Origin of the sequence: Paenarthrobacter nicotinovorans (assembly GCF_007670255.1) — a bacterium.
In the GTDB taxonomy this organism is placed as follows: domain Bacteria; phylum Actinomycetota; class Actinomycetes; order Actinomycetales; family Micrococcaceae; genus Arthrobacter; species Arthrobacter nicotinovorans_B.
Map to the genome: position 1 here is coordinate 1 of NZ_SZVS01000014.1, position 56,461 is coordinate 56,461.

A 56,461-nucleotide genomic window follows, 5' to 3' on the forward strand; every position below is an offset into this window, starting at 1 on the left:
CCGAACAACCGGGCATCCGCCACAGCAGCACCCCGCAAACCGGCCAACGCCTCCACCGCATCATCAAGGAAAGCGCCCACCTCCAGGAGTGAGGCCACGTCCAGGGCCGCAGGCCTGGGTCTGGCACCTGGACCCGGTCGACGCGTGGTGTCTTCCAGGGAAGGGAAGGACTGGTGGGGCGCGTCGGGCACGTTGGCCTGACGTCTAAACACCTGCCCGCTTGTTCCCATACCAAAAGCCTGTCACCGCCCGGCAACAGTTATCAGTCCCCGACCTCCCTATGTGGAAAACCCGCAAAATATCTCGAGCGCAGGGATTAGATGGCACGGAAGTACCAGCCCATCCCGGGGCCCCCACGTCAGTCAGTCCGATGTCAGCGCCGCATACGCCATCTGCTCAAGGATCGGCCGGGCCGACTTCGCTGCGATCTTCCTGCCATGCTGGCGCACCGAGTGCGGCGTGGAGTTGATCAGGCCGAAGGCGGCGTGTGCCCGGACGCGGAGTCCGGAGGGATCTTCCCCGTCGTGGATGCGCGACAGGACATCAACCCAGGTCTCCACATAACTGCGCTGCAGCGACCTCACTTCTGCTTGGTCGGTGGCGCTGAGGCTGCTGAAGTCCCTGTCCTGAACGCGGATGACATCGGGATTGCTCAAGGCAAAGTCCACATGGAACTGGATAAGGCCTTTCAGGGCGGACAGGGGATCGCCGGACTCGGACACTACGCGCAATCCGCCGGCCAGCAAGTCACGGCTGACGCTGAGGAGCAGTTCGCCGAGTACCGCCTGTTTACCTGGAAAGTGACGGTATACGGCCGGGCCGCTGACACCGGCGGCAGCCCCAAGATCCTCCAGGGACACCCGGCTGAACCCGTTGTCGGCGAAGAGGCCTGCAGCAGCCGACAACAGCGCCAACCGGCGAAGCTCTTTTGCTTGGCTTCGTTGGGTAGTGGTGGCACGGGGGCCTTCGATGTTTGCTTCCGGGCCTGCTGTCACGTTGTCCTCCTTGGTGCTGATGCCGGCAAGTGGGCCACGGCCTGTTGTGCTGGACATCACAGTTAATAAAGACTAACCTAAATTTCAGTTACGTGGCACTAACCGAAATGGCTTGTAACAGGGAATGGAACAGGGGTCGATGGAGACAATTGCCAGCCTGAAGGGCGCCGCGACCGGCACCTTCGAGGCCAACGAACGGGCGCAACTGGCTCTGGTGGAGGAATTGAGGGGCCGATTGGCGGAAGCGGCTCTAGGCGGACCCGCGAAGTCCCGCGAGCGGCATCTCGCGCGGGGCAAGCTTCTGCCCAGGGAGCGCATAGATTTCCTCCTGGATGAGGGCAGTCCTTTCCTTGAGATCGCACCACTGGCCGCCAACGGCATGTACAACGACGATTCACCAGGTGCCGGCGTGATCGCGGGCATCGGGCTGGTGCACGGACGCCATGTCCTCGTCATCTCCAACGACGCCACGGTCAAGGGGGGCACCTACTATCCCATGACCGTGAAAAAGCATCTCCGGGCCCAGGAGATCGCGTTGGAGAACAAGCTGCCGTGCATCTACCTGGTCGATTCCGGGGGAGCGTTCCTGCCCAAGCAAGACGAGGTTTTCCCCGATAAGGAGCACTTCGGGCGGATCTTCTACAACCAGGCAAGGATGTCGGCGGCCAAGATTCCGCAGATCGCCTCCGTGATGGGTTCATGCACTGCCGGCGGGGCCTACGTCCCGGCCATGAGCGACGAAACGGTCATCGTACGGAACCAGGGAACCATCTTCCTTGGCGGTCCGCCGTTGGTTAAAGCCGCCATCGGGGAGATCGTCACCGCGGAGGAACTGGGTGGCGGTGACGTGCATTCGCGTATATCCGGAGTCACCGACCACCTGGCCGAGAATGACCAGCACGCGCTGGAAATCGTGCGGGACATAGTGGCGACGTTGCCGAAGCCGGCGCAGCCGGCCTGGGAAACGCTCGACGTCGTCCTGCCGCCCGTCGTCGAGCCTTCAGAGCTTTACGGTGTGGTTCCGGTGGACGTCAACGCCCAATATGACGTCCGCGAGGTGATCGCCAGGATTGTCGATGGGTCCGAATTCCATGAATTCAAAAAGAACTACGGCACCACCCTGGTGACCGGCTTCGCGCATTTGCACGGCCACCCCGTGGGCATCGTGGCCAACAACGGGGTCCTTTTCAGCGAATCGTCGCTCAAGGGCGCCCATTTCATCGAGTTGTGCGACCAGCGCGGCATCCCCCTGATTTTCCTCCAAAACCTTTCCGGCTTCATGGTGGGCAAGGACTATGAACAGGGCGGTATCGCAAAGAACGGCGCCAAGATGGTCACCGCCGTGGCGACTGCCCGCGTGCCCAAGTTGACGGTGGTCATTGGCGGGTCGTTCGGAGCCGGCAACTACTCGATGTGCGGCCGGGCCTACTCGCCACGCTTCCTGTGGATGTGGCCGGCAGCCCGCATCTCCGTCATGGGCGGAAACCAGGCCTCAAGTGTCTTGGCCACCGTCAAGCGGGACCAATACGAGGCAGCTGGGGAGGAATGGTCGGCTGAGGACGAGGATGCCTTCAAGGCCCCCATCAAGCAACAGTACGAAGACCAGGGAAGCCCGTACTACTCCACCGCCCGGCTGTGGGATGACGGCATTATCGACCCCGCCGACACCCGAAGGGTCCTCGGAATGGCCCTTGATGTCGTCTCCCGCCAACAACTGTCCGAGACCTCCTTCGGCCTCTTCAGGATGTAGCCATGACAACGCCAACAACCAGCACCCTGCCCCGTACCGCGGCAAAACCTTTCAGCGCCGTCCTTGTGGCCAATCGCGGGGAGATCGCCTGCCGGGTGATCAGCACGCTCAAAGCAATGGGTATCCGCTCCGTTGCCGTCTACTCGGACGCGGATAAAGACGCCAAACACGTGGCGCTGGCCGATACCGCAGTCGCGATCGGCGGCACGGCTCCCTCGGAAAGCTACCTCAAGATCGACGCCATCATTGACGCCTGCCATCGCAGCGGCGCCCAGGCAGTACATCCCGGTTACGGCTTCCTGTCCGAAAACGTGGAGTTCGCCAAGGCGCTTGATGCTGCGGGGATCACCTTCATCGGCCCGGGCATCGGCGCCATCGAAGTCATGGGCGACAAGATCCGTTCCAAGAACCACGTAATGGCCTACGACGTCCCGTGCGTGCCCGGAATTGCCCGGCCCGGCCTTACCGACCAGCAACTGATCGAGTCAGCACCCGACGTCGGATTCCCGTTGCTCATCAAGCCATCGGCAGGTGGCGGCGGTAAAGGCATGCATGTGGTCGAACGCCTCGAGGACATGGCTTCCATCCTGCAAACAGCCAGGCGCGTGGCTGCTTCGGCGTTCGGGGACGACACCCTCTTCTTGGAGCGCCTGATCCGGACCCCCCGCCACATCGAGGTCCAGGTGCTGGCTGACAGCCACGGCAACGTCATTCACCTCGGCGAGCGTGAGTGCTCCCTCCAACGTCGGCACCAAAAGGTCATCGAGGAAGCCCCATCGGCACTCTTCGAATCACTGCCGGACGGCGCCGTTCAGCGGGCGCGGATCGGCGAGGCAGCCTGCAATGCCGCGCGCTCGGTCAATTACAGCGGTGCGGGAACCGTGGAGTTCCTGGTGTCGGATGAGAACCCCGACGAGTTCTTCTTCATGGAGATGAACACACGGCTGCAGGTGGAGCACCCGGTTACGGAGATGGTCACCGGGATCGATTTGGTCGAATGGCAGGTGAGGATCGCCGCCGGCGAGATGCTCACGGTGGCGCAGTCCGACGTCGAACTTAAAGGCCACGCGGTCGAGGCGCGCGTCTATGCAGAGGTGCCGGAGCGGAACTTCATGCCCTCCATGGGCCGCGTCGTGGCGCTGGCCGAACACGGGGCCGGCGATCCCGGCGTGACGGGGGTGCAGCAGGGCCAGGCAAACGTGCGGGTCGACTCGGCCATGCGCGAGGGACTGGATATCACCGGCGATTACGATCCCATGCTGGCAAAGGTCATCTCCTGGGGCGCGGACCGCGCCGCCGCGTTGGACACCCTCGATGCCGCGCTTGGACGCTACACACTGCTGGGCGTCGACACCAACGTGGAGTACCTGCGACTGCTGATCAACGACCCTGAGGTGCGCAAAGGCCACCTCGACACCGGCCTCATCGAACGCAAGCTGGCGTCCATGCAGTTCAGGCATCCCGGAGACCCGGAAATGACCGCGGCAGCCATCGCACTTTGGCTTGAGCGCACAGGCTCGCCGTCCGCGGGCGACGCCTGGAGCGCACCGGACGCCTGGCGTGTGGGGGCTCCCGCTGCGTGGACGGCCACCCTCGGTCTTCCCGGCGGTTCGGCCGCTGCCGTATTCATCACGGACCGCCATGGTTTCGTCACGGCAACCGTCGACGGCGGAACCCCGGTCGCCGTCCGGCTGGCCGGCAGGACTGCGGACAGCATCGTCCTGGAGTTCGACGGCGCCCCGGTCACCTACGCGGTTGGCGTTGCTCCCGGTGAGCGCGGCGGAATCCGTGAGCTTTTCCTGGGAAACAACGGGTGGTCATGCCGCTTGGAGGTCCTGGACCGCGCCGAACGCCTGCGCCGGATGCTCGCCGGTATCCAGCGCGTCGAAGGAGCAGCCGATCCCGAAGTGCGCTCGCCGATGCCGGGGACGGTCGTGTCCGTCTCCGTCAAGGACGGTGATGCCGTGGAAGAGGGACAAGTCCTCCTGGCCGTCGAAGCCATGAAGATGGAGCACCAGTTGGTGGCATCCGTCGCGGGCAGGGTCCACCTGACCAGCAAAACAGGCGACCTGGTCAAAGCTGACCAGGTGCTCGCCACCATTCACGTAGAAGGGGCCGCTGAAGAACCGGCGGCCGGAAACCCCACAGACGAGGAAGTCCCAGCATGAGCACCTCCGACCTCAACAGCACTTTCGGACTCACCGAGGAGTACCAGGACCTCAGCAATTCGGTCCGTGAGTTTGCCGATGAAGTGGTGGCTCCAGTGTCCGCGAAGCACGACGAAGAGCACAGCTTCCCCTATGACGTGGTGAAGCAGATGGGGGAGATGGGCCTCTTTGGCCTGCCTTTCCCGGAGGAGTACGGCGGCATGGGCGGAGACTATTTCGCCTTGGCCCTCGCCCTTGAGCAACTTGGCCGAGTGGACCAATCGGTGGCCATCACCCTGGAAGCGGGGGTCTCGCTGGGGGCTATGCCCGTATACCGGTTCGGCACCGAGGCCCAGAAGGAGCAGTGGCTGCCCCAACTGGCATCCGGCCGCTCGTTGGCGGGTTTCGGACTGACCGAGCGGGAGGCCGGCTCCGACGCCGGGGGCACCAAGACCCAGGCCCGCCTGGAAAACGGCGAGTGGATCATCAACGGCAACAAGGAGTTCATTACCAACTCCGGTACGGACATCACCACCTTGGTCACGGTAACGGCAGTAACAGGCCACAAAGAGGGCGCCGATGGCAGCACCCGGAAGGAAATTTCCACCATCCTGGTACCCACTGACACACCCGGCTTTACTGCCGAAAAGCCCTATAACAAGGTCGGCTGGAACGCCTCAGACACCCACCCCTTGACCCTGGACGACGTCCGGGTTCCTGAAGCAAACCTCTTGGGCCAGCGTGGTCGTGGCTATGCCAACTTCCTCTCAATCCTGGACGAGGGCCGCATTGCGATCGCAGCCCTGGCCACTGGTGCCGCCCAAGGCTGCGTCGATCTGTCGGTGAAGTACGCCAAGGAACGCAGTGCTTTCGGACAGAACATCGGCAAGTACCAGGCCATCCAGTTCAAGATCGCCCGCATGCAGGCGAGGGCCCATACAGCGCGTCTTGCCTATTACGATGCGGCCTCCAGGATGCTTGCGGGCAAGCCGTTCAAGACCGAAGCGGCCATCGCTAAGATGGTCGCAGGCGAGGCAGCCATGGACAACGCGCGGGACGCCACCCAGGTGTTCGGAGGCTATGGCTTCATCAACGAATTCACGGTGGCACGCCATTACCGCGACTCCAAGATCCTTGAAGTCGGGGAGGGCACCACCGAGGTCCAGTTGATGCTGATCGCGCGCGAACTGGGTCTGTAACCTCACGTTGTATCGGCAGTGGCAGGGAAGGATCAAGGATGATTGACAAGGTTGTTGCCAGCGCCTCGGAAGCGGTGAAGGACATTCCGGACGGTGCCTCCTTGGCTGTGGGCGGTTTCGGCCTGTGCGGGATTCCGGTCTCGCTCATCGAGGCCCTGCACCGGCAAGGAACCACCGACCTGGAAACGGTGAGCAACAACTGTGGTGTCGACGATTGGGGCCTCGGCATCCTCCTCAAGGACGGGCGTATCCGCCGCACCATCAGCTCCTACGTCGGCGAGAACAAGGAGTTTGCCAGGCAATACCTGGCCGGGGAACTGGAAGTGGTCCTCACACCGCAGGGCACGCTGGCCGAAAAGCTGCGTGCCGGCGGCGCCGGTATCCCAGCGTTCTACACGAAGGCAGGTGTCGGAACGCAGGTGTCCGAGGGTGGCCTTCCGCAAAAGTACGACGCCGATGGAACAGTTGCGATCGCGTCGGCACCTAAAGAGGTGCGGACGTTCAACGACGGCGACTACGTGCTCGAAGAGTCCCTGACCCCGGATTTCGGTTTGGTGCATGCCTGGAAGGGTGACCGCCACGGCAACCTTGTTTTCCATGCGACAGCGATGAACTTCAATCCTCTGTGCGCCATGGCGGCCCGGCTGACCATTGCCGAGGTCGAGGAACTCGTGGAGCCGGGCGAACTGGATCCGGAGCACATCCACACTCCCGGAATCTTCGTCCAGAGGGTGGTGCTGGCCGGGAATGGCGAGAAACGGATCGAAAAACGCACGGTGGCGTTGACACCGACGACCAGCGGGCAGACGGGAGCGCGAGGATGACCGACAACAGCTACCACGACATCCCGCCCCGCCCCGAAGCCGTGCGGCACGAATACCGGCGGGCCGACGTCGACCATCACGAGGCCAAAGGCTGGACCCGCAACGAACTGGCGGCCCGCGTCGCCCGGGAACTGGTCAACGGCCAGTATGTGAACCTCGGTATCGGGATGCCAACGCTCATCCCGAATTACATTCCGGACGATGTGGAGGTAATCCTCCACTCCGAGAATGGAATCCTGGGCGTTGGCCCGTATCCTGCCGAGGACAAGATTGACCCGGACCTTATTAACGCCGGCAAAGAGACCGTCACCACGAACCCGGGTGCTGCCTTCTTCGACTCTGCGGCCTCGTTCGGCATGATCCGCGGCGGACATGTCGATGTGGCTGTCCTCGGCGCCATGGAGGTGGCAGCGAACGGCGACCTCGCCAACTGGATGGTCCCCGGCAAAATGGTCAAGGGCATGGGAGGTGCCATGGACCTCGTGTTCGGTGCCAAGAAGGTCATTGTCATGATGGAACACGTGGACCGGAACGGCAGGCCGAAGATTGTCCAGGACTGCACGCTTCCGCTCACCGGAAAGGGATGCGTGGACCGGATCATTACCGACCTGGCGGTGATCGACGTCGTCAAGGACGAAGGCAACCCGCGGCTGGTGCTGCGCGAACTGGCACCGAACGTCACCCTCGACGATGTCTTGGCGGCTACGGGTGCCGAGCTGTTCGAAGAGGACCAGGAGCTCACTGTATGACGCGGGTCGTGGAACAGCGGGGCCTCTATTTCGACGAACTGGAAGAAGGCGTGATTTACGCCCACAGGCCGGGCCGCACGGTGACGGAGACGGACAATGTCCTCTTTACCACCATGACCATGAACACCCAGGCACTTCATCTGGACGCGGCGTGGAGCTCCACCCAACCGTTTGGGCAGCGGCTCATGAATTCGATGTTCACCTTATCCACTGTGGTGGGTCAGTCAGTCACCCAGTTGACCCAGGGCACCATCATCGCCCAGTTGGGGCTGACGGATGTCACCTTTCCGCACCCGCTGTATCACGGAGATACGCTGTACACGGAAACGGTGGTCACTGGAAAGCGTTTGTCTTCGTCCCGGCCCGGTCAGGGTGTTGTCACCATGCAGCACACCGGCCGCAACCAGGACGGAACAGTGGTGGCACTAGCCACGCGAACCTGCCTGATGTGGACCAAGGAAGCGCACGCGGCAACCGTTTCGGAACATCAGTAGGCCCAGCAGCGAGGAAATCCATGCACTCTCCCTTCACCATGGGCCCAGCCCTTCTCTTCTGCCCTGCCGACCGTCCGGAGCGGTACTCGAAGGCCGCGGACCGCTCGGATGCGGTCATCCTGGACTTCGAGGACGCCGTCGCTCCCGCAGACAAGGAGCGCGCCCGTGATGCTGTCCTGGAACAGGCCGGAGCAGAAGGATTGGACCCGAGCCGTACCATCGTCCGGGTAAATCCCGTGGGTACTCCCGAATTCGACCTCGATCTTCGGGCTTTGGAGAAGACACCGTATCGGACCGTCATGCTGGCCAAAGCCGAGAGCGCGGAGCAGCTGCGGGCTTTGGCTGGGTTCAGTGTGATCGCACTCTGCGAAACAGCAGCCGGGATTGTCAATGCATCCGCGATAGCCGCCGAACCGAATGTTTCAGCCCTGATGTGGGGTGCGGAGGACCTGCTGGCGTCGCTGGGCGGGCTCTCCAGCAGGAACGACGACGGCGGGTACCGGGCCGTCGCACTGCACGCACGGTCCGCTGTGCTGCTTGCCGCCAAAGCCGCAGGCAAGGAAGCCATCGACGCGGTGTACGTGAACATTCCCGACCTCGACGGACTCAAGGAAGAGTCCCGCGATTCCGTGGCCAGCGGTTTCGGAGCCAAGGCGTGCATCCATCCGAACCAGGTCGCCGTGGTCCGGGAAGCCTATGCCCCCGCCCCCGAAGCCATTGCCCACGCCACGGAACTCCTGGAAGCAGCTGCTTCGGCGGGCACAGGCGTCTTCCAGTTCAAGGGCAAGATGATTGACGGGCCCATCCTGAAGCATGCGGAGGCCACACTCCGCAGGGCCGGCCACCCGCGAGTTGGCAGTTAATGACAATGTTTCCCCACAACATTGTCATTAACTGCCAACTCGGCGGGAGTTTGAGGACCTAGGCGTGGACCGCCGTCGCGAGTTCCGTGAGTTCCACTGCGGCGGGTCGCGACGTGGTGCTCTTGATAGCCACGGCGTGCCCGCTCTTGGCTGATGCCAGTACCGATTCCATGACTTCCAGCGCGTGGAAGGCCAGCTGACCACCGGCCCGCGGCTCTTGCCCTGCAGGTGTCGCTGCGAGGTCGGCGATGCCGAAGCCGCGTCCTGAATCTTTGTAGCCTGCGGAGACCGGCAGGGTTTCCCAGTCCTCGGAGCCGAGGGCAAAGAGCTGGACATCCCCATCAAAATGGTTGGGATCCGGGACGATCAACGAGCCGTTTTCGCCGTGGATCTCGATGTTTGGACTCTTGGTCTTCACGGCGTCGAAACTCATGAAGAGCGTGGAGAGCGCGCCGGAGGCATGGACCAGGACTCCAGTGACGTGTGAGTCGATGTCGACCGGCACGGTTTGCCCTTCGCGTGGCCCTGAGCCAATCGTGCGTTCGGAGCGTGTATGGCTCGCGGCGCCCACGACTGATACGACCGGTCCCAGCAAGGTGACCAAGGCCGAGACGTAGTAAGGCCCCATGTCCAGGAGTGGACCACCGCCGGGCTGGTAGTAGAAGTCGGGGTTCGGGTGCCAGCGCTCATGTCCCGGGGTTGCCATGGTGGCTGTTGCCGATACCGGCGCCCCGATCAATCCGTCGTCGATCGCCTTCCTGGCTGTCTGGATGCCTGTGCCCAGCACAGTATCGGGTGCGCAGCCAACCACTACGCCTGCCGCGGCCGCCGCCTCGAGTACTTTCTTGGCCTCTTCCGTAGTAGCGGCGAGCGGTTTTTCGCCGTAGACGGATTTGCCGGCGGCGATCGCCTTGAGTGCAATCTCCGCATGGGCAGCCGGAATAGTCAGGTTGAGTACCAGTTCAACGTCGTCCGCGGCCAGGAGTTCGTCGACGCCCAAGGCCCGAACACCCTCATAGGAGTCGGCTACCGCTTGTGCCCGTGCGGGATCCAGGTCTGCCACAGCCACCAGGTTCACCGAATCCAGTCGTCGGAAGTTGGCCAGGTACTGGGCGATGATGGCGCCGCAGCCAATGATGCCCACATTCAGCGGCTTGGCGGGGGTCAGCGGGATGCCCACAGCATGCCCCTTTCGATGATGGTGCGCACATTGTTGTCTTGGAGGATCTCCACCCGGTGGCCGGGGGTGCAGACAAAGATCTTGCCCTTGCCCCATTGGCGGGTCCAGATTGCCGGTGAGGTCACTTCGCGGTGCCACGGATCCCACTCACGTACCTTTTGGGTAGTGGTGGCCAGGACATCGATGTAATCGTCGCTCAGAACCCAGTACTGCTCCGTGACCAGGTCAAAGTCGCCGATTCCCTGCGTAATGGGGTGCTCGGCGGCAGCAGGCAGCATGTTCACGGTGTAGGGAACATAGTTGTCCGACTGTTCGCCAGTCTGCTCGTCCACGTGCTTGCCCGGGTGGCAGGCGAACTGTCCGCCGACCAGGTGGAGGTAGTCGGAAGTGTTGCGGTAGGAATCGGCGATGCCGCCGTGCCAGCCCGCAAGCCCCGTGCCGTTCTCGACGGCGGTCCGCAAACCTTGGAACTCATCCTTTTCGATGGTGGACATGGTCATGCACTGCACTATCAGATCCACCCCTGCCATGTACTCGGCATCTGCGTAGATCTTGGGGGATTCCTCGACGCGGACGTCATAGCCGTTTTCCCGCAAATACGGGATGAAGAGCTCGGTGGCCTCAATCGGCTGGTGTCCATCCCAGCCGCCGCGGACCACCAACGCGGTCTTGTTATTGCTTGTCATGGTTTCCTTCGTGTCGGGGCGTTGTCGTTCGAGTCGGGTTGGAGTGTTCAGCGTGTTGCAAAAGCCGCGTCAAAGGCAGCGGCCGGGGGACGGATGGCGGCCAGTTCACGGACCATTCGAAGAGCCTGGGGAGCTCCCACCAGCCGGTCCATGCCGGCATCCTCCCACTCGATGCTGGTCGGTCCGTCGTATCCAACGGCGTTGAGGGTGCGGAAAATCGGTTCCCAGTTCACGTCGCCGTGCCCGGCAGTGACGAAGTCCCAACCGCGGCGGGGATCGGCCCATGGCAGGTGGGAACCGAGGCGTCCATTCCGTCCATTGAGTTGCCGGACGGATTCCTTGACATGGACGTGGAAGATCTTTTCGGCGAAGTCCTGCAGGAACATCACCGGGTCCAGGTCCTGCCAGATGAAGTGCGACGGGTCGAAGTTCAGGCCGAAACTATCGCGCGGCCCTATGGCTTCGAGGGTGCGCTTGGCCGTCCAGTAGTCGTAGGCGATCTCTGACGGGTGGACCTCCAAGGCAAAACGGACGCCGACTTCGTCAAAGACATCCAAAATCGGGTTCCATCGTTCGGCGAAGTCCTGGTAGCCGCGCTCGATCATGGCCTCCGAAGCGGGTGGGAACATGGCCACGCACTTCCAGATGGATGAGCCGGTGAATCCGGTGACTGTCTTGACCCCCAGCTTCGCCGCCGCGCGGGCAGTGGTTTTCATCGCCCCTGCCGCACGTTGGCGCACGCCTTCGGGATCGCCGTCGCCCCAGACCTCGGGGGAGAGGATGTCCCGGTGCCGCTCGTCGATGGGGTCATCGCAGACCGCCTGGCCCGTTAGGTGGTTGGCGATGGCGTGGACCTTGAGGTGATGCTTGTCCAGGATGTCCAGCTTGCTCTGAAGGTAGGCGTCGTCCTCCACCACACGCTGGGGATCCAAGTGGTCGCCCCAGCAGGCGATTTCCAGGCCGTCAAAGCCCCATTCGCCTGCGAGCCGCGCCACTTCTTCGAAGGGCAGGTCGGCCCACTGGCCGGTGAAGAGGGTGATGGGTCGGGTCATGATGGTTCCTTTTCGACGTTTTCCCAGCGGCTGGAGTTGTTTGCACTGGCCTCGACGGCGGCCAGTACTTTTTGCACTTGCAACGCATCAGCGAACGACGGCGTGGGCTGCTCGCCTGCGCCGATGGCATTGACGAGATCCACCACCTGGTGCGTGAATCCGTGCTCGTAGCCAAGGCCATGTCCTGTCGGCCACCAGTTGGCGGTATAGGGATGGGAGGGTTCCGTGACCATGATCTTCCGGAAGCCGGCGTCCGGTTCCAGTGCGGAATCGTAGAACTGGAGCGAGTTCATATCCTCAAAGTCGAACGCCAGAGAACCCTTGGTCCCGTTGAGCTCAAGGCGCATCGCATTCTTGCGTCCGAGAGCAAAGCGGGTGGCTTCGAAGATTCCAACAGCGCCGGTCCCAAAACGTGCCGTGAACAGCGCTGCATCATCCACGGTGACTGGGCCACGGGGTCCGTCAGAACCGCCGTGTCCGCCGAGCCCCACGAAATCCCCACCGATCGGGCGTTCCTTCACGAACGTCTCCAGCAGCGCTGAGACACCGGTGATGTTCAGTCCTGTGATCCACTGTGCGGCATCGATGCTGTGTGCGCCGATGTCGCCCAGTGAGCCTGAGCCGGACTTGGATTTGTCCAGCCGCCAGGTCAGGGGAGCATCGGCGTCGCTGAGCCAGTCCTGAAGGTACTGGGCACGGACGTGGCGGATCCCGCCCAGCCGGCCTTCTTCCACCATTCGTTTCGCAAGGGCCAGGGCAGGGGTACGACGGTAGCTGAAGCCGCACATGGACAGGACTCCGCGCTCGGCCGCTGACTTGGCAACGGCTGTCATCTTGGCGGCCTCCTCCACGGAGTTGGCCAACGGCTTCTCGCACAGCACATGCTTGCCTGCTTCCAGGGCAGCGATGGCAATTTCCGCGTGCGTGTTGCCCGGTGTGCAGATGTCGATCAGGTCGATGTCGTCACGCTCGATCAACCGCCGCCAGTCCGTTTCAGTCGATGCCCAGCCGTATTTCGCGGCCGCTGCCTTGACACCGTCCGGGTTCCGGCCGGCCACGGCAGTGAGCTCGGGTGCCAGTGGCAAATCAAAGAAGCGTGGTGCCGTGCGCCAGGCGTGGGAGTGCGCGGCGCCCATGAACGCGTAGCCCACCATTCCGACGCGAAGTGGTTTTGCGTGTGTCACAGCAGAGACCTTTCTACTTGCTGAAGCCGGCTGTCAGGCCGCTCACCAGCTGGCGGCGTCCAAGAACGTAAATCACCAGGATGGGCAGCGTGCTTAGTACCACTGAGGCAAGGACAGCAGGGATATTGACGCTGAACTCGCCCTGGAAGGTCCACAACCCCAAGGGCAGGACGCGCAGCCCAGGGCTTTGGGTGAGCACCAGCGGGAGGAGGAAGCCGTTCCAGACGTGAAGGCCGTTGTAGATCGCCACTGTAACGATCGCCGGCTTGGTCAGTGGAAGGGCCAAACGCCACATGGTCTGCCACTCGGTGCAGCCGTCCAGGCGCATCGATTCGAAGAGTTCGTTCGGGACGTCGCGGATGAAGTTGGACAGGATCAGGACCGTCAGCGGTATGGCGAACGCAATGGACGGAAGCATGATGGCCAAGAGGCTGTCGTAGAGGTTCAGGCGGATGATCATGAGGTAGATCGGAATGATCGTTGCCTGCAGCGGAATTGCCAGGCCCATGAGGAACAGGCCGTTCACGAACTTCAGGTATCTTCCGTGTCCACGCACGATCGCGAAGGCGGCCATGAAGGCAATCAGGACCGTTGGGACCACGGAGCCCAGCGTCACGATGACACTGTTCATGAAGTAGGTGGAGAAGTTGGCCTCAAGGACCATTTGGTAATTCTCCAGCGTAGGAGCCGTCGGCGGGGCCAGCGGATTCTGACCGAAGTATCCCTCGGAAGTCTTCAGGCTGGTGATGACGATGTAATAGACGGGAATGATGATGATGGCGAGCCATATCCAGCCACCGAGGCCGCCGGGGATATTGAGCCGTCTGATCCGTGTGCCGAGGCCTTGCTTGGACCTTGCAGGTTGGGCAGCTGACGCGCGCGTTCCAGGTTTCGAATCACTCTTGAGGACAGTACTCACGTTACATACCTTCCAATTGGCTGCCCTGTTTGTCCTTGCCCCCGAGGCGTTGGAGGAACAAAGCCAGCGCCAGGCCTATGACGACGAGAATCACCGCGATGACGCTGGCAGGACCCATGAGATTGGCCCGGAAGCCGCGCAAATACATGTCCAGTGCCAGGATGCGGGTGGAGTTGCCCGGACCGCCGCCCGTGAGGACAAAGATGAGGTCGAAGTAGGTCAGCGACCCAACGACCATCAGCGTTGAGGACGTGATGATGGTGTATTTCAGCTGCGGGAGGGTGATGTGGAAGAACTGCTTAATGGTTCCCGCGCCGTCGATCTGGGCCGCTTCGTAGAGCGACTTGGGGATTTGTCGGACGCCACCTTGGTAGATCAGCGTGTGGAATGGCACGAACTGCCACGCAATCACGAAAATGACCAAGGAAAGGGCGAGCTGGGGGACGCCCAACCAGTCCTGGGCGAGGAACGGAAGGCCCAGGCCCATGGCCAGTCCGAAGTTCGGATCGAGAAGGGCTTTGTAGGCGATGGCGACAGCAGCCGAGGAGAGCAGCAGCGGCAGGAAGTACAGCACGGCCAGGACTGCCCTGTAACGCTGGGTTCCAGCGGTGAAGACGCCCAGCAAGAGGCTGATGGGAGTCTGGACGAGCCAGGAAACGATCATGATCATGAACGTCAGGCCCAGGGAGTTGTAGAGCTCGGGGTCGGACAACACCGACGTCCAGTTCTCCATTCCCGCGGCGCCGATCGCGCCGATCCCGTCCCAGTTGGCAAAACTCAGGATCAGCACCCCGGCCAAGGGTACGACTGCGAAGACGACGAAGAAGAACAGAGCCGGAACGGTCAGCCAGGGAAGCGCAGACTTACGCTCTGCCGGTCCCTGGGTCCGCTGCCTGCTTGAGGGAGCCCGGTGCGAAGTTATTGCGCTCATTTGCCCAGGGTGGCATTCATGTTCTCGGCAAACTGCTGCGGCGTGATCGACTTCAGGAAGAGCTGGTCAATGTTGTTCAGCAGGGCTTCGGCGGCCGTCGGGCTGAGGGCCTGGTCCCACGACTGCTGGAAGCTGGGGGCGTCCTTGCCCAAGGCATAAACGAAATTCAGGAAGTCCTTGTCCGGTGAGGAGGCCAGCTTGTCTTCAATGCCGTTGACGATCGGAACCGAGCCGGAGTTGATGTATGCATCGATGACGGTGTCGGTCATGATGCCATCCTTGAAGAACTTCTTCGCGGTCTCCTTCTCCTTGTCCGTGGCCTTGGAGGAGATCGACATGTACTGGGCCGGGTTGCCGACACCATTCTTGGGGTCGCCCTTGCCGCCGGCGACGGTGGGGAAGTTGACGAAGCCGAGTTTGCCGTTCTGGACGAAGTTCTGCCCGTCCTTCTTCATGGCACCGTAGGTCCAGGAACCCTGCAGCATCATGGCTGCCTTGCCCGTGAAGAGCAATGCCTGGTCGGCCTTGGAATCTGCAGTGATGGAAGAGAAGCCCTTGATGAAGCCGTCCGCGGAAACCAGCTCCTGGATCTTGGTGCCCGTCTCGATGACGGCCGGATCCATCCAGGCATTGGGCTTGCCCTCGAAGATTGCGTTGAAAACTTCGGGTCCGCCGATGCGGTCCAGAAGGTATTCAAGCCACATCATGGAGGTCCACCGGGACTGGCCGCCCAGGGACAAGGGGGCGACGCCCATGTCGTTGAAGGTCTTGACCAGGGACATCAGCTCGTCCCAGGTCTTGGGCGGCTGGACTCCGGCTTTGTCGAAGAGTTCCTTGTTGTAGAACAGGACGATCGGTGCGACGTACTGGTTGGGAAGGGCATAGATCTTGCCGTTGACCGTTGCTGCCCCGAAGGATGCGGGGAAGAACTTCTTTTTGAGGTCCGGGTTGGAGTCGAACCAGCTGGTCAGGTCTTCCACCTGGTTGGCCTCGGCATAGGTCTTCAAGCCACCGCCACCCCAGCCGTAGATGATGGTGGGAGCTTGCCCGGCGCCGATGGCGGTCTTGATCTTGGTCTTGAACGCATCGTTCTGGAAGTACGTTACGGCGATCTTGTCATTGGGGTTCGCCGACCCGAAGGCGTCCACGGCTTTCTGGATGGTGGTCTGGTTTGGCTCACCCGAAAGGAACCACATGCTTGCTCCGCCTCCGCTGGCACCACCACCTGGACCGGACGTGCCGCAGGCGCTCGTTGCCATGACGGCGAAGGGAGTAACAGCCGCGAGGGCCAGGAAGGAACGCCGGGTTGATTGGAACTGCTTCATTGCTTCTCCAGGGGTAGTCGCATCATCGAGCAAGCCTTGGTGCTTACTGCCGAAAAAGAGTGACAGGCTTCGAAATTTCTCGAAATATTTCGAGACCATGATTTAGGTCACGGTCTAAACTAAAGCCTCTGTTACGGTCCGTCAAGAGTGTTGTCGCGGCAGTTTGGTCGGCGTTTGCGTAAGGCTGGGAACCCATCCATACTGAATTGCACATCGAAAGATTTCGAAAGTTGGGGACCATGGTTCGAGAAGTCCGTCCGCCCAAGTTGACCTTGGCCGCCGTCGCCAAGGAAGTGGGCGTTTCAGCCCCGACGGTATCCAAGGTGGTCAACGGCCGGCAGGATGTCGCTGAGGAAACCAGGAACCGCGTTCTCGCCGCATTGCAGAGGACCGGCTACAGGTCCCCGCTCCAACGGAAGAGCCCTCCTGCGCAGCAGGCTGTGGAGGTGGTCTTCGACTCCCTCAACTCCGCCTATTCCGTGGAAGTGCTGAACGGAATCCTCGAGCAGGCCGCGGCCTCGGACATGGAGGTCATCCTCTCTGTCACCAGCCGGCAAACGGGCTCGCCGTTGGGCCCGGAAGAGCGCGCCCAGCGCTTGCTCGACGAAGGCCGCAGCGGCATGATCGTCGTTACGTCAGCTTTTGGTTCGGGGCAACTGGAGGCGTTCCAGCGTCGCAGGATACCGGTTGTGGTGGTCGACCCGCTCAACCCGCCGCCGGGAGACGTGTTCAGTGTTGGAGCCAGCAACTGGGCCGGCGGAAAGGCCGCAGCCACGCACCTGCTTGACCTTGGACACCGCCGCATCGCCTATATCGGGGGGCCGGCTGGTGCCGAGTGCAGCCAGGCCCGCTTGCACGGTTACATGGCCGCGCTGATGGCGGTGGGGGTACCTGTCGTGGAGGAGTACATTTCAGCAGGCCCCTTCCGGTCCACGAACGGAGTTGCTGCAATGAAGTCACTCCTGGCCTTGGAGGAACCGCCCACGGCAATCTTCGCGGGCAGCGACAGCATCGCCCTTGGCGTGCTGGCTGAGGCCAGGCGGCAGAACATCCGGATCCCCGAGGACATGAGCCTTGTCGGCTTCGATGGCACGCCGCAAGCGGAAGAGTCGCTCCCGCCGCTGACCTCTGTGTCCCAACCTCTGCAGGACATGGGCCGGTCGGCGCTCAACTTCATCCTCCGCCAGAGGAGCGGCGAGGAAATCGACTCCCGCCGGGTCGAACTGGCCACGCACCTGGTTGTCCGCGAGTCCACCGCGGCCCCGCGCGGGCTGGGCACTTCGCCGGCAAAAGTGGGCAGTTAAAGGGCTAGTGGGTCGCTACGCAGAGTGTCGCCGACCAGGGCGGAGCCCCAGCGGTGGAATGGCTTCGTAGAGCAGCACCCGCACCCAGCGATCGCCGGTTTCGCGGAACTCGGCCCGGGTGGCGAAGCGGTACAGGTAGCTGCGCGCCCGCACCCAACGGGGGCGCTCGCCGTCGAACGGGTCATGGCGAAGCAGCCCAAGCGTTGGCGCGTCCGCCTCCAGCAGTTTGTTGAGGAAAGCGTAAAACCAATCCTCGTGCACGGTCCGCAGCGGCAGGAACCACATCATCCAATCCAGCCGCAGATGGTATGGCGCCCATTGCCGGGGCACGCGGCGAACGTCGCCGGGCTTGCCCTTGAAGCCGTATTCCTGCCAGTTGTCATCGGGAGCGTCCGGCTCCACTTCCATGGTCCCTTCCACCACGATCTCGATGCGCTGTTTGGTGACGGTCCCGAACGCTCCATAGGCGTTGACCAGGCGCCACCGGTTGAAACTGGCGTTCATGAGCTGCTGGCGTGAAAAGAGGTTCAGGAGCGGTCGATAACTCAGGACCAGCAGCAAGCCGGTCACCAGGACGACGACGGCGAGCCACCACACCGGGGTTTGGGCGCCCGGGTGCCACTCAAGCGGGATGAACGGGAAGACCGCGTGGGCAACGGGGTCGCTTACGGCGGCGAAAGCCAGCACGATGGCCGCCCAGTTCAGCCACGCGAAGTTCCCGGATGCCACGAGCCACAGTTGCGTGACAATGATGATCCCTGCGGCGATGCTGGCCAGCGGCTGCGGCGCAAAGAGGAAGAACGGCACCACCAGCTGTGCGAAGTGGTTGCCCACCACTTCGACCTTGTGCAGCGGTCGGGGCAGAAGGTGGGCCTGCCTGCTGAGCGGGCCGGGCATTGGCTGGGTCTCGTGGTGGTAGAACATCGCCGTCATGTCCCGCCACTCCCTTCCGCCACGGATCTTGATCATGCCCGCGCCGAACTCCAGCCGGAACACCAGCCAGGTGATCAGGACCAGGATGGGGGTCGGCGGTGGCGTTTGGTCCGAGCCAAGGAAAGCCACGACAAATCCGGTCTCGAGAAGCAGGATCTCCCACCCGAACCCATAGAACGTCTGGCCGACGTTGACGATCGACATGTCAAGAAACCACAGGGCAAGAAAGGCCAGCATCGGCAGCCACGGAGGACCTGCTTGCGGGACGCCGATCAACAACAGTGCTGCCACGGCGATTCCCACCCAGCACACCGCCCGAAGCATGGCATCGGAGTAGAAGCGGCGGAAGAGCGTGGGCCTGCCCATCCGTCGGGCAACATCCAGGAAATCCGGAACGGGCAGCAGTCCCCGCTCGCCCAACAGGGCAGGGAATTGGTTCAACGTTGACAGAAAGGCCACGGCATAGAGTGCCGCCGTGCCGCGCTGCAGCACTTGCCGGGCGAATTCGTGGTCCCACGCATCAAACCAGGACAGCCATTCCACAATTCCACGGTACGCAGGGGAGTCCCGCGGTCAAGCCAAGCGGCCTTCCGTCCGGGTGAACCCGTTCGCCGCTGCCGGTGCCGGCTGGGATACTTAAGCCATGCAGCCGCGCAAGATCGTCATCCTCGGGTCCACAGGTTCCATCGGCACACAGGCGATTGACGTCGTCGACGCAGCCCCGCACCGTTTCGAGGTTGTGGCGCTGAGCGCCGGCGGAGGAAACCTGGACCTCCTGGCGAAGCAGGCGGTCCACACCCGGGTCCAGGCAGTGGGCATTGCGCAGGGTGATCCTGCCCTCCTGCAGCGACTGATCGAGGCCGCCGCGGCTGAAGCCGGCCTGAAGAATTTCGCCCCTGACATCTTTGCCGGCCCCGAGGCCTCCACAAAAATAGCTGCCATCGAGTGCGATGTTGTCCTCAACGGCATCACCGGCTCCATCGGACTTGCCCCCACGCTCGCTGCGCTCGGCACCGGAGCGACTCTTGCCCTTGCCAACAAGGAATCGCTGATCGTTGGTGGTGCCTTGGTCAAAGCCGCGGCGCGTCCGGGCCAGATCGTTCCAGTGGACTCCGAGCATTCCGCGATCGCCCAATGCCTGCGGTCCGGGACAGACCAGGAAGTGGAGAAGCTCATCCTGACAGCTTCCGGGGGTCCCTTCCGCGGCCGCACCCGCGAAGAGCTCCATCATGTCACCCCGCAGGAGGCGCTGGCCCACCCCACCTGGGACATGGGGCTCATGGTGACCACCAACTCAGCCAGCCTGGTCAACAAGGGCCTGGAAGTGATCGAAGCCCACCTGCTTTTCGATGTGCCCTTGGACCGGATCGATGTGGTGGTCCATCCCCAGTCCGTGGTCCATTCGATGGTCCAGTTCGTGGATGGATCCATCATCGCCCAGGCCTCGCCGCCGGACATGCGCCTTCCCATCGCCCTTGGATTGGGGTGGCCGGACCGGGTTCCGCACGCTGCGAAGGCCTGCGATTGGACGCAGGCCACAAGCTGGACGTTCGAACCGTTGGACGCGGTGGCCTTTCCCGCCGTCGACCTCGCCAAGGACGCTGCCAAGCAGGGCAGCACCTTCCCGGCTGTGTTCAACGCGGCCAATGAAGAAGCCGTTGAAGCCTTCCATGCGGGCCGCATCCGCTTCACCGACATCGTGGATACGGTCGAATCCGTCCTCAGCGAACATTCAGGTTCCTCTGAGCTGACTGTGGAGTCCGTGCTGGATGCTGAGAAGTGGGCACGAGCCCGAACCCACGATCGTTTAGCTTCAAGCAGCGCCCTGTAGCCCCCAAACCCCTTACGGAAGCAGTCCCACCGGCATGAGTCCCGTCCTTCTCTTCATTCTTGGAGTCATCTTCGTCGCAATCGGCGTTGCTGTCTCCATTGCGCTGCACGAGGTAGGCCACCTGGTGCCGGCGAAACTCTTCAAGGTGCGCGTCACCAAGTACATGATCGGTTTCGGGCCCACGCTCTGGTCCAAGAAGAAGGGCGAAACGGAGTACGGCTTCAAGGCGCTGCCCTTGGGTGGCTACGTTTCCATGATCGGCATGTACCCGCCCAATAAGGACGACGGCGGCGTCCGCCCTTCCAGCACGGGCATGTTCCAGACGCTCGCCACCGAGGCGCGCTCCGTGGCCCATGAAGAAGTGGGACCCGGCGATGAAGGACGGGTCTTCTACAAGCTGCCCGTGTGGAAGAAGATCATCATCATGCTCGGCGGACCGGCCATGAACATGATCATTGGTTTGGTGCTGTTGGCAGTTCTCCTCATGGGCTTCGGCGTTGCCAAAGCGACCACCACCATCGCCGATGTTTCCAAGTGCCAGGTAGCGGCGGGGGAAACCGTCGACCCCGACTCTGCCGACTGCAAGCTCACTCCGGCCGCGGCGGCGGGCCTCCAGCCCAACGACACCGTCACCTCATTTGATGGCAAGCCCGTCACCAACTGGGATGAGCTGACCGGCTGGATCAGGGCCTCCGCCGGCAGGGAAGTCCCCATCACGGTGGAACGGAACGGCGCGTCCGTCGAGACGACAGTGACACCTGTACTCTCATCGCGCCCTGTCATTGGGTCCGATGGCCGGCAAGCCCAGGACGCCAACGGCGTATTGCAGTACCAGGAAGTCGGCTTCCTGGGCATCGGCGCGCAAAGCGCCCTGGTGCCCCAACCGGCGTCGGCCGTTCTTCCCATGGCGGGGGAGAACATCAAGCAGATTTCCGGTGTGATCTTCAACCTTCCCGCAAGGGTGGTTGGGGTTGCCAAGGCAGCCTTCAGCGAAGAGCCACGGGATCCCAACGGACCCATCAGCGTGGTGGGCGTAGGCCGGGTAGCCGGTGAAGTAGCAGCCATGGAGCAGGTACCCCTGCAGGCCAGGATCGGAACCCTGATCGGGCTGCTGGCGGGGCTGAACTTCGCCCTGGCCATCTTCAACCTCATCCCGCTCCTTCCGCTCGACGGCGGCCATGTGGCGGGTGCGCTTTACGAAGGAGTACGACGCCGGGTGGCCAAGTTGCGTGGCAAGCCGGACCCCGGAGCCTTCGATATTGCCAAGCTCTTGCCCGTGACCTACGTCGTGGCGGCGCTGCTGCTTGGCATGAGCGTCCTGCTGATATACGCGGACATCGTCAAGCCCGTGAACATCTTCGGCTGAGCCATGACTATTCATGCCACGTGAACATTTCCTGCCGGGCAAGGGGGATAGGCTAGCACCATGACTGTTTTCGCTGTTGAGTATGTATACGTCGCCGATTCCGACGCCCTCCGCGACGAAGCCCGCCCAGCACACCGTGCCTGGCTCGCCGAACTGGCAGAGGACAACAAGCTGCTCGCCAGCGGCCCGTACGGCGACGGTGCTGGTGCGCTGCTGATCTTCAAGTCCTCTGAAGAAGCAGAACTCAATGACCTCCTCAAGCAGGATCCATTCGCCGAAGCCGGAGTTATCGCCGGCATCCGCACCACGGAATGGTCCCCCATCATTGGCGTCCTGGCAGCCCACGCTTCCTAGCCCGGGCTACCTCCACCACAACGATCCACCCCAACCCAAGGAGTCCACGTGACCTCGGTCAGCCTGGGAATGCCAGCAGCCCCACCCCCCGTCCTTGCCCCGCGACGCAAAACGCGGCAAATCAAGGTCGGTTCCGTTGGCGTTGGCTCTGACTCGCCCATCAGCGTTCAGTCGATGACCACGACGCCCACCACCGATATCAACGCCACCCTCCAGCAGATTGCCGAACTTACTGCGTCCGGCTGCGACATTGTGCGCGTTGCCTGCCCCTCCGCTGACGATGCCGAAGCGTTGCCCATCATCGCCCGGAAGTCCCAGATCCCCGTGATCGCCGACATCCACTTCCAGCCCAAGTACGTCTTCGCCGCCATCGAAGCAGGATGTGCCGCCGTACGGGTGAACCCCGGCAACATCCGTAAGTTCGATGACCAGGTGAAGGAAATCGCCGCCGCTGCCCGCGACCACGGCACCTCCATCCGCATCGGTGTGAACGCGGGTTCCCTTGAGCCGGGCATCTTGAAGAAGTACGGCAAGGCCACTCCCGAGGCACTCGTTGAGTCCGCTGTCTGGGAGGCTTCACTGTTCGAAGAGCACGGCTTCCACGATTTCAAGATCTCGGTCAAGCACAACGACCCCGTGGTCATGGTGGCTGCCTACGAGATGCTGGCAGAGAAGGGCGACTGGCCACTCCACCTGGGCGTGACCGAAGCCGGACCGGCCTTCCAGGGCACCATCAAGTCGGCCACGGCCTTCGGTGCGCTCCTTTCCCGCGGCATCGGCGACACCATCCGCGTTTCCCTCTCCGCCCCGCCGGTGGAGGAGATCAAGGTGGGCAACCAGATCCTGCAGTCCTTGAACCTGCGCCCCCGCAAGCTTGAGATTGTGTCCTGCCCGTCCTGCGGCCGTGCCCAGGTGGACGTTTACACGCTTGCGGAGCAGGTGACTGCCGGTCTGGAAGGGATGGAGATCCCGCTGCGCGTTGCGGTCATGGGCTGCGTCGTCAACGGACCGGGCGAAGCACGCGAAGCGGACCTTGGCGTGGCCTCCGGAAACGGCAAGGGCCAGATTTTCGTGAAGGGCGAAGTCATTAAGACTGTGCCGGAGAGCGAAATTGTTGAGACACTGATCGAAGAGGCCATGCGTATCGCTGAAGAGATGGGGGAGGCCGATGGCGAAGATGCTGTCAAGGGTAGCCCCGTGGTTAGCGTCTCGTAACGAGAACGGCTTAGGGGTCAGGGTGCTCGGCGATGCCGACACCCTGGCCCTTCGCGCGCTCGCAAACGAGGACGCGGTGGCCAACGTCTTCATCCTCGCCCACCTCGAAAGCACTGGAACCGCGGCGCCTACCAGTGGCGGCGCCAGCGTGTACGGAGTCTTCGACGGCGACACCCTCCTGGGTGCCTGCTGGGCCGGAGCCAATCTGGTCCCCGTCCAACTGGATCCCGGGCTTGCCGGTTACGTGGCCAACGCGGCCCATCACAACGGGCGCCGGTACGCTTCGATTTTCGGACCCGCCGAAACCGTGCTGGCCTTGTATTCCCGCTTCGAGCAGTTGGGCCATCTTGCCCACGAGGTCCGCGCCGAGCAACCACTTCTGTCCATTTCCGGCGGCCCCGTCATCACCGCCAATCCTGACCTGACCTTTGGCTCGATGGCGGATTTCGACAGGATCCTGCCTGCCTGCGCCGCCATGTTCGAGGAAGAAGTTGGCTACTCGCCCTTCCTGGGCGGCCAGGAGTTCTACAGCAAACGGGTCGCCGGCCTCATACGGCAAGGCCATTCGCTGGTTCATATCGACGCTGCAGGAACGGTGGTCTTCAAGGCCGAGCTTGGGGCTGTCACCAAGGAAGTCACCCAGGTCCAGGGCGTGTGGATGAATCCGGAGCTGCGTGGTCGCGGCCAAAGCGCCGGTTACATGGCCGCCGTCGTCAATCTCTCAAGGTCGTTTGCCCCGGTGACGAGCCTGTACGTCAACGACTACAACACCAAAGCCCGTGCCACCTACGAGCGCGTGGGTTTTGAACAGGTGGGCACGTTCGCGACTGTCCTGTTTTAGCGTCCGTCCCAGCTACTTGGGGGAGTCCAGGTTGCCTGTGAGGTAGTGCTGGATGTTTGGGGCAACCAAGCGGACCACTTCCTCGCGTGGGGCGGACGCCAGGGGCTGTAGCCGGATCACGTATCGCGCCAGCACGAGTCCCACCACTTGCGTAGCCACCAGGTTGCCGCGCAGCCGCACCTCTTCGGCCGAGCCGGGCAACCCGTCCATGATCCGTGGCAGGACAGCCCTAGTGACCACTTCCTTCATGAGCGTCGTCTTGGCCCTGGAACCGATGGTTCCACGGGCGAAGGCCACCATGGCGTGCTGCGCCGGGCCTTCCCAGAGCTCCAGGACGGCCCGGACAACGACTTCCGCCCTTGCATGGGGATCCGCGCTTGCGACCTCTGACAGTACCTCCGCAGGGTCTGCCGGCAACTCGACGCTTGCTGCGAACAGCTCGTCTTTGCCCTTGAAGAAATGGTGAACCATGGCCGGATCCACGCCGGCTTCGCGGGCGACCTGGCGCAGGCTCGTCGCGTCGAACCCCTGCTCCGCGAAGAGCGACCGGGCGGCGGCCACTATGGCTTCCCTGGAGTGATCTCCCGGGCTGCGTCGGCCGCGTCGCAGCTGCGGAAGGCTCATCGCGTTTGACGCCGCAAGGTCAGCGACGCCAGGACCAGCACGCCCACCACGATCGCAGCCATCACCAAAGCGTCCTGCCACATTGCCGAGGTTGCCTCGGAATTCCTTGCGATCTCCTTCAGGGCATCCACCGAGAAAGTCAACGGAAGGACGCCCGAAATGCCTTCCAAAACCTGGTTCATGTCTTCGCGTGCCACGAACAGGCCGCACAGGAGGATCTGGGGGACCACGACCACCGGCATGAACTGCACGGCCTGGAACTCCGTCCGCGCGAACGCCGAACAGAGCAAACCGAGGGCGACGCCCAACACTGCGTTGATCACGGCGATCAGCACCACCAGGCCGGGGCTTCCTTTGATGTCGAGGTTGAAAATCCAGTACGCCACCCCGGTAGCCACGAGGGACTGCAGGGCCGCCATGATCGAGAAGGCCAAGGCGTAGCCGAACAACAAGTCGGCCTTATGGATGGGTGTGGTGAGCAGCCGCTCCAACGTTCCGGAGGTGCGTTCGCGGAGCATGGTGATGGATGTGACCAGGAACATCACTACGAAGGGGAAGATCGCCAGCATCATCAGGCCCACGCGATCAAACGTCCTCGGGACTCCTGGTGGCAGGCTTTCGTTTTCGTAGAGGAAGTACACGGCCGTCAACAGGAGGGCCGGCACCACAAGGATCAGGGCGACGCTGCGGTGATCGTGCCGCAATTGTCCCAGGACGCGGGTGGTGGTTGCGATGGTCATGCGGAGGTTCACGACGAAGCCACCTGGCTTTCCTGCTGGCCGCTGCCGGCGGCCTTGATCATGGTCAGGAAGGCCCGTTCGAGGTCGTCGCTGCGTCCGCGCTCGGCCAGCTCCGCCGGGGTCAGCTGGGCAAGCAACAGGCCGTCCCTCAGCAGCAGCAAGGTGGAGCAGTGCGACGCCTCTTCCATGACGTGGCTGGAGACCAGCAGGGTGGTTCCCTGCGCAGCCATGGCGGCGAAGCGCTCCCAGAGTTCGGCCCGCAGCACGGGGTCCAGGCCCACGGTTGGCTCGTCAAGAACCAGCAATTTCGGGTGGGACACCAGCGCGCAGGCCAAGGACACTCGGCTGAGCTGGCCACCTGAGAGCCTGGACGCTCTTTGCCGGGCAAATTCCTGAAGTCCGACGGCGTCAATCGCCTCGGTGACGTCGGCCGCCGTCGCGCCGTGCATGGCGCCAAAGTAGCGGACATTCGCTTCGACGCTGAGGTCGCCGTAGACACTGGCGCCCTGGGTGACGTACCCGACGTCGTGCCTCAACGGCGCGCTGCCGGCGGGCAAACCGAGCACGGTGACCGAGCCCCGGGTGATCCGCTGGACTCCGACGATTGCGCGCATGAGGGTGGTCTTTCCGCTTCCCGATGGCCCCAGCAGTCCCGCTATCCTGCCTGGTTCCACTGAGAAGTCGAGGCCGCGCAGCACCGGGGTGCGTCCCAGAGTGACGTGCAGACCCGCTGAGGTGATGGCAGCGGCGGGCGGGGGAGCGGCGTGCCGGGCGATGTGTGACATGGCGGCCTCACGAACATCCAGTAATTCACCAAGTGATGAATTAAAGGTAAGACTGCTTCCCAAACAGGTCAAGGTTTCCTTATCCATCGAAAGTAGAAAAATCCTTGAAATCGTGTCCGCCATCACATAGGTTCATCCCTAACCGTGTCGTTGGGGCGCGGGTGATCAATGAGGGGAATCGTGACAATGGCAGTTGGCGTTGATCTTTCCAAAGCACTGGACAAGGCGTACGAGGACAAGAGCCTCAAGGAAATCCTGGATGCTTCTCCGGCCGCATTGGCAGGTGTTACGGATGCCACGGCAAAAGCCTTGAAGGATTCCCTGGGTATCGACACCATCCGCGAGCTCGGCAGCAATAAGTTCTTCGCAGTCGCAGGCGTACTGGTCGCCCTGGAGGGCAAGACCGGATAGTCCACGGATAACGCTTGCGGCCGGCCGGTCGTTGAGCCACGCCCTCGCAGGATGACCAGCCCACGGCGGCCAGGGGCTTCCACTCGCGAAGGCGTGGCTCTTCCGCGTTCAGGGCAAGGCGGCGGGTGAATCCGTCCATTAAAGGCGCAAGGCCGCAAGCCGGTAGATTAGTACGCAGTTGTTCTGCCACACCTGCCAAAGAAACGGATACGTACCCGTGGTCCTTCGCCTTTCCCAGTTATTCCTGCGCACCCTGCGTGAAGATCCCGTCGACGCCGAGGTCGCCAGCCACAAGCTCCTGGTCCGCGCCGGCTACATCCGCCGTGCCGCGCCCGGTATCTACACCTGGCTGCCGCTGGGCCTGAGCGTCCTGCGCAAGGTCGAAGAGATCATCCGCCAGGAAATGGCCGCTATCGGGGCCCAGGAAGTTCACTTCCCGGCACTGCTCCCGCGCGAACCCTATGAGGCCACCAACCGCTGGACCGAATACGGCGAAGGCCTGTTCCGCCTCCAGGACCGCAAGGGTGCCGACTATCTGCTGGCCCCCACGCACGAGGAAATGTTCACACTGCTGGTCAAGGACCTGTACTCGTCCTACAAAGACCTGCCGCTGAGCCTGTACCAGATCCAGAACAAGTACCGCGATGAAGCCCGTCCCCGCGCGGGTCTCCTCCGTGGCCGCGAGTTCATCATGAAGGACTCCTACTCGTTCGACGTCGACGATGCCGGCCTCGACGCCAGCTATGCCGCCCACCGGGCTGCCTACCTGAAGATCTTCGAACGGCTGGGCCTTGAAGTGATTCCTGTCGCAGCCACGGCCGGTGCCATGGGTGGCTCCAAGAGCGAGGAATTCCTGTTCCCCACCGACATCGGCGAGGACACATTCGTTCGCTCCGCAGGCGGTTATTACGCCAACGTCGAAGCTGTCACCACCGTTGTCCCCGATGACATCGACTTCAGCAACGCCCCTGCCGCCGAGGTGCTGGATACACCGAACACCCCCACCATCGAGACCTTGGTGAACGCAGCGAACCAGCTCGCTCCGCGCGGCGAGTCCGACGGCGGCGCCTGGACTGCCGCCGACACCCTCAAGAATGTGGTCCTCGCCGTGACGCTGCCCACCGGTGAGCGCCAGATCGTCGTGATCGGCGTTCCGGGTGACCGTGCAGTTGACCTCAAGCGCGTGGAAGCAAACATCGGATCCCACTTGCCCATTGCAGGCGAGATCGGGCTTGAGGCCGCAAATGAGGAAGACCTCAAGAAGCTGCCGTGGCTCGTGAAGGGCTACATCGGACCCGGGCTGTCCCTTGACCAGCCTGTCCTGGGACTTGAAGGCTCCTCCAAAGTGCTGTTCCTGGTCGACCCCCGGGTTGTGTCCGGCACCAGCTGGATCACAGGTGCCAACTCCGAGGGCAAGCACGTCTTCGGCCTGGTGGCGGGCCGCGACTTTGGCTGGGACGGCGTCATCGAGAGCACCGAAGTCCGCGCAGGTGATCCCGCCCCCGACGGGTCCGGCCCCCTGGAAACCGCACGCGGCATCGAGATGGGACACATTTTCCAGCTCGGCCGGAAGTATGCCGAAGCCCTCGACCTGAAGGTCCTGGACCAGAACGGCAAGCAGGTAGTCGTGACCATGGGCTCCTACGGCGTAGGCGTGACCCGTGCGGTTGCCGCCCTGGCTGAAGCGAACCACGACGAGCGCGGCATCGTGTGGCCCCGTTCGGTTGCTCCGGCCGATGTCCACGTCGTGGCCGTCGGACGCGGCGAGGAAATCTTCGAGGCCGCCGAGAGGCTCTCCAACGAGCTCGAGGCTGCCGGGCTGGACGTCATCTTCGATGACCGGCCCAAGGTATCTCCCGGCGTCAAGTTCGGCGACGCCGAGCTTGTGGGTGTGCCCACCATCCTGGCCGTTGGACGGGGACTGGCAGAAGGCGTTGTTGAAATCAAGGACCGTCGCAGTGGCGAGGCCGAGAACGTCTCCGTGGACAAGGCCGTGGATTACGTGGTCAACGCCGTTCGTTCCCGTTGATATCCGGCTTCGAATCCATCCAGCTCACCACGGTCATCCTGATTGTGGTGGCTGGATTCGCAGCCGGCTGGATTGACGCAGTAGTTGGGGGCGGGGGACTGATCCAGCTCCCCGCCCTGCTGCTGGTGCCCGGCATCACGCCCGTCCAGGCGCTGGCGACCAACAAAATGGGTTCGATTTTCGGGACCGCGACCAGTGCAGTGACGTACTATCGCCGCGTTGGGCCGGACCTGAAGACCGCGATTCCCATGGCGGTGATTGCCCTGGCGGGGAGCTTCGGCGGTGCAATCCTCGCCGCATCACTGCCCGCGAGTGTTTTCAAGCCGATCATCGTCCTCGCGCTGATCGCCGTCGCGATTTTTACCGCGTTGCGTCCCAGCGCAGGCGAGCTGACGGCCTTGCGCCATGATGGCCACAAACATTACGTCGTGGCCTGCCTCATTGGCGGTGTCATCGGTTTCTACGACGGCCTTATTGGCCCCGGTACTGGTTCGTTCCTGGTGATCGCCCTGGTTTCGGCCATGGGCTATGCCTTCCTGGAAGCCAGCGCCAAAGCCAAGATCGTCAACATGGCAACCAACGCCGGAGCGCTCATCTTCTTCCTGCCGCATGGCTCATTGCTGTGGGGCGTGGGCCTGGTCCTGGGACTGGCCAACATGGCGGGAGGCTATCTGGGCGCCAGGACAGCCGTGGCCAGGGGAAGCAAGTTCGTGCGCCTCGTATTTCTCATCGTGGTGGCGGCGCTGATCGTCAAACTCGGTGTGGATGTCTGGAACGAAAACTTCGCCTGACGCGGCTGCTCAGCTTTTGAGCGCGATCAGCTTTTAGGCGCAGTTGGGTCGGGAAGTTCGTGGGCGGGCGGCAAGTGGTCCAGCGTCCGGCCAGCCATGGTGCTGGCCACCCAGAGGGAGCGTGCCAGATCCCCATCGTGTCCGGGCTTTGTGGCGTACCACAACGCGTTCGCCACTTCGCGGGCAACGCTCCACTGCCGGGCGATCTCCGGATCAAGGCCTGCGGCAAGGCTGAAGTCCGCGCAGCGCTCACGCAACGCGGCCTCCGGGTCTGTCCGGGAGAGGTCATGGATCCGGTTCCAGAGAAGTGGTGCCACGGAAAACTCCGCCTCGCCGATCTGCGGTTGTGGATCGATGGCAAGATAGCTCCCGCGCCCAGGCTGGTCTGCACGCGTGGCCAGGATGTTCATGAAGTGCAGATCCGTGTGCACCAACACGTCCTTGCCTGAACGGCGGCCCACGGCTCCACGCGTCTGGCACACCTCCAGGGCCGCCTCCAGCAACCACCGGGGAAAGGGCCGCTCGAGGCGTTCCCATTCGGCGGGCAGTTCGTCGCTCCAGCGCTCCGCGGTCCCTGCGATGTGGTCAAAGGCCTGCCACTGGGGTCCGTGGCCGGGCTGTATGGACAGCTCCCGGACAATGCCGCCCCAGGTGTCCACCGCCAGGTCCATCGGAGCGTCCTGTAGCCAGCGTGAGGCATCGAGCCGTTCCAGGAGCATGGAGCAGCTGGCGGCATCGGACGTCAGGAGCCGGACAGCGCCACGGCCGTCCCACAGTTCCAATGCGTGCCGCTCGACCCTCGCTTCGTCGTGGGGAAAGGCAATTTTCAAGGCCGCGGCGGCGCCGTCCTGCTGGACCGGCACCACCAAGGCGCCGTGGCCGTTCCATGGTTCGTGGCCAGGTGCCAGGTCCACGGTGAGCTGCCACCGGTCCAGGGCTTCGGCGATCAGACCCGGCAGGCTGGCCAGCCAGTCCCGGCCCGCGGAGTCGCGGTTATAGCGGGCGTGGAGGTCGCCCGGAATGGGAATCATCGCGTGAAGGCTCACGCGAACAGCCTAACTCCGTGGCAAGGCCAGGCCCTTAGAAAACGCCGCTGGCGCCCAGGAGCGTTCCGATCGAGAACGTCGCGGCCAACGCCAGGGCTCCGCCGAGCACCACCCGGACAGCAGCCCGGAAGCGGGAGGCCCCGCCGATCCAGGCTCCGACGGCTCCCGTGATGGCCAATGCAAGAAGCACGGCGACGAACGTCAGCGGTACCCGCAGTTCCGGTGGCGGAAGCAGGATTGCCAGCATCGGCAGCACTGCTCCCAAAGTGAAGGCCACTGCGGAGGCAAGGGCGGCGTTCCAGGGGCTCACGATGTCGTCTTCGTGGATGTTCAGTTCGGCTGAGAGATGGGCAGCCAAGGCATCGTGTTCGGTCAGTTCCTCGGCAACGGTCCTGGCCGTCTTGGGACTGAGACCTTTGGATTCGTAGATCGCGGCAAGCTCATTGAGTTCGTCCTCGGGTTGCTCCGCGAGTTCCCGGCGTTCCTTTTCGATCAGGGCTTTCTGCGTGTCGCTCTGGCTGCTGACGGACACGTATTCTCCCAACGCCATGGAGATCGCTCCGCCCACCAAACCCGCTGTTCCTGCGGCCAGGATGCTGCCTGTGTTGGTGGTGGCACCGGCCACCCCCACGACGATTGCGGCGACCGATACGATCCCGTCGTTTGCCCCCAGCACCCCGGCCCGCAGCCAGTTCAGCCGGTGCGCGAGGTCGTCGCGGTGTGGCTCGTTCTCGTGGGTGGTGGCAGTTTCTGTAGAAGCCATGTTCCAAGCCAAGCACCCGTGGACGGCCTTGACCAGCATGGCTAGGCTGGCCTATCCCGCGTTCGTCACCGTTGCCGGGGTGGAAGAAGTGCTCGACGTCGGCAGCTCAGGCAACTGCCCGGCGTCGAACGTGATTCCGGGCAGGGCCGCAAGCGCGGCGCCCCAGGCGACGCTCCTGCGGGCCGCCGCAAGAAGGCCATCCACCGCCCAGGCCCGGGTTTCGCCGGTGGACAAGGCAACAAGGTCCGCGAAGCCCGGCAAAGACGACGCCTCGAGCGCACCCAAAGCGGCGGCAGGGTCCTTGGCGAAAAGCTCCGGCAGCTGATAGCCGGCGGAGGCTGGGGGTACGTCGGCGCAGTTGGCGCGCGTCAAGGCCTCGGCCTGCTTGAGCAGGAGGGCGTGCACCTGCAGGTCCTTGGCCGCTCCGGTGGCAGCGCCGGCGTCCAGCCTTTTCAGGGCCACTTGGTAGGCATAGACGGCCTCCTGCTGTGAGCGGACCGCTGCGGCGAGGGCCGAGTCGGTGGTAGCCGACGACGGGTTCGGCGTCGGGCTGACGGACGGGCAGGCCGCCGCCGTCGGCGTTGCCGCAGGTACCGTCGTTGGGGCCACCGTTATAGCAGCGGATGACGGGTCCGCGGGGAGGGGCAACTGCCATGCTGCGGCAAGCCTCTCGGAGTGGATCAGTTGGGCAGTTCCGACGGCGGCAAGAAGGCGGGCCATTCCGCCGTCGGCTTCGCGCGCGTCCGCCAGGCGTTTCCTTCCGCTGGCGGAGAGCTGCTCCAGCAGCGAAGCACGCGTCGGCGCCACGGTGCCCGCAATGATGGTGGATGCCGGCGTGGAGCTGCCCGAAGCCGCGTCGGGAGCCATCAACGCCCGGGCCTGCGTTGTCAGCAAAGTCACAACACCTGCAAGAGCCGGGGTTTTGGCCTCCGGACCTTCGGCCCCGGACAGGGCTCCAGCCGCTTCAAGCAGCCCCAAGGCATCGGCCGAGGCTCCGGCGCGGGCCGATTCGGAGAAGGAAACGGCCGCAGGAGTGGCGGAATCGCGCGGAATCAGCACCATTCCGGTGCCCGCAACCAACAGGGCCACCACGGCAACCAGCACAACCTGGCCCCAAGCCGGTGTTCGTCGTTTTTCGCTCGATTGCCCGTTCACAACACACCATGGTGTCACGTGGGCGGGGGACTCCGTGCACCATGACCGCCGGAAAATCGTTAGGCTAGTAGTCACAACAACATCTATCGGGAGGCGGCGGGCAACGTGAGTGACTCGGAAGCCACGACTTCAACAGACCGTTCTGAATCGAACTCAACGGCCACCATCCACAACCCGGAAGAAAGCAGGCTCAAGGCGCTGCTTGAACCGGCCGTCCTTGCCAGCAGGCTCTACCTCGAGGATGTCTCCATCCACGTTGCCGGATCCCACCGCACCGTCCACGTCGTGGTGGACCTCCCGCAGGAGGAAACCGGCGGCGTCAGTCTTGACGCCATCGCCGATGTCTCCCGGGGACTGTCGGATATCCTTGACAACGACCCCCACGACGACGGACGTCCCTATGACCTTGAGGTTTCCTCTCCGGGTGTTGGCCGCCCACTGACCGAGCCCCGCCACTGGCACCGGGCCCGTGGCCGGATGGTCCGGGTCAACGTCATCCAGGGCGAGAACGTGCTGGGACGCATTACGTCCGTCGGTGAGAACGATGTGACGCTGATCCCAGAGCACGAAGTCAAGAAGGGCATGAAGCCCAAGCAGGGTGACCCCATCACTATTCCTTTCGACAGGATCCGCCAAGGAAAAGTCGAGATTGAATTCAGCCACCTCCATGAGGCTGCGCTGGAAGACGAGCACAACGGACCTTCCGAGGAGGCCTAATGGATATTGACATGAGCGCACTGAGACTCCTGGAGCGTGAGCGTGAAATCCCGCTGGATCTCCTGATTCCCACCATCGAACAAGCGCTGCTGGTGGCATACCACAAGACGCCCGGTGCCTACGAAAAGGCCCGCGCCGAACTGGACCGCAAGAGCGGACACGTCACCATCTGGGCCACGGAAATCGACGACGACGGCGAAGCCATCGGCGAGTTCGAAGACACTCCGGCAGGCTTTGGCCGTATCGCGGCAAGCACCGCACGCCAGATCATCCTCCAGCGCCTGCGCGATGTTGAGGACGACAACGTGCTGGGCGAGTTCAAGGGCCGTGAAGGCGAACTCGTGGCCGGAATGATCCAGCAGGGCAACAACCCGCACATGATTCAGGTCAACCTGGGGGCCATCGAAGCGCTGCTTCCGCCGCCCGAGCAGGTTCCCGGCGAGAAGTACCTGCACGGAAGCCGTCTGCGTGCCTTCGTCGTGGACGTCCACCGTGGCGCCAAGGGTCCCTCCATCACCCTCTCCCGCTCCCACCCGGGCCTTGTCCGCAAGCTCTTCGAAATGGAAGTTCCGGAGATCGCGGACCGCTCGGTTGAGATCGTGGCACTGGCCCGCGAGGCCGGTCACCGCACCAAGATTGCGGTGAAGGCCAACATTCCCGGCGTCAATGCCAAGGGTGCCTGCATCGGTGAAATGGGTTCACGTGTCCGCGCCGTCATGACTGAACTGAACGACGAAAAGATCGACATCGTCGACTTCAGCGAGGACCCGGCGACCTTCATCGCGAACTCGTTGTCGCCGTCGAGGGTGAATTCGGTCACAATCACGGACGAGGCAACCCGTTCTGCGCGCGTAGTGGTCCCGGACTACCAGCTTTCGCTGGCGATCGGCAAAGAGGGCCAGAACGCCCGGCTCGCGGCCAAGCTGACGGGATGGCGGATCGATATCGTTTCCGACGCCGCTCCCGCCAAGTCCGAATAGCGGCCGGCAGCGCGGCCGCGGCCGCAGGATCCACGCCACGCTCCCGGCGCCCCTGGTTTCAGGACTCAGGGACCGGGGGGCTAGAATGGATGGAACCGGGCTTACGTCCGGTATCCATGTGTTTTGGTGTGCCACGGCTGAATTGACCGGCCTGGACTCCGGGCGACAGTAGCGTAAGGCAGGTTGGACACGTCGTGGCTGAACTGCTTGAACGCGTCCAAGGGCCTGTTCGCACGTGCATTGGATGCCGGAAGCAAGGCTCCCGGTCCGAGCTTGTCCGGCTGGTCGCCCAAGGCGGCGGTTCACCTGCTGTCCTCGTCGATGTTCGACGCCGGATGACCGGCAGGGGTGCGTGGCTTCACCCCAGCGAAAAGTGCTTGGCATTGGCGATCAAGCGTCGCGCGTTCGGAAGGGCCCTTGCGGGCGCAACTGAAACGGGCGCCGTCGAACGCTACCTCATGCCGGGTACGCCACTTGTGGAGGCCGAGGCACCCACAGGAAAACCGTCCAAACCTGAAAGCGGGTCAGAAAACTGATGGAAACCCGATGAGTTCCCAGCGATGAGTGCGTAACGATGACAACTTTGTTGCGCTCTGCAATGGGCCTTTCATGCGCGCAAGCGGCGAAGGCCCGCAGTAAGAAGTAGACGGTTCGTGCCTGGCTCGGTGCGGACCGAGACAGGAGAAATGTGGCCAAGGTCCGCGTACATGAGCTCGCCAAAGAGCTCGGTATTACTTCCAAAGATGCAGTGACAAAACTGCAGGAATTGGGCGAATTCGTTCGCTCCGCCTCTTCCACCATTGAGGCCCCCGTCGTGAAGAAGCTTCGCGACGCCTACCCGGGTGCCGGCGCTGCCAAGTCTGCCGCCCCTGCAGCCGCTCCCGCGGCTAACCGTCCCGTGTCCCGTCCGGCTGCTCCGGCTCCGGGCCCTGCAACACCGAAGGCTGCTGCCCCGGCGCCTGCAGCTCCCGCCCCGGCCGCGCCCGCTCCCTCGGCGCCGGCTCCGGCAGCCCCTGCTGCTCCGGCTGCATCCACCCCGGTTTCGGCCAAGCCCGGCGCACGTCCCGCTCCCAAGGCAGAGACTCCTTCGCCGGCCCGCCAAGGCGGCCAGGCCCCGCGTCCGGGCGGTCCCCGTCCCGGCAACAACCCGTTCGCTACGTCGCAGGGCATGCCCCGCGGCCGTGGTGGCGATGGCGACCGTGCGCCGCGTCCGGGCAACAACCCGTTCGCACCGTCCCAGGGCATGCCCCGTGGCGAACGCCGCAATGACGGCGAACGTCCCGGTGGTCCCCGCCCCGCGGCCGGCACCGGTGGTCCGCGTCCCGCAGCCGGCACCGGTGGTCCCCGCCCCGCAGCAGGAACCGGCGGTCCCCGTCCAGGTGCCCCCCGTCCTGGCGCACCCCGTCCGGGCGCTCCGCGTCCTGCCGGTGGTCCGGGCGGCGGAAACCGTCCGACTCCGGGCATGATGCCCAACCGCACTGAGCGTCCGGCTCCCGGTGGCGCTGGCCGTCCCGGTGGCGCAGGCCGTCCGGGTGGCGGACCGGGTCGTCCCGGTGGTGCTCCAGGTTCAGGCACTGGTGGCGGAGCTCCCGCCGGCGGTGGCTTTGGCAAGGGCGGCCGTGGCCGCGGTGGTACCCAGGGTGCCTTCGGCAAGGGCGGCGCCGGTCGCGGCAAGCAGCGCAAGTCGAAGCGTGCAAAGCGCCAGGAACTGGAGCAGATGAGTGCTCCGTCGCTGGGCGGCGTATCAGTACCCCGCGGTGACGGCGAGACCATCATCCGCCTGCGTCGCGGCTCGTCCATCACGGACTTCGCCGAGAAGATCGATGCGAACCCCGCATCGCTGGTGACCGTACTGTTCCACCTTGGTGAGATGGCAACGGCAACCCAGTCGCTGGACGAAGACACCTTTGCCCTGCTCGGTGCTGAACTTGGGTACAAGCTTCAGGTTGTTTCGCCCGAAGACGAAGAGCGCGAGCTCCTGGACCAGTTCGACATCAACATCCAGGACGAACTTGACGCCGAAGGCGACGACGTCCTTGAGCCGCGTCCGCCGGTTGTCACCGTCATGGGTCACGTTGACCACGGTAAGACCCGCCTGCTTGACGCCATCCGCAACTCCAACGTTGTGGCCGGCGAGCACGGTGGCATCACCCAGCACATCGGTGCTTACCAGATCAGCCACATTCATGAGGGCCAGGCCCGCGACATCACCTTCATTGACACCCCTGGTCACGAGGCCTTCACGGCCATGCGTGCCCGTGGTGCGAAGGTGACCGACATTGCGATCCTGGTTGTCGCAGCCGACGACGGCGTCATGCCGCAGACGGTTGAAGCACTCAACCACGCCCAGGCGGCAAATGTGCCGATCGTTGTCGCTGTGAACAAGATCGACAAGGAAGGCGCCAACCCGGACAAGGTCAAGGGCCAGCTCACCGAGTACGGCCTGGTTCCCGAAGAATACGGTGGCGACACCATGTTCGTTGAGGTTTCTGCCCGCCAGAACCTCAACATCGATGAACTGATCGACGCAGTCCTGCTGACCGCCGACGCCGCCTTGGATCTGCGCGCCAACCCGGACAAGGACGCTCGAGGCATTGCCATCGAAGCGAACCTGGACAAGGGCCGCGGTTCCGTTGCCACCGTCCTGGTGCAGTCGGGTACTTTGGCTGTTGGTGACACGATCGTTGCCGGTACGGCCCACGGCCGCGTCCGTGCGATGTTCGACGAGAACGGTGAGGCGCTCGACGTCGCACTGCCGTCCCGTCCGGTCCAGGTCCTCGGTTTGTCCAACGTGCCGCGTGCAGGTGACACCTTCCTGGTGACCCCGGACGAGCGTACGGCCCGCCAGATCGCTGAGAAGCGTGAAGCAGCAGACCGCAACGCCGCCCTGGCCAAGCGCCGCAAGCGCATCAGCCTGGAAGACTTCGACCAGGCAGTTGCCGAAGGCAAGATCGACACCCTCAACCTCATCCTCAAGGGTGACGTGTCCGGTGCCGTGGAAGCCCTCGAAGACGCCCTGCTCAAGATCGATGTCGGAGACGACGACGTTCAGCTCCGCGTCATCCACCGCGGTGTGGGTGCCATTACGCAGAACGACGTCAACCTGGCAACGGTGGACAACGCCATCATCATCGGCTTCAACGTCAAGCCGGCCGAGCGCGTGGCTGAACTGGCTGACCGTGAAGGCGTGGACATGCGCTTCTACTCGGTCATCTACGCAGCCATCGATGACATTGAGATGGCTCTCAAGGGCATGCTCAAGCCGGAGTACGAGGAAGTCCAGCTCGGTACCGCCGAGGTCCGCGAAGTCTTCCGTTCTTCCAAGTTCGGAAACATCGCCGGCTCGATCGTCCGCTCGGGCATCATCCGCCGTAACACCAAGGCACGTGTCAGCCGCGACGGCAAGGTCATCGGTGACAACCTCACCGTTGAGACGCTCAAGCGCTTCAAGGATGACGCCACCGAAGTCCGTACCGACTTCGAGTGTGGTATCGGTCTTGGCTCCTTCAATGACATCAGCGAAGGCGACATCATCGAGACCTTCGAGATGCGCGAAAAGCCGCGCGTCTAGGTTCCGCAGGGAACGGGTCCGTCGGGTAATCCCGGCGGACCCGTTCCGTCCCCGTTTCTACTTTCCAGGAGGAAGTCATGGCTGATCCCGCACGCGCTGCCAAACTGGCACAGCGGATCAAGGTCGTCGTCGCCGAGGCCCTCGGGCGCCGGGTCAAGGATCCGCGCGTCGAGTCCATCACGGTCACCGACGCCCGCGTCACCAACGACCTTCAGCACGCCACCATCTACTACACGGTGTTTGGTGACGAGGTTGCCCACTCCGACGCCGCGAAGGCTCTGGAGAAGGCAAAGGGCGTTCTGCGCCAGGAAGTTGGCCGCAACATCACTGTCCGGCTCACGCCCACCCTTGAATTCGTGGCAGACCAGATCCCGGTCAACGCCTCGAACCTTGAGGAGCTGTTGCGCGAAGCCAAGCGTCGCGACGCCGAGGTAGCCGCTTTGGCTGCCGGCGCCAAGCACGCAGGCGACGCGGATCCGTACAAGGGCGATGATTCGGACGACATCGACGAGGACGACGTCGACGACGAGGAATTCGACGAGGACGCCACCCGCTAGCCCCTGACGAGTTTTTGTACAGCCAATGCCCCTAAGACCACGTTTTAGGGGCATTTGCTGTACAAAAACTCGTTAGGATCGGAGCATGTCGGCGCACAGTGCTCACCAGCGTGATGAATACCTGAACCGGGCCATACAGCTGGCCGTCCGGAATGTCGCCGACGGCGGCGGACCCTTCGGCGCCATCGTGGTCACCCCGGACGGAACCGCCCACGAGGGAGTCAACCGGGTAACCAGGGACCACGATCCCACAGCCCACGCCGAGGTAGTGGCAATCCGCCGGGCCGCCGCGGCCATCAGGAAGTTCGACCTCTCCGGTTCTGTGCTCTACACCAGCTGCGAACCGTGCCCGCTGTGCCTCTCTGCGACCCTTTGGGCCAGGATCGGGCATGTCTACTTCGCGGCCGACAGGCACGGGGCAGCACGGGCAGGCTTTGACGACGAATTGTTTTACGAATACTTCAGCGGATCCAGGCCCGGGCTTCTCCCCGTGGAACACTTCGAACTCCCGGCCGCGGACCAGCCCTTTGAGGCATGGCGGAACCACGTCCGACGCACCGCCTATTAGGGGTTCAGCCAGGACGCACCTGAGCCGGGCCGGGCTGGAAGGCGGCTGACGCCGTCGAGCAGTTCCTGCTGGCCGCCGCACAGCGCAATTCGGATCCAGCCCTCGCCGATCGATCCAAACGCCGTTCCAGGAGCAAACGACACCCCTGAGTCCGCCAGGAATTTGCGCACCCAGGTGCGGACATCGCCATCGCTCACGTGCGAAACGTCGGCCCACAGGTAGAAGGCTCCCTGCGCCCCCAGGAAGGGAATGTTCTTCTCCGCCAGCACGGCCGAGGCTGCGTCGCGGTTGCTCCGGTAGTGCTCGCGGGCGGTGGAAACGTACTCCTGCGGCCCGGTCAACGCCGCCAGGGCGGCGTACTGCGACGGCGAGGCCACGCACGAGACGATCGATTCCATGACGTTGTTCATCTTCTGCTCCAGCCCGGGCGGGCAGACCAGCGCGCCGATACGCAGGCCCGTCAGGCCGTACGTCTTGGAGAGAGTCAGGGAAGCGAACACCCTGGCTTCGCCGGGAATGGCACTGTCGAACCGGACCGGGCTGACGTGGGGGACGTCAAAAGTGAAGGCTTCGTAGCACTCGTCGGAAATGATCCAGAGGTCGTGCTTGACGGCAAGGGCAACCAGTTGCCGGGTGGTTTCCTCGCTGATGACTGCACCGAGGGGATTTGACGGCGAGTTGAGCATCAACACCCTGGTCCGGGGCGTGATGAGGGCTTCAATGTCCTCGATGTGCGGCTGGAAGTCGTTGTGCGGGTACAGGGGATACTGCACGGGAACTGCGTGTAAGAGCCGGGTCGTCATGGCGAACGTGGGGTAGCCCGGATTGGGGATGAGGATTTCGTCGCCGGGGGACAGGAGCAGGCTCATGGCGAAATGCAGGCCCTGTTGCGCGCCGTCCACCACGTAGACGCGGTCCGCGCCAATGTCCACGTGTTGTTGTTCGCGGAACCGCGTGGCAAACGCTTCCCGGAGGGCCGGGATCCCCGCATTGGGTGTGTAGTTGGTCTCATCCCGGTCCAAGCACGCTATCCCGGCATCCAGGACGTGGCGCGGAAGCGGGAAGCCCGGCTCGCCTATGCTCAGGACAATCGCTCCGGGGGTGGCCCAGGCGGCTTCTGTGATTTCGCGGATCTGGTTCACGGGGACGTCGCGTACGTGCGCGGCAAGCTCAGGCATGGGAGCCATCCTAGCCACCCATATACTGGTAAGCGTGCTTTCTGGACTGGTAATCGTTGACAAACCGCAGGGATGGACCAGCCATGATGTGGTTGGACGGATGCGGCGGCTGGCCGGCACCCGGAAAGTGGGGCATGCGGGAACCCTGGATCCGATGGCAACCGGGGTGCTGGTGATCGGCATCAACAAGGCGACACGCCTGCTGACCTACATCGTGGGCACGTCCAAGACCTACACCGCCACCATCAGGCTGGGTGAAACTACCATCACGGACGACGCCGAAGGCGAGATCACGGAAGCCCGCAGCGCCGCGGCCGTCACCGACGCCGCCATCGCGGCCGGCGTCGCGGCGCTGACCGGCCCCATCCAACAGGTCCCCAGCAGCGTCAGCGCCATCAAAGTCAACGGCGAACGTTCCTACGCCCGCGTCCGCTCCGGCGAAGAGGTCAAGCTCGCTGCCCGGCCGGTCACCATCCACCGTTTCGACATCCATGCGGTCAACAGGCCCGACGGCGGCAGGGTAGTCGACGTCGACGTCACCGTCGAATGCTCCTCCGGAACCTACATCCGGGCCTTGGCCCGCGACCTCGGCAATGCGCTGGGGGTTGGTGGGCACCTCACCGCCCTCCGTCGCACCCAGGTTGGCCCGTACTCGATCGAGCAGGCCAAGACCCTCGAAGATCTGGCAGAAGAACTCGAAGTCCTTGACATGTCCTTGGCCGCACGCGCCCTCATGCCAAACCGTGAACTGAGCGAGGACGAAACCACGGAGATCTCCTTCGGCCGCCGCATTGCCGCAGGTCCTGGAGCAGGCACTCCGGACGCGGCGACAGCCGACAAACCCGCCGCAGCATTCGCGCCGTCGGGAGAGCTGGTGGCCTTGCTGGCAGATACGGGCGCCTTCGCCAAGCCGGTGCTGGTCTTTGCGCCGGGGACAGGCCCGGGAACGGCCGCCGCTTCCGGAACGGACGCCGCCTTCGGAACGGCTGAGGCCTTCGGAACAACCGGGGCGGAGTAGGCATGGACGGGTATTTCTACGCACTCCTGATCGTCGGCCTGGTGTCGACCATCATCTGCATCGTCGCCGGTTTGATGAAGAAGGCGCCGAACGATCCCACGATCTACTCCGTGCTGGCTGTCGAAGCGGTGCTGCTGGTCTATCTGGTGGGATCGATCGTCCGCGTTGCCTTGGGCGAGCAGATCGCGGGCGAACCCTGGGAATTCTGGGGCTATATGCTGACCGCGCTGATCATCCCCCTGGGTGCGGTGTATTGGGCCATCCTGGAACGAACCCGCTGGAGCAATTTCGTCCTCGCGGCGGTGGGCGTGACGGTCCTTGTGATGGGTGCCCGCATGAACCAGATCTGGTACTGACCTTGAAGGAAGAACACGAAGTGACTGGAACCGAGACCAACTCCGCCGGCCAACAGCCGAAGCAGAAAGACACCCGGAACACCGGCCCGGGACGTCTGCTGATTGCGGTCTACGCCGTGTTCGCCCTGTCGGCGACCGCGCGCGCCGGCTACCAGATTGCCACCAAGTTCGCCGAAGCTCCGCTGGCGCACATCCTTTCGGCGTTTGCCGCCGTCGTCTACATCGTGGCAACCGTTTCGCTGGCGAAGCCGGGCCGTACCTGGTTCAAGGTCTCGCTGGCTGCCGTACTGACGGAACTGGTGGGCGTTCTCGTGGTCGGCGCGATCAGCCTCTTCGATCCCGTCGCTTTCCCGCACGACACCGTGTGGTCGCTGTTCGGGCGAGGCTATGGCTTCGTGCCGTTGTTGCTGCCGGTCCTTGGGCTCCTGTGGCTCAACAAGCGCCGGCCGTCCTGAGCCGCCTGCCCTTGCGGGTAACCTTAGATTGTTCCGGCCCCGGGAGGTTGCCGGACGCAATGAACATCTGCAGTAAAAGGCGAGGTTGATGGTCCACATCTGGAACGATCCCACTGAGGTCCCCAAGGACTTCGGACCTACCGTAGTCACCATCGGCAATTTCGACGGTGTCCATCGGGGCCACCAGCATGTCCTCGCGCAACTGACTGACACTGCCCAGCGGTACGGCATTCCCTCGGTTGCGGTGACGTTCGATCCCCACCCGGCGCAGGTGCACCGTCCCGATGCCGCGCCTGAGCTGATCATGGGTCTGCAGGACAAGCTGGACGCGCTGGCCGACACCGGCGTCGACGCCGTCCTGGTCATGAAGTACACGCTGGACCTCGCGGCGATGACGCCGGTTGAATTCGTCCAGGAAGTCCTGCTGGACGGACTTCACGCCGCGCACCTTGTTGTAGGCCACGATCTCCGCTTCGGTGCAGGTAACGTCGGCGATGTTGTCACGATGCAGGAACTGGGCGAAGAACTGGGCTTTGGCGTGCAGGTGGTCAATGAATACGGGGCCGGCGGCTTCCCGCTTCATCACGACGGCGACGCCGACCGCCGCTGCTCCTCCACCTGGGTCAGGGAGGCCTTGTCCGAAGGCGACGTCGTTACGGCCGCCGCAGTTCTGGGCAGGCCGCACCGGATGCGGGGCGAAGTAGTCCACGGTGCTGCCCGTGGGCGCGACCTCGGATTCCCCACGGCCAACCTTTCCCCGGAATCAACCGGCTATATCCCGGCCGATGGCATCTATGCCGGCTGGCTGATCGACGAAGCGGGTACGCGCTGGCCGGCCGCGATCTCCGTGGGTTCAAACCCAACCTTCGACGGAGTGAGCCGCCAGGTCGAAGCGCACGTGATCGATCGTCCGGAAGAGCGTGTTGAAGACTTCGACCTCTATGGCCAAACCGTTGCGGTCGAATTCACCAGGCGCCTGCGGGGGATGGTGGCATACCGTGGACCCGAAGCGCTGGTGGAACAAATGTGCCTCGACGTGGCCCAGGCGCGGGAGCTGCTCGCCCCGCGGTAGGGGATTTCGACAACACTGGCGGCCTGCCGGTAAACTGGTGAATGGTTCTGGCCGCAGTCCGTGGCAGCTGGACCTGTTTTTGTGTGTGGAGACGCACCAAGGGCAACCCGGCAGCGAAGCGCTGCATCGGGAAGCACGGCACAACTCTAGGAGTTCACGTGGCACTTGACGCCGCTGTAAAGCAGTCCATCATCAAGGAATACGCAACCTCTGAAGGCGACACCGGTTCGCCCGAGGTCCAGGTTGCAGTCCTGACCCAGCGGATCAAGGATCTGACTGAGCACATGAAGGAGCACAAGCACGACTTCCACACCCAGCGCGGTCTGCTCGCACTGGTTGGTCGTCGCAAGCGCATGCTTTCCTACCTGAAGGACACCGACATCGCCCGCTACCGTTCGCTCATCGAGCGTCTCGGCCTGCGCCGCTAGTCTGTCTTTGGCGGCCCGGTCCTTCGCGGAACGGGCCGCCTTCTTCACCAACAACTAAACACAGGAATCAACCGCATCGCGCATTCGCGGTCCTCGGTAGTGATTCCCGGGATGTGTACCGCAGGAGGTGCAGCCCGTGGATCTCGATCGATGACCGGGTGTAGTACAGGCCAGTAAAAAAGAAGGGGCCTGGGTTGATGCGGTGGACTTCCGCTAACAGAAACGGAGGTGACTCTCCATGGAGGGTCCCGAAATCCAGTTCTCCGAAGCCATCATCGACAACGGCCGGTTCGGCAAGCGCGTCATTCGCTTCGAAACCGGTCGCCTCGCCAAGCAGGCAGCCGGCGCCTCGATGGTTTACATCGACGACGACACTGCGCTTCTTTCCGCAACCACCGCCGGCAAGCAGCCGCGCGAAGGATTCGACTTCTTCCCCCTGACGGTCGACGTCGAAGAGCGCATGTACGCTGCCGGCCGCATCCCGGGTTCGTTCTTCCGCCGCGAAGGCCGCCCGTCCACCGAAGCCATCCTGGCCTGCCGCCTTATGGACCGCCCGCTGCGCCCGGCCTTCGTCAAGGGCCTGCGCAACGAGGTCCAGATCGTCGTCACCGTCCTGGCGATCAACCCCGATGAGCTCTACGACGTCGTCGCCATCAACGCCTCCTCGATGTCCACGCAGCTTTCCGGCCTCCCCTTCTCCGGCCCGATCGGTGGCGTCCGCGTCGCCCTCATCGCCGATGAGCAGGGTTCGCAGTGGGTTGCCTTCCCGAAGCACTCCCAGCTCGAGAACGCCGTGTTCAACATGGTTGTTGCCGGCCGCATCGCCGGTGACGACGTCGCCATCATGATGGTTGAAGCCGAAGCCACCGACAACTCCTGGAGCCTCATCAAGGAACAGGGCGCCACTGCCCCCACCGAAGAGGTTGTTTCCGAGGGTCTCGAGGCTGCCAAGCCGTTCATCAAGGCACTCTGCGAAGCACAGGCAGACCTGGCAGCCCGCGCTGCCAAGCCCACGGTCGAGTTCCCGGTCTTCCTTGACTACCAGGACGACGTCTACGCTGCCGTTGAAGCCGCTGCCGCCGACAAGCTGGCCGCTGTCTTCCAGATCGCCGACAAGCAGGAGCGCGACAACGCCTCCGATGAGCTCAAGGACGAAGTCCTTGGTGCACTCGCCGGAGAGTTCGAGGGCCGCGAAAAGGAACTGTCCGCAGCGTTCCGCTCGGTCACCAAGCACGTCGTGCGCCAGCGCATCCTCAAGGACCAGGTCCGCATCGACGGCCGTGGCCTGACGGACATCCGCCAGCTGACCGCCGAGGTCGAGGTTCTTCCCCGCGTTCACGGCTCGGCCATCTTCGAACGCGGCGAGACCCAGATCATGGGTGTCACCACGCTGAACATGCTCAAGATGGAGCAGCAGATCGACTCGTTGTCGCCGGTAACGCGCAAGCGCTACATGCACAACTACAACTTCCCGCCGTACTCCACCGGCGAGACCGGCCGCGTCGGTTCCCCGAAGCGCCGCGAAATCGGCCACGGCGCCCTCGCAGAGCGTGCACTGGTTCCGGTTCTGCCCACCCGTGAAGAGTTCCCGTACGCCATCCGCCAGGTATCCGAGGCCCTCGGTTCCAACGGTTCGACGTCCATGGGCTCGGTCTGCGCCTCCACGCTTTCCATGCTCAACGCAGGTGTGCCGCTGAAGGCTCCCGTCGCCGGTATCGCCATGGGCCTGGTTTCCGACCAGGTTGACGGCCAGACCCGTTACGCAGCTCTGACCGACATCCTCGGCGCCGAAGACGCTTTCGGTGACATGGACTTCAAGGTCGCCGGTACGTCCGAGTTCGTCACGGCCATCCAGCTGGACACCAAGCTGGACGGCATCCCCGCATCCGTGCTGGCCGCAGCACTGAAGCAGGCCCGTGAAGCCCGCCTCCACATCCTCGAGGTCATCAACGCAGCGATCGACACCCCGGACGAGCTCTCCGAGTTCGCACCGCGCGTCATCGCCGTCAAGATCCCCGTGGACAAGATCGGCGAGGTCATCGGCCCCAAGGGCAAGATGATCAACCAGATCCAGGAAGACACCGGCGCGGACATCTCCATCGAAGATGACGGCACCGTCTACATCGGCGCTACCAACGGCCCGTCCGCAGACGCTGCCCGTTCGGCAATCAACGCCATCGCCAACCCGCAGGTACCGGAAATCGGTGAGCGCTACCTGGGTACGGTCGTCAAGACCACCACCTTCGGCGCCTTCGTTTCCCTTACCCCGGGCAAGGACGGCCTGCTGCACATCTCCGAGCTCCGCAAGCTGGCCAACGGCAAGCGCGTGGACAACGTCGAAGATGTCGTCTCCGTCGGCCAGAAGGTCCAGGTCGAGATCACCAAGATCGATGACCGCGGAAAGCTGTCCCTCTCGCCGGTTGTTGCCGAAGAAGAAGGCGCCACCGCAGAGGAAGCTCCGGCCGAAGCCGCCGAAGCTTCTGCAGAGTAGTCTGTAAGCAGTACACCCGGCGGGGCCGGTGGACTTGAAAAGGTCCACCGGCCCTTCCGGCCTTAACCCGAAAACCTGAAAGGCCTTGATGACTGTCGTACCCTTGCCGCTGGAGCAAACCCTTCCCGGCGGCGAATTGATCCATGGTGCCGAGGGCGGTTCCGTCGTTCGGCGTTCGGTCCTTCCCGGCGGCGTGCGCGTCTTGACCGAGGCTATGCCGGGTCAGCGTTCGGCCACCATCGGGTTCTGGGTGGCAGTAGGGTCACGCGACGAGGCAGAAGGCCAGCACGGATCAACGCACTTCCTTGAACACCTCTTGTTCAAGGGCACCAAGCGCCGCACTGCCCTGGAAATTGCTTCCGCCTTCGACGAGGTGGGGGGCGAATCCAATGCTGCGACGGCAAAGGAAAGCACCTGCTACTTCGCCCGGGTGCTGGACACCGATCTTCCCATGGCCATCGACGTCATTGCGGACATGATTACAGGCGCGGTTCTGGACCCCGCGGAGCTTGAGCAGGAACGGGACGTCATCCTCGAGGAAATCGCCATGGACAGCGACGACCCCACGGATGTAGCACATGAGAAGTTCGTGGCCGCCGTGCTGGGCGACCATCCGCTGGCCCGCCCCATCGGGGGAACGCCGGACGCCATCAAGGCCGTCGCACGCGATTCCGTATGGGAGCACTACCAGCGCTACTACCGCCCGGAAGAGCTGGTCATCACAGCTGCCGGTGGATTGGATCACGACGTCGTCTGCGGGCTGGTCCTCGACGCCCTGACCGCTGCGGGCTGGAAGCTTGACCCCCATGCCGCTCCGGTGAACCGGCGCGGTACCGACAGGGCCGTGATCACCGGTACGTCGGGACTCCATGTGGTCAAGCGTCCCGTGGAGCAGGCCAACATCATCATGGGTTGCCCGACGATGGTTGCCACCGATGACCGCCGCTTTGTCATGAGTGTCCTCAACGCGGTTCTGGGCGGAGGGATGTCCTCGCGGCTGTTCCAGGAAATCCGCGAAAAGCGCGGACTGGTGTACTCGACATACTCTTTCACTGCCGCCTATGCCGACGCAGGTTACTTTGGCATGTATGCCGGGTGCACGCCCTCCAAGGTCCGCCAAGTGCTTGATCTGCTGGGCGTGGAGTTGGACAAGCTCGCCGAGGACGGCATTACGGAAGAGGAACTCAGGAAAGCCGTCGGGCAGCTCAGTGGCGGGATTGTCCTTGCCCTTGAGGACACGGGTTCCAGGATGTCGCGGCTTGGCCGGGCAGAACTGGTGTCCGGCGAGTTCCAGGACATCGACGAAACCCTGGCCCGTATCCAGGCGGTCACCGTGGAGGAGGTCCAGGAACTCGCACGCGAACTGGCCGGGGCTCCCCGGACCATCACGGTGGTTGGACCGTTCGAAGAATCGGAGACTTTCGGGCTCTGAGGCCTGTCCGGTTTCTTCCGGCTATGGACGCGCGCGGCCTCAAAGAGGCAGCATGATGGTGATGCTGCCCCGTTGGCTTTGGAGACGTGATGGACCTGCCCGCAACCGGTCGTGCCGTCGATATCCTGCGGGAGTTCCTTGGCCACTGGACCGGCATTACGGAAATCGCGTCCTCGCCGTGGGGGACCGCTCGGACAGCCGATGCCGAAGTGGTTTTCACCGGGACCGCCGGTGGCCACGCGGTGGTCCAGAGCTACAAGCACCGGGAGCCTGACGGAAGCCACTTCGAGGGACATGGCATGTTCACGGTTGACCGGGATCACGGTGGCACCCTGTGGTACTACGTCGACAGCATGGGAAAGCCGCCGGCCGCCCCGGTCAGGGGGACGTGGAGTGCCGGCATGCTGACGCTGGAACGGCGCACGGCCGACGGCGTGGCACGACACACTTTCCGAGTTGAGGACGGCGTGCTGGTGCACACCGCCGATCTACGGTTGGAGGGTCACGCAGCCTTCAGCCCCCTGTTGAAAAGCGTCTTCAGGAAAACGGCTGTGCCTGCCGTCCGCTAGCCTCCGGCGAACGGCGGAAGAACGTCAATGACGTCGTCGGCACCGAGCGGCGCAGAGTGGTCCCGCACCGCAACTTCGTTGCGGAGGAAGCTGCTGCGCGCCACGATCCTGGCCAACGTCGGTGTGCCTTCCGGAGGCACAGGACGTTCGACGGCGAGGGCGGCTTCCAGGAGCGCTTCCAGACTGGTGCCTTCCGGAAGTGCATGGAGTTCTTCTTCGACTCCCGCTGCCGCGCGCGCGGCAGCGAAGTAACGGACCAACAAGTTTTTCAGCCTCCGATTGCGCTCATGCTGCGGTCCGGCTGGACGAAGTCCGCTGCGCCGAGACCGGTGTGGTCCATGCCATGGGCCTTGGGCTTGATCCACATGGCGTCCTGCCAACGTTCGGCGAGTTCGGAATCTGTTGCCCCACTGCGGAGGAGCCCCAGGAGGTCGAACTCCTCCCGCGAGAACAGACAGCTCATGATCTTGCCTTCGGCGGTAATGCGTGTACGCCGGCAGTCGGAGCAGAAAGGCTCGGTGACCGAGGCGATGATGCCCACCGTTCCCAGGACGGGACCCGACGCTTCAGCCGAACCGGTGTCCCGGCGTCGTACTTCAAACCTCTCGGCAGGGGCGCCGTCGCGTTCGCGCGGGTCGGGGGAGAGGACGAAGTCGCGGGAGAGGAGCTCCCGGATCTCCGCGGCGGTGATCATGTTCCGGCGGGTCCAGCCGTGGTCGGCGTCCAGGGGCATCTGCTCGATGAAACGTAGTTCGTAACCGCGGTCCAAAGCCCACGCCAGGAGGTCCGGGGACTCGGTGTCGTTGATGCCGCGCATGAGCACGGCGTTGAGCTTCACCGGGCCGAGGCCCGCAGCCCAGGCGGCATCGACGCCGGCCAGTACACGGTCCAGGAACGGACGCCGGGTGAGTTTGGCAAAGGTTTCCTCGTGGAGGGAATCGAGCGAGACGTTGATGCGGGTCAGGCCGGCAGCCTTCAGGGCTTCTGCCTTCTTGTCCAAGCCCACACCGTTGGTGGTCATGGAGATGGGAAGGTCAGGATGCCCGCTCCGGATGCCGGAGATGATCTCCGCCAGATCGGCACGTACCAGCGGCTCACCGCCGGTCAGGCGCAGCTCCCGGACACCCAGCGAGTTGACGCCGATGCGGACGATCCGGACGATTTCGTCCAGGGTCATCACGGCCTGCTTGGAGAGCCATTCGAGGCCTTCGGCAGGCATGCAGTAGGTGCACCGGAGGTTGCATTTGTCCGTCAGGGATAGCCGCATGTCAGTGGCGCGACGACCATGGCGGTCCCACAATCCGGCCGGAGTGCCGGCAGGGCGGGGCGGCGGCGTTGCCGCACCACTTTCAGTGCCGCCCACGGCTCCACTGGAAGGGGGCATTGGCATGCCCAACTGAACACTCATGAATTCAGGCTACGCCACCCGGGCGTGATCAGTGACACCGGTTACAGGCAGGGAGTTCTTACGGAATTCCTACGGTTGGGCCGCTGATGCTGGAATCGCGTGCCGGGCACCGTTGGCAAATCTATGCTGAAAGCGTGACCACTAATACGGCATCATCAGCGGAACCCGGAAACCGGCGTATCCTCCTGGTCGAGGACGAAGAGACGATCGCCGATGTCGTCCGCGATTACCTGGTGATGGCGGGGTTCCAGGTGGACACGGCAGGCGATGGCTTCACGGCCCTGACCCTCGCGGCACAGCGCAGGCCGGACCTCGTCATCCTGGACCGCATGCTGCCGGGACTGGACGGGGTCGAAGTGTGCCGAAGGCTGCGCCAGACCATGACCGTGCCGGTCATCATGGTCACAGCGCTGGGAACCGAAGATGACCGGATCCTCGGGCTGGAGATGGGGGCAGACGACTACGTGACCAAGCCCTTCTCTCCCCGGGAGCTGGTCCTGCGCGTCAAGTCGGTGCTGCGGCGAAGCATCAAGGAATATGCCCCGGAACCATCGGTCGAAGCAGCAGGTCTTGAACTTGATCCAGCGTCGCGGACCGTCACGCTGGACGGGCAATTGCTCTCGCTGACCGCCCGCGAGTTCGACCTCCTTGCCTTTCTGATGCGCAGGCCCCACCAGGTGTTCAGCCGGGAAGAACTCATCAAGGCAGTGTGGGGATGGGATTTCGGGGATCTCTCGACCGTTACCGTCCACGTCCGCCGGCTGCGCGAGAAAATCGAGGTCAACCCCACCAAACCGGAACTCATCAAGACCGTGTGGGGTGTTGGCTACCGCTTTGACGTGTCCCCGGACGGCAAACGGGAGGCCGCGCATGGAAGGTAGCGAACTCTGGACCATCCTGGCCTGGGTCCTCTTCTGGGCCGTGCTCATCGGCGCCGCGACCCTCGCCCTGCTGCGGATGCTTCGCAGGGCCTCAGTCTTGGCCCAGATCTGCCTGGTGGTGGTCGCCACGGTGGCCGTGTTGGTGGCCGGTATGGTCAGTGCCTTCAACGCGATGTTCATCTCTGCCAGGGACCTCGAAGTGATGTGGTACATCCTCGCGACCGCATCGGCGGTCGCTGTCGCCCTGTCCCTCGTGCTCGGGGCAGGAGTGTCCAGGAACGCGGCACGGTTGGTGGACGCGGCCCGCAGGATCGGTCGCGGCGAAACGCTGGAGCACTCCCGGGCCGAGGGTCGCAAGGCGGCTCCGGCCATGACGTCGGAGCTGGCCGAACTGGCGCAGGAACTTGAGGCGAGCAGCCGGAGCCTAGCCGAATCCCGCGAACGCGAGGCCGCCATTGAGAAGGCCCGGCGCGAGCTGGTGTCCTGGATCTCGCATGACTTGAGGACCCCGCTGGCCAGCATGCGAGCCATGACGGAAGCCCTCGAAGACGGAATGGCCCCGGATGTCCAGGGCTACTACCGGAAAATCATCGGGCAGACCGAACAGATGACCGCCATGGTCAACGACCTCCTGGAACTGTCCAAGATCCAAGCCGGGAGTCTTCGCCTGCGCGCTGAAGCGCTCGATTTGTACGACCTCGTCAGCGACGCCCTGTCCGATCTGGCACCTTTGGCAGCGAAGCGCGGCATCAAGCTCGACGGCGGTGGCGCCCGTGAGTGCATGGCGGTGGCCGACGGGCCGAGCCTGGCCAGGGCAATCCGGAACATCCTCCTGAACGCCATCATCTACAGCCGGCCGGACACCGACGTCCATGTCAGCGTCGGACGGGACAACGGCAACGCCGTCATCGCGGTTCAGGACCAGTGTGGAGGTATCCCGGAAGAGGACCTTCCGCACCTTTTCGAAACAGGGTGGCAGAAAGACCCCTCGCGAGGCTCGGCGGCGGCCCTGCAGGGAAGCTACAGCGGGGCAGGCATAGGACTGAGCATGGTGGCCGGCATCGTCACCGCGCACGGCGGCGAGGTGACTGTGGGCAATGTCGACGGCGGCTGCCGCTTCGCCCTCACGCTGCCGGCGGGATCGCTTCCGGGGGACTCAGCTCCAAATGCTGCCGCGACGAATCAAACCGTGGGCGCGACTGAACCGAACATTGTCCGTGGAGGCACATCATGAGTACGCCGGTACGCAACACGATTAAAACCGGGCGCCCCACGGTCGGCCCGCGGCTGTGGGCGCCTCTGGCAGGGCTGGTTGCAGGCGCGGCAGGAATTGCGGCAGGGGAGCTCACTGCCGGTCTTCTCAGCCCCTTGGTTTCCCCGGTGACGGCCCTCGGCGGGGCTGTAATCGACGCCGTGCCACCGGGGGTGAAGGATCTTGCTGTTCAGCTCTTCGGTACGGCCGACAAAGTTGTCCTGGTAGCCTCCATCGTGCTGGTCGCCGGGTTCCTGGCCGCGCTCGCGGGCATCCTTGAACGCCGACGCCCCGGTCTTGGCCTGGCACTGGCGGGACTTGCGGGCGCCGCGGGACTGACCGCCGTCGTGACCCGTGCCCAAACCAGCCCGCAGGCGGCACTGGCACCGATCGTCGCCGCCGCCATCACCATGCTGCTGTTGAGGATGCTCGTCCAGCGGCTCAACACTTGGGTTCCCCGGCGAACGGTCATTACGGCCCCGGAGCACGAGGGCGGGCAGGCGCCACTGGCCAGAAGGAGTTTCCTGAACGCCATGACCGGAACGGCCCTTGCCGCTGTGGTGGGAGGAACGGTGACGGCGATATTCACCCGGGCCAGCGCCGTGGCCGCGGGGTTCCGTAGCTCACTGAAGCTGCCGGCACCGGCAACACCGCCACAAACCGTTCCAGCGGGGGCCTCGCTTTCCCTGCCGGGCATCAGCGCCCTGGTAACCCCGAACTCCGATTTCTACAGGATCGACACCGCCTTGACGGTTCCTGCCATTGACCCGCCGGCGTGGAAGCTGAAGGTCACCGGAATGGTGGAACGGGAAGTCGAACTGGACTTTGCCGCGCTCCTGGCCAAACCAATGACCGAACGCCACATCACCATCGCATGCGTCTCGAACAACGTGGGTGGGGACCTCATCGGCAACGCCCTGTGGTTGGGGTGGCCGGTGCGTGAGCTGCTCGCCATGGCCGGGCCCAAGGCCGGTGCGGACATGGTGCTGTCCACCAGCAACGACGGCTGGACCGCCAGCACGCCGCTGGAGGCGCTGACCGACGACCGTGACGCGCTGCTGGTGGTCGGCATGAACGGAGAACCGCTGCCCTTGGAGCATGGCTTCCCTGTCCGGATGATCGTGCCCGGACTTTACGGCTTCGTTTCCGCCACAAAGTGGTTGACTGAACTCAAAGTGACCCGCTTTGCCGACGACACCGGTTACTGGACCACCCGGGGCTGGAGCGACCACGGGCCCATCAAGACCCAGTCCCGCATCGACGTGCCACGCAATGGACGGACTGTCCAAGCGGGAAAGGTGCAGTTCGGCGGCGTTGCCTGGGCGCAGCATCGCGGCGTGGAACGGGTCGAAGTGCGCGTCAACCGTGGGCCATGGCAGAAAGCACAGCTTGCGAGCGCCATCTCCACCGACACGTGGTATCAGTGGCAGATCGGGATCGATCTCACCGCCGGCGATTACGAAGTCCAGGTCCGGGCCACAGACTCAAGCGGCCAGCCCCAAACCGAAGACAAAGCTCCGGTTGCCCCTGACGGCGCCACGGGCTACCACACCATCAGCGTCAAAGTGGCCTGAGCATCTACTCTGGGAACGGCCGGTTGTTTGCCGGAAGCCCACGTGCCCCAGGAGGATTCCCGTGTCCCGATCTGTTGCAGCCCATCGCCAGGCAGTGGTGGAACTGTTGACGGCCGTCACCGCCAGGAAGGGAACACTGCGGCTTCCGCTGGTGGACGCGCTCGGAAAGGCGCTCGCCGTCGACGTCCACGCACCGCTGGCCCTGCCGCCGTTCGATAACTCCCAAATGGACGGCTTTGCCGTCCGTTCCGCGGACATTCCCGGCGGCGGAGCGAAGCTTCCGGTGTTGGCGCCCGTTCCGGCAGGTGCCGCTCCGGCGGCCCTGGAGCCGGGCCACGCTGCCCCCATCATGACCGGGGCCATGATGCCTGAGGGCGCGGACGCCGTCGTACCTGTCGAGAAGGCTACGCCCAGCAGCTTCCCGGCGCCGACCGTGCTGGACGCGGAGGTCGGGCTGCCGGTAGTCGAACCCGGGACGTACGTGCGTCGACGCGGCAGTGACATTGACAAGGGTGCGCTGGCGCTTGCTGCCGGCACTTTGCTGGGTCCTGGTCAGCTGGGTCTGCTGGCAGCCTTGGGGATGGTGGAGGTGGAAGTCCGCGAGCCTGTACGTGTCCTGCTGCTCACTACCGGGGACGAGGTCCTAGAGCCGGGCGCGGAACTGTCACCGGGCAAAATCTATGACTCCAACGGCACTTTGCTGGAAACCTCAATGCGGCAGGCCGGGCTGGAGGTAGTCCGCACCGGTATCTCGGACGACAAACCGGAGGCTCTGGTGGCGGTCCTGGACCGTCACCTCGCAACCGGGAACGACGGCGGCGCCCCGGTTGACGTCATTGTCACCACCGGGGGAGTCAGCAAAGGAGCCTACGAAGTCGTTCGTCTTGCCATGGCAGGGCAGCCGGTGGACTTCCTCCATGTCGCCATGCAACCGGGCGGGCCCCAGGGGCTGGGAACCTACAACGGGGTACCGTTCATTGGCTTCCCGGGAAATCCGGTCAGCTGCCTGGTCTCCTTTGAGATGTTCCTGCGCCCCGCCTTGTCCCAGGCGACCGGGGCCCCCGCACCCCGGCCAGTGCTGAAGGCACGCCTCGCTGAGGGCCTCGCATCTCCCCAAGGCAAACATCAGGTGCGCCGGGCGACCGCCTTGGACGGTGTCGTACGCATGGAGGGCGGTGCAGGGTCCCACCTGGTCCATGCCTTGGCCCGTGCCAATGCTTTGGTGCAGATCCCCGAAGACGTCACGGAACTCGCCGAAGGTGACGAAGTGGAAGTATGGATGCTGTGAACCACACTCCCGAAAACCCGGCAGGCACCACGGGCCTGACCCATCTGCGGCAGGACGGCACTGCCCAGATGGTGGATGTCTCCGACAAAGCCGTGACCACCCGCGAAGCCACAGCTACGGCCACGGTCCGCTCCACTGCTGAAGTCCTGGCCCTGTTGGGCGCGGGCGAACTGCCCAAGGGCGATGCCCTGGCCGTGGCGCGGGTCGCCGGAATCATGGCGGCAAAGAAGACCCCCGAATTGATCCCGCTGTGCCATCCTTTGCCCATTTCAAAGGTCACTGTGGACTTCGAACTGTCCACCGATTCGGTGGGAATCCTGGCCACCGTCAAGACCCGGGGTGTGACCGGCGTCGAGATGGAAGCCTTGACAGCGGCCTCGGTGGCTGCGTTGAGCGTCTACGACATGATCAAGGCCGTGGACAAACACGCGGTGCTCAGCGACATACGCGTCCTGTCCAAGAGTGGCGGCAAGAGTGGTAGCTGGGATGTTTCCAGGGATTCCCGTGACGGAGAGGCGGACGCATGAGCGCGTGCGAGCCCCACGCACACGGGTCCCGGAAGGCCGGCGTCGTGATTGCCTCCACCCGGGCGGCAGCCGGTCTGTACAACGACGAAACAGGGCCAGTGATTCTCGACTGGCTCAAGGAACACGGTTTCGACACCTTCCCCACCATGGTTGTTCCTGACGGCGAACCTGTGGGTGCCGCGCTCAGGGCACTTCTGACCCAGGAACCGGCCGTTGTCATCACCAGCGGAGGAACGGGCCTCAGCCCGGACGACAAGACACCTGAAATGACGCTGCCACTGCTGGACCGGGAAATCCCGGGAATCATGGAAGGCATCCGACGTGCGGGCGCCGCCAAGACCCCCATGGCTATGCTCAGCCGCGGCCACGCAGGCGCTGCCGGGAAGACATTCATCATCAACCTGCCGGGATCGCCCAAGGGAGTCATGGACGGACTCGCCGTCCTTGACCCCGTCATTGGCCATCTCTGCGAGCAATTGGAAGGAAACCATGGACACTGAAACGGACTTCGAGGTTGTCAGCGCTGTCTTGAGCTCCGAGCCGATCTCGGTGGACCAAGCCATCAGGGCAGTGGAATCGGATACTGCCGGCGCGGTGGTCAGCTTCAGTGGCGTGGTGCGGAACCACGACGGCGGCAAAGCAGTGGACCGGTTGAGCTACAGTGCACATCCCACAGCTCACCAGGTCATGTCCGATGTCGTCGCGCAGCTCGTCGCTGAACACTCGGGAGAAGCTGACCAGCCGGTCCGCATTTGGGCCGCCCACAGGATCGGCATGCTGGAGATCGGCGATCCCGCGTTGGTATGCGCTGTGGCAGCTGCCCACCGCGGACAGGCGTTTGCGGTGTGCTCCGAACTCGTTGACCGGGTCAAGGAGCAGGTTCCCATTTGGAAGGAACAGTTCTTCTCCGATGGCACCGTTGAGTGGGTTGGCGCGGGGGAGTAGGCGGGAGTCACGGTTCCTTCCCGGGCCCGGCCCGGCGGTAGGGTTAACGGCATGACCGAACAACTTGCTGTTGCAGTGCTGGGCGCCCACGGGCGCATGGGAATCGAAGCCGTTAAGGCCGTTGAAGCAGCCGGGGACATGACTTTGGTGGCCGCCCTCGGCCGTGGTGATTCCCTGGAGAAACTGCTCGACGCCGGTGCACAGTACGTTGTCGACCTCACCGTTCCGGACATCACCGAAACCAATGTGCGCTTTGCCGTCGAGCATGGGATCCACGCTGTTGTGGGTACCACCGGCTGGGATGCGCAGCGGCTGGAATCCTTGCGGACCCTCTTGGAGCAGAAGCCGGACACCGGTGTCCTGATCGCTCCCAACTTTGCCCTTGGATCGGTGCTTGCCAGTGCGTTCGCGGCCAAGGCATCGCAGTATTTCGAATCCGTGGAAATCATCGAGCTTCACCACCCCAACAAGGTGGATGCGCCTTCGGGCACCGCCGTGCGGACAGCACAGCTGATCGCGGAGGCCCGCCAGGAGGCTGGTGTCCCGGCCAGCCCGGATGCCACGGAGACGTCGCTGGACGGGGCCCGGGGTTGCGACGTGGACGGCGTCCGTGTCCACAGCGTCCGGCTCCGCGGGCTGGTGGCCCATCAGGAAGTGCTCTTTGGTGGACCCGGCGAGCAGCTGACCCTGCGCCACGACTCCTTCGAC

At 63.8% G+C, this 56,461-nt stretch carries 56 protein-coding genes (1 of these 56 cut by a window edge); 38 read left to right on the forward strand and 18 right to left on the reverse strand.

All coding sequences use genetic code 11. From position 1 onward, the window contains the following. Window positions 1–362 precede the first annotated feature (362 nt). Window positions 363–995: an SACE_7040 family transcriptional regulator gene (locus FDP28_RS18065; RefSeq protein ID WP_144663094.1), complete on the reverse strand. Its 633-nt coding sequence runs from the start codon at window positions 993–995 to the stop codon at window positions 363–365. 139 nt (window positions 996–1,134) lie between these two features. Between FDP28_RS18065 and FDP28_RS18070 the strand changes: the two genes are divergently transcribed. From FDP28_RS18070 to FDP28_RS18100, 7 genes are read left to right on the forward strand one after another with little or no spacing between them, the layout of a single operon-like run. Continuing rightward, window positions 1,135–2,745, forward strand: coding sequence for a carboxyl transferase domain-containing protein (locus FDP28_RS18070; RefSeq protein ID WP_144662986.1), 1,611 nt, complete (start codon window positions 1,135–1,137; stop codon window positions 2,743–2,745). A gap of 2 nt (window positions 2,746–2,747) precedes the next feature. Further along, a complete protein-coding gene (locus tag FDP28_RS18075) occupies window positions 2,748–4,913 on the forward strand; it encodes an ATP-binding protein (RefSeq protein WP_144662987.1) in 2,166 nt (721 codons plus the stop codon). Next, a complete protein-coding gene (locus FDP28_RS18080) occupies window positions 4,910–6,091 on the forward strand; it encodes an acyl-CoA dehydrogenase family protein (RefSeq protein WP_144662988.1) in 1,182 nt (393 codons plus the stop codon). Before FDP28_RS18075 ends, FDP28_RS18080 begins: the two co-directional genes overlap by 4 nt. A gap of 38 nt (window positions 6,092–6,129) precedes the next feature. Continuing rightward, window positions 6,130–6,915: a CoA transferase subunit A gene (locus FDP28_RS18085; RefSeq protein WP_144662989.1), complete on the forward strand. Its 786-nt coding sequence runs from the start codon at window positions 6,130–6,132 to the stop codon at window positions 6,913–6,915. Next, window positions 6,912–7,664, forward strand: coding sequence for a CoA transferase subunit B (locus tag FDP28_RS18090; protein WP_144662990.1), 753 nt, complete (start codon window positions 6,912–6,914; stop codon window positions 7,662–7,664). Before FDP28_RS18085 ends, FDP28_RS18090 begins: the two co-directional genes overlap by 4 nt. After that, the gene (locus FDP28_RS18095; RefSeq protein WP_144662991.1) at window positions 7,661–8,158 is read left to right on the forward strand and encodes a MaoC family dehydratase; all 498 of its coding nucleotides are present in this window, start codon (window positions 7,661–7,663) and stop codon (window positions 8,156–8,158) included. The genes FDP28_RS18090 and FDP28_RS18095 overlap by 4 nt, the downstream gene beginning before the upstream one ends. 20 nt (window positions 8,159–8,178) lie before the next feature. After that, window positions 8,179–9,021, forward strand: coding sequence for an HpcH/HpaI aldolase/citrate lyase family protein (locus tag FDP28_RS18100; protein WP_144662992.1), 843 nt, complete (start codon window positions 8,179–8,181; stop codon window positions 9,019–9,021). A gap of 58 nt (window positions 9,022–9,079) precedes the next feature. Here the strand turns inward: FDP28_RS18100 and FDP28_RS18105 are convergent, their stop codons facing one another. The 7 genes from FDP28_RS18105 to FDP28_RS18135 are packed head-to-tail and all read right to left on the reverse strand — an operon-like array spanning window position 9,080 to window position 16,298. After that, the gene (locus FDP28_RS18105) at window positions 9,080–10,201 is read right to left on the reverse strand and encodes a Gfo/Idh/MocA family protein (protein WP_144662993.1); all 1,122 of its coding nucleotides are present in this window, start codon (window positions 10,199–10,201) and stop codon (window positions 9,080–9,082) included. Continuing rightward, complete coding sequence (locus FDP28_RS18110; protein ID WP_144662994.1) at window positions 10,186–10,887, reverse strand: ThuA domain-containing protein; 702 nt, start codon at window positions 10,885–10,887, stop codon at window positions 10,186–10,188. Before FDP28_RS18110 ends, FDP28_RS18105 begins: the two co-directional genes overlap by 16 nt. A gap of 47 nt (window positions 10,888–10,934) precedes the next feature. Beyond that, window positions 10,935–11,939, reverse strand: coding sequence for a sugar phosphate isomerase/epimerase family protein (locus tag FDP28_RS18115; protein ID WP_144662995.1), 1,005 nt, complete (start codon window positions 11,937–11,939; stop codon window positions 10,935–10,937). Beyond that, window positions 11,936–13,123, reverse strand: coding sequence for a Gfo/Idh/MocA family protein (locus FDP28_RS18120; RefSeq protein WP_144662996.1), 1,188 nt, complete (start codon window positions 13,121–13,123; stop codon window positions 11,936–11,938). Before FDP28_RS18120 ends, FDP28_RS18115 begins: the two co-directional genes overlap by 4 nt. Window positions 13,124–13,136: 13 nt before the next feature. Further along, window positions 13,137–14,042: a carbohydrate ABC transporter permease gene (locus tag FDP28_RS18125; RefSeq protein ID WP_144662997.1), complete on the reverse strand. Its 906-nt coding sequence runs from the start codon at window positions 14,040–14,042 to the stop codon at window positions 13,137–13,139. 1 nt (window position 14,043) lies between these two features. Beyond that, window positions 14,044–14,973 (reverse strand): carbohydrate ABC transporter permease, encoded by a 930-nt coding sequence (locus FDP28_RS18130; RefSeq protein ID WP_144662998.1) that lies wholly within the window; start codon window positions 14,971–14,973, stop codon window positions 14,044–14,046. Further along, a complete protein-coding gene (locus FDP28_RS18135) occupies window positions 14,970–16,298 on the reverse strand; it encodes an extracellular solute-binding protein (RefSeq protein WP_144662999.1) in 1,329 nt (442 codons plus the stop codon). Before FDP28_RS18135 ends, FDP28_RS18130 begins: the two co-directional genes overlap by 4 nt. Before the next feature lie 239 nt (window positions 16,299–16,537). On the opposite strand from FDP28_RS18135, the gene FDP28_RS18140 reads away from it, so the two are divergent. After that, complete coding sequence (locus FDP28_RS18140) at window positions 16,538–17,602, forward strand: LacI family DNA-binding transcriptional regulator (protein WP_144663000.1); 1,065 nt, start codon at window positions 16,538–16,540, stop codon at window positions 17,600–17,602. 15 nt (window positions 17,603–17,617) lie between these two features. Here FDP28_RS18140 and FDP28_RS18145 read toward each other — a convergent pair whose 3' ends face one another. After that, window positions 17,618–19,078: a lipase maturation factor family protein gene (locus FDP28_RS18145; RefSeq protein ID WP_144663001.1), complete on the reverse strand. Its 1,461-nt coding sequence runs from the start codon at window positions 19,076–19,078 to the stop codon at window positions 17,618–17,620. Between the two features lie 100 nt (window positions 19,079–19,178). Between FDP28_RS18145 and dxr the strand changes: the two genes are divergently transcribed. The 5 genes from dxr to FDP28_RS18170 are packed head-to-tail and all read left to right on the forward strand — an operon-like array spanning window position 19,179 to window position 24,142. After that, window positions 19,179–20,366: a 1-deoxy-D-xylulose-5-phosphate reductoisomerase gene (dxr, locus tag FDP28_RS18150; protein ID WP_144663002.1), complete on the forward strand. Its 1,188-nt coding sequence runs from the start codon at window positions 19,179–19,181 to the stop codon at window positions 20,364–20,366. 34 nt (window positions 20,367–20,400) lie between these two features. Next, window positions 20,401–21,732, forward strand: a complete 1,332-nt coding sequence (locus FDP28_RS18155; protein ID WP_144663003.1) for a M50 family metallopeptidase — start codon at window positions 20,401–20,403, stop codon at window positions 21,730–21,732. 60 nt (window positions 21,733–21,792) lie between these two features. Continuing rightward, entirely contained in the window at window positions 21,793–22,086 is a 294-nt protein-coding gene (locus FDP28_RS18160) for a YciI family protein (RefSeq protein WP_144663004.1), read from the forward strand. 48 nt (window positions 22,087–22,134) lie between these two features. Further along, entirely contained in the window at window positions 22,135–23,301 is a 1,167-nt protein-coding gene (ispG, locus tag FDP28_RS18165) for a flavodoxin-dependent (E)-4-hydroxy-3-methylbut-2-enyl-diphosphate synthase (protein WP_144663005.1), read from the forward strand. Continuing rightward, window positions 23,264–24,142, forward strand: coding sequence for a GNAT family N-acetyltransferase (locus FDP28_RS18170; RefSeq protein ID WP_144663095.1), 879 nt, complete (start codon window positions 23,264–23,266; stop codon window positions 24,140–24,142). The genes ispG and FDP28_RS18170 overlap by 38 nt, the downstream gene beginning before the upstream one ends. 12 nt (window positions 24,143–24,154) lie before the next feature. On the opposite strand, the gene FDP28_RS18175 is transcribed toward FDP28_RS18170, so the two are convergent. Genes FDP28_RS18175 through FDP28_RS18185 form a run of 3 tightly spaced genes read right to left on the reverse strand, consistent with a single transcriptional unit; the run spans window position 24,155 to window position 26,291 of the window. Continuing rightward, window positions 24,155–24,703: a TetR/AcrR family transcriptional regulator gene (locus FDP28_RS18175; protein WP_313955651.1), complete on the reverse strand. Its 549-nt coding sequence runs from the start codon at window positions 24,701–24,703 to the stop codon at window positions 24,155–24,157. A gap of 59 nt (window positions 24,704–24,762) precedes the next feature. After that, the gene (locus FDP28_RS18180) at window positions 24,763–25,506 is read right to left on the reverse strand and encodes an ABC transporter permease (protein WP_144663007.1); all 744 of its coding nucleotides are present in this window, start codon (window positions 25,504–25,506) and stop codon (window positions 24,763–24,765) included. 8 nt (window positions 25,507–25,514) lie between these two features. Beyond that, window positions 25,515–26,291, reverse strand: coding sequence for an ABC transporter ATP-binding protein (locus tag FDP28_RS18185; protein WP_144663008.1), 777 nt, complete (start codon window positions 26,289–26,291; stop codon window positions 25,515–25,517). 186 nt (window positions 26,292–26,477) lie between these two features. On the opposite strand from FDP28_RS18185, the gene FDP28_RS18190 reads away from it, so the two are divergent. The 3 genes from FDP28_RS18190 to FDP28_RS18200 all read left to right on the forward strand — a co-directional run bounded on the left by FDP28_RS18190 (window position 26,478) and on the right by FDP28_RS18200 (window position 29,522). Further along, a complete protein-coding gene (locus tag FDP28_RS18190) occupies window positions 26,478–26,702 on the forward strand; it encodes a hypothetical protein (protein ID WP_144663096.1) in 225 nt (74 codons plus the stop codon). 217 nt (window positions 26,703–26,919) lie between these two features. After that, the gene (locus FDP28_RS18195; protein ID WP_144663009.1) at window positions 26,920–28,731 is read left to right on the forward strand and encodes a proline--tRNA ligase; all 1,812 of its coding nucleotides are present in this window, start codon (window positions 26,920–26,922) and stop codon (window positions 28,729–28,731) included. Next, window positions 28,728–29,522: a sulfite exporter TauE/SafE family protein gene (locus FDP28_RS18200; RefSeq protein ID WP_144663010.1), complete on the forward strand. Its 795-nt coding sequence runs from the start codon at window positions 28,728–28,730 to the stop codon at window positions 29,520–29,522. The genes FDP28_RS18195 and FDP28_RS18200 overlap by 4 nt, the downstream gene beginning before the upstream one ends. Window positions 29,523–29,548: 26 nt before the next feature. On the opposite strand, the gene FDP28_RS18205 is transcribed toward FDP28_RS18200, so the two are convergent. From FDP28_RS18205 to FDP28_RS18215, 3 genes are read right to left on the reverse strand one after another with little or no spacing between them, the layout of a single operon-like run. Next, the gene (locus FDP28_RS18205) at window positions 29,549–30,553 is read right to left on the reverse strand and encodes an aminoglycoside phosphotransferase family protein (protein WP_144663097.1); all 1,005 of its coding nucleotides are present in this window, start codon (window positions 30,551–30,553) and stop codon (window positions 29,549–29,551) included. A gap of 49 nt (window positions 30,554–30,602) precedes the next feature. Next, window positions 30,603–31,331, reverse strand: coding sequence for a VIT1/CCC1 transporter family protein (locus tag FDP28_RS18210; RefSeq protein ID WP_144663011.1), 729 nt, complete (start codon window positions 31,329–31,331; stop codon window positions 30,603–30,605). A 51-nt stretch (window positions 31,332–31,382) separates the two neighbouring features. Then, a complete protein-coding gene (locus FDP28_RS18215; RefSeq protein WP_260842531.1) occupies window positions 31,383–32,486 on the reverse strand; it encodes a ferritin-like domain-containing protein in 1,104 nt (367 codons plus the stop codon). 105 nt (window positions 32,487–32,591) lie between these two features. Between FDP28_RS18215 and FDP28_RS18220 the strand changes: the two genes are divergently transcribed. From FDP28_RS18220 to FDP28_RS18245, 6 genes are all read left to right on the forward strand, one after another. Continuing rightward, window positions 32,592–33,203: a ribosome maturation factor RimP gene (locus tag FDP28_RS18220; RefSeq protein ID WP_144663013.1), complete on the forward strand. Its 612-nt coding sequence runs from the start codon at window positions 32,592–32,594 to the stop codon at window positions 33,201–33,203. Further along, on the forward strand, window positions 33,203–34,183 hold the full coding sequence (nusA, locus tag FDP28_RS18225; protein WP_144663014.1) for a transcription termination factor NusA: 981 nt from the start codon (window positions 33,203–33,205) through the stop codon (window positions 34,181–34,183). The genes FDP28_RS18220 and nusA overlap by 1 nt, the downstream gene beginning before the upstream one ends. A 194-nt stretch (window positions 34,184–34,377) precedes the next feature. Then, window positions 34,378–34,719, forward strand: a complete 342-nt coding sequence (locus tag FDP28_RS18230; protein WP_144663015.1) for a YlxR family protein — start codon at window positions 34,378–34,380, stop codon at window positions 34,717–34,719. 152 nt (window positions 34,720–34,871) lie between these two features. After that, window positions 34,872–37,754, forward strand: a complete 2,883-nt coding sequence (gene infB, locus FDP28_RS18235; RefSeq protein ID WP_144663016.1) for a translation initiation factor IF-2 — start codon at window positions 34,872–34,874, stop codon at window positions 37,752–37,754. Between the two features lie 77 nt (window positions 37,755–37,831). Further along, window positions 37,832–38,311: a 30S ribosome-binding factor RbfA gene (gene rbfA / locus FDP28_RS18240; protein WP_144663017.1), complete on the forward strand. Its 480-nt coding sequence runs from the start codon at window positions 37,832–37,834 to the stop codon at window positions 38,309–38,311. An 85-nt stretch (window positions 38,312–38,396) separates the two neighbouring features. Further along, the gene (locus FDP28_RS18245; protein ID WP_144663018.1) at window positions 38,397–38,879 is read left to right on the forward strand and encodes a nucleoside deaminase; all 483 of its coding nucleotides are present in this window, start codon (window positions 38,397–38,399) and stop codon (window positions 38,877–38,879) included. Here the strand turns inward: FDP28_RS18245 and FDP28_RS18250 are convergent. Continuing rightward, window positions 38,876–40,057, reverse strand: coding sequence for a pyridoxal phosphate-dependent aminotransferase (locus FDP28_RS18250; RefSeq protein WP_186313709.1), 1,182 nt, complete (start codon window positions 40,055–40,057; stop codon window positions 38,876–38,878). The two genes, FDP28_RS18245 and FDP28_RS18250, sit on opposite strands and share 4 nt — an antisense overlap. A 34-nt stretch (window positions 40,058–40,091) precedes the next feature. Between FDP28_RS18250 and truB the strand changes: the two genes are divergently transcribed. From truB to FDP28_RS18290, 8 genes are all read left to right on the forward strand, one after another. Next, window positions 40,092–41,075, forward strand: coding sequence for a tRNA pseudouridine(55) synthase TruB (truB, locus tag FDP28_RS18255; protein WP_186313710.1), 984 nt, complete (start codon window positions 40,092–40,094; stop codon window positions 41,073–41,075). A 2-nt stretch (window positions 41,076–41,077) separates the two neighbouring features. Further along, a complete protein-coding gene (locus FDP28_RS18260; protein ID WP_144663021.1) occupies window positions 41,078–41,431 on the forward strand; it encodes a hypothetical protein in 354 nt (117 codons plus the stop codon). Between the two features lie 20 nt (window positions 41,432–41,451). Then, window positions 41,452–41,886 carry a hypothetical protein gene (locus FDP28_RS18265; RefSeq protein WP_260842532.1) on the forward strand — a complete coding sequence of 145 codons (435 nt, stop codon included), beginning with the start codon at window positions 41,452–41,454 and terminating at the stop codon, window positions 41,884–41,886. Window positions 41,887–41,974: 88 nt separating this feature from the next. After that, window positions 41,975–42,958 (forward strand): bifunctional riboflavin kinase/FAD synthetase, encoded by a 984-nt coding sequence (locus tag FDP28_RS18270; protein ID WP_144663023.1) that lies wholly within the window; start codon window positions 41,975–41,977, stop codon window positions 42,956–42,958. A gap of 158 nt (window positions 42,959–43,116) precedes the next feature. Further along, window positions 43,117–43,386 carry a 30S ribosomal protein S15 gene (gene rpsO, locus FDP28_RS18275; protein ID WP_144663024.1) on the forward strand — a complete coding sequence of 90 codons (270 nt, stop codon included), beginning with the start codon at window positions 43,117–43,119 and terminating at the stop codon, window positions 43,384–43,386. Between the two features lie 238 nt (window positions 43,387–43,624). Further along, entirely contained in the window at window positions 43,625–45,877 is a 2,253-nt protein-coding gene (locus FDP28_RS18280) for a polyribonucleotide nucleotidyltransferase (protein ID WP_144663025.1), read from the forward strand. A gap of 88 nt (window positions 45,878–45,965) precedes the next feature. Beyond that, window positions 45,966–47,309, forward strand: a complete 1,344-nt coding sequence (locus FDP28_RS18285) for a M16 family metallopeptidase (RefSeq protein ID WP_144663026.1) — start codon at window positions 45,966–45,968, stop codon at window positions 47,307–47,309. Window positions 47,310–47,398: 89 nt separating this feature from the next. Beyond that, window positions 47,399–47,878 (forward strand): DUF1579 family protein, encoded by a 480-nt coding sequence (locus FDP28_RS18290; protein ID WP_144663027.1) that lies wholly within the window; start codon window positions 47,399–47,401, stop codon window positions 47,876–47,878. Here the strand turns inward: FDP28_RS18290 and FDP28_RS18295 are convergent. Continuing rightward, entirely contained in the window at window positions 47,875–48,141 is a 267-nt protein-coding gene (locus tag FDP28_RS18295; protein WP_144663028.1) for a MoaD/ThiS family protein, read from the reverse strand. The genes FDP28_RS18290 and FDP28_RS18295 overlap by 4 nt on opposite strands. Before the next feature lie 5 nt (window positions 48,142–48,146). Then, window positions 48,147–49,286, reverse strand: a complete 1,140-nt coding sequence (gene moaA / locus FDP28_RS18300; RefSeq protein WP_144663029.1) for a GTP 3',8-cyclase MoaA — start codon at window positions 49,284–49,286, stop codon at window positions 48,147–48,149. A gap of 134 nt (window positions 49,287–49,420) precedes the next feature. Here moaA and FDP28_RS18305 point away from each other — a divergent pair, with 134 nt between their 5' ends. The 8 genes in view from FDP28_RS18305 to dapB are tightly spaced (at most 55 nt apart) and all read left to right on the forward strand, a layout consistent with a single transcriptional unit that may run on beyond the window. Beyond that, complete coding sequence (locus FDP28_RS18305) at window positions 49,421–50,167, forward strand: response regulator transcription factor (protein WP_144663030.1); 747 nt, start codon at window positions 49,421–49,423, stop codon at window positions 50,165–50,167. After that, window positions 50,157–51,401, forward strand: coding sequence for a sensor histidine kinase (locus FDP28_RS18310; protein WP_260842533.1), 1,245 nt, complete (start codon window positions 50,157–50,159; stop codon window positions 51,399–51,401). The genes FDP28_RS18305 and FDP28_RS18310 overlap by 11 nt, the downstream gene beginning before the upstream one ends. After that, complete coding sequence (locus tag FDP28_RS18315) at window positions 51,398–52,993, forward strand: molybdopterin-dependent oxidoreductase (RefSeq protein WP_144663031.1); 1,596 nt, start codon at window positions 51,398–51,400, stop codon at window positions 52,991–52,993. Before FDP28_RS18310 ends, FDP28_RS18315 begins: the two co-directional genes overlap by 4 nt. A 55-nt stretch (window positions 52,994–53,048) precedes the next feature. Beyond that, on the forward strand, window positions 53,049–54,281 hold the full coding sequence (locus FDP28_RS18320) for a molybdopterin molybdotransferase MoeA (RefSeq protein WP_144663098.1): 1,233 nt from the start codon (window positions 53,049–53,051) through the stop codon (window positions 54,279–54,281). After that, complete coding sequence (gene moaC / locus FDP28_RS18325; RefSeq protein ID WP_144663032.1) at window positions 54,269–54,808, forward strand: cyclic pyranopterin monophosphate synthase MoaC; 540 nt, start codon at window positions 54,269–54,271, stop codon at window positions 54,806–54,808. Before FDP28_RS18320 ends, moaC begins: the two co-directional genes overlap by 13 nt. Then, window positions 54,805–55,308, forward strand: coding sequence for a MogA/MoaB family molybdenum cofactor biosynthesis protein (locus FDP28_RS18330; RefSeq protein ID WP_144663033.1), 504 nt, complete (start codon window positions 54,805–54,807; stop codon window positions 55,306–55,308). The genes moaC and FDP28_RS18330 overlap by 4 nt, the downstream gene beginning before the upstream one ends. Beyond that, window positions 55,298–55,753, forward strand: a complete 456-nt coding sequence (locus FDP28_RS18335; protein WP_144663034.1) for a molybdenum cofactor biosynthesis protein MoaE — start codon at window positions 55,298–55,300, stop codon at window positions 55,751–55,753. Before FDP28_RS18330 ends, FDP28_RS18335 begins: the two co-directional genes overlap by 11 nt. Before the next feature lie 51 nt (window positions 55,754–55,804). Further along, a protein-coding gene (gene dapB / locus FDP28_RS18340; RefSeq protein WP_144663035.1) for a 4-hydroxy-tetrahydrodipicolinate reductase crosses the window boundary here: on the forward strand, window positions 55,805–56,461 show its 5' portion. The gene runs 102 nt beyond the window's last position; only the first 657 of its 759 coding nucleotides appear in the window; the start codon lies at window positions 55,805–55,807; its stop codon lies beyond the right edge, outside the window.

What these genes read in the sequence shown, in the direction of transcription:
- FDP28_RS18310 (WP_260842533.1), top strand. Translation starts at nt 50,157, where the DNA reads ATGGAAGGTAGCGAACTCTGGACCATCCTGGCCTGGGTCCTCTTCTGG.
- FDP28_RS18335 (WP_144663034.1), top strand. Translation starts at nt 55,298, where the DNA reads ATGGACACTGAAACGGACTTCGAGGTTGTCAGCGCTGTCTTGAGCTCC.
- nusA (WP_144663014.1), top strand. Translation starts at nt 33,203, where the DNA reads ATGGATATTGACATGAGCGCACTGAGACTCCTGGAGCGTGAGCGTGAA.
- FDP28_RS18210 (WP_144663011.1), bottom strand. Translation starts at nt 31,331, where the DNA reads ATGGCTTCTACAGAAACTGCCACCACCCACGAGAACGAGCCACACCGC.
- FDP28_RS18130 (WP_144662998.1), bottom strand. Translation starts at nt 14,973, where the DNA reads ATGAGCGCAATAACTTCGCACCGGGCTCCCTCAAGCAGGCAGCGGACC.
- FDP28_RS18315 (WP_144663031.1), top strand. Translation starts at nt 51,398, where the DNA reads ATGAGTACGCCGGTACGCAACACGATTAAAACCGGGCGCCCCACGGTC.
- moaC (WP_144663032.1), top strand. Translation starts at nt 54,269, where the DNA reads ATGGATGCTGTGAACCACACTCCCGAAAACCCGGCAGGCACCACGGGC.
- FDP28_RS18280 (WP_144663025.1), top strand. Translation starts at nt 43,625, where the DNA reads ATGGAGGGTCCCGAAATCCAGTTCTCCGAAGCCATCATCGACAACGGC.
- FDP28_RS18100 (WP_144662992.1), top strand. Translation starts at nt 8,179, where the DNA reads ATGCACTCTCCCTTCACCATGGGCCCAGCCCTTCTCTTCTGCCCTGCC.
- FDP28_RS18245 (WP_144663018.1), top strand. Translation starts at nt 38,397, where the DNA reads ATGTCGGCGCACAGTGCTCACCAGCGTGATGAATACCTGAACCGGGCC.
- FDP28_RS18330 (WP_144663033.1), top strand. Translation starts at nt 54,805, where the DNA reads ATGAGCGCGTGCGAGCCCCACGCACACGGGTCCCGGAAGGCCGGCGTC.
- FDP28_RS18270 (WP_144663023.1), top strand. Translation starts at nt 41,975, where the DNA reads ATGGTCCACATCTGGAACGATCCCACTGAGGTCCCCAAGGACTTCGGA.
- FDP28_RS18205 (WP_144663097.1), bottom strand. Translation starts at nt 30,553, where the DNA reads ATGATTCCCATTCCGGGCGACCTCCACGCCCGCTATAACCGCGACTCC.
- FDP28_RS18115 (WP_144662995.1), bottom strand. Translation starts at nt 11,939, where the DNA reads ATGACCCGACCCATCACCCTCTTCACCGGCCAGTGGGCCGACCTGCCC.
- FDP28_RS18110 (WP_144662994.1), bottom strand. Translation starts at nt 10,887, where the DNA reads ATGACAAGCAATAACAAGACCGCGTTGGTGGTCCGCGGCGGCTGGGAT.
- dxr (WP_144663002.1), top strand. Translation starts at nt 19,179, where the DNA reads ATGCAGCCGCGCAAGATCGTCATCCTCGGGTCCACAGGTTCCATCGGC.
- FDP28_RS18285 (WP_144663026.1), top strand. Translation starts at nt 45,966, where the DNA reads ATGACTGTCGTACCCTTGCCGCTGGAGCAAACCCTTCCCGGCGGCGAA.
- FDP28_RS18260 (WP_144663021.1), top strand. Translation starts at nt 41,078, where the DNA reads ATGGACGGGTATTTCTACGCACTCCTGATCGTCGGCCTGGTGTCGACC.
- FDP28_RS18085 (WP_144662989.1), top strand. Translation starts at nt 6,130, where the DNA reads ATGATTGACAAGGTTGTTGCCAGCGCCTCGGAAGCGGTGAAGGACATT.
- rbfA (WP_144663017.1), top strand. Translation starts at nt 37,832, where the DNA reads ATGGCTGATCCCGCACGCGCTGCCAAACTGGCACAGCGGATCAAGGTC.
- FDP28_RS18160 (WP_144663004.1), top strand. Translation starts at nt 21,793, where the DNA reads ATGACTGTTTTCGCTGTTGAGTATGTATACGTCGCCGATTCCGACGCC.
- FDP28_RS18180 (WP_144663007.1), bottom strand. Translation starts at nt 25,506, where the DNA reads ATGACCATCGCAACCACCACCCGCGTCCTGGGACAATTGCGGCACGAT.
- FDP28_RS18185 (WP_144663008.1), bottom strand. Translation starts at nt 26,291, where the DNA reads ATGTCACACATCGCCCGGCACGCCGCTCCCCCGCCCGCCGCTGCCATC.
- FDP28_RS18290 (WP_144663027.1), top strand. Translation starts at nt 47,399, where the DNA reads ATGGACCTGCCCGCAACCGGTCGTGCCGTCGATATCCTGCGGGAGTTC.
- FDP28_RS18250 (WP_186313709.1), bottom strand. Translation starts at nt 40,057, where the DNA reads ATGCCTGAGCTTGCCGCGCACGTACGCGACGTCCCCGTGAACCAGATC.
- FDP28_RS18155 (WP_144663003.1), top strand. Translation starts at nt 20,401, where the DNA reads ATGAGTCCCGTCCTTCTCTTCATTCTTGGAGTCATCTTCGTCGCAATC.
- moaA (WP_144663029.1), bottom strand. Translation starts at nt 49,286, where the DNA reads ATGAGTGTTCAGTTGGGCATGCCAATGCCCCCTTCCAGTGGAGCCGTG.
- FDP28_RS18070 (WP_144662986.1), top strand. Translation starts at nt 1,135, where the DNA reads ATGGAGACAATTGCCAGCCTGAAGGGCGCCGCGACCGGCACCTTCGAG.
- FDP28_RS18135 (WP_144662999.1), bottom strand. Translation starts at nt 16,298, where the DNA reads ATGAAGCAGTTCCAATCAACCCGGCGTTCCTTCCTGGCCCTCGCGGCT.
- FDP28_RS18080 (WP_144662988.1), top strand. Translation starts at nt 4,910, where the DNA reads ATGAGCACCTCCGACCTCAACAGCACTTTCGGACTCACCGAGGAGTAC.
- FDP28_RS18190 (WP_144663096.1), top strand. Translation starts at nt 26,478, where the DNA reads ATGGCAGTTGGCGTTGATCTTTCCAAAGCACTGGACAAGGCGTACGAG.
- FDP28_RS18090 (WP_144662990.1), top strand. Translation starts at nt 6,912, where the DNA reads ATGACCGACAACAGCTACCACGACATCCCGCCCCGCCCCGAAGCCGTG.
- FDP28_RS18095 (WP_144662991.1), top strand. Translation starts at nt 7,661, where the DNA reads ATGACGCGGGTCGTGGAACAGCGGGGCCTCTATTTCGACGAACTGGAA.
- FDP28_RS18170 (WP_144663095.1), top strand. Translation starts at nt 23,264, where the DNA reads ATGCTGTCAAGGGTAGCCCCGTGGTTAGCGTCTCGTAACGAGAACGGC.
- FDP28_RS18140 (WP_144663000.1), top strand. Translation starts at nt 16,538, where the DNA reads ATGGTTCGAGAAGTCCGTCCGCCCAAGTTGACCTTGGCCGCCGTCGCC.
- FDP28_RS18075 (WP_144662987.1), top strand. Translation starts at nt 2,748, where the DNA reads ATGACAACGCCAACAACCAGCACCCTGCCCCGTACCGCGGCAAAACCT.